Annotated in this window: 45 protein-coding genes and 1 pseudogene (1 of these 46 running past the window's edge); 13 read left to right on the forward strand and 33 right to left on the reverse strand. The window is 67.2% G+C overall.

Annotated features, from left to right (window positions below; translation table 11 throughout):
* Positions 1-852, forward strand: an 852-nt coding sequence (locus tag N5079_RS30310; protein WP_261587586.1) for an aminoglycoside phosphotransferase family protein, incomplete at its 5' end; no start/stop codon positions are given.
* 207 nt (positions 853-1059) lie between these two features.
* On the opposite strand, the gene N5079_RS30315 is transcribed toward N5079_RS30310, so the two are convergent.
* Positions 1060-1686, reverse strand: a complete 627-nt coding sequence (locus N5079_RS30315; protein ID WP_261587587.1) for an SHOCT domain-containing protein — start codon at positions 1684-1686, stop codon at positions 1060-1062.
* A gap of 742 nt (positions 1687-2428) precedes the next feature.
* Here N5079_RS30315 and N5079_RS30320 point away from each other — a divergent pair.
* Positions 2429-3397, forward strand: a complete 969-nt coding sequence (locus tag N5079_RS30320) for a hypothetical protein (protein WP_261587588.1) — start codon at positions 2429-2431, stop codon at positions 3395-3397.
* Between the two features lie 157 nt (positions 3398-3554).
* On the opposite strand, the gene N5079_RS30325 is transcribed toward N5079_RS30320, so the two are convergent.
* From N5079_RS30325 to N5079_RS30370, 10 genes are read right to left on the reverse strand one after another with little or no spacing between them, the layout of a single operon-like run.
* The gene (locus tag N5079_RS30325) at positions 3555-5060 is read right to left on the reverse strand and encodes a hypothetical protein (RefSeq protein ID WP_261587589.1); all 1506 of its coding nucleotides are present in this window, start codon (positions 5058-5060) and stop codon (positions 3555-3557) included.
* Entirely contained in the window at positions 5057-5485 is a 429-nt protein-coding gene (locus N5079_RS30330; RefSeq protein WP_261587590.1) for a hypothetical protein, read from the reverse strand. The genes N5079_RS30325 and N5079_RS30330 overlap by 4 nt, the downstream gene beginning before the upstream one ends.
* Positions 5486-5505: 20 nt before the next feature.
* Positions 5506-5862 carry a DUF4913 domain-containing protein gene (locus tag N5079_RS30335; protein WP_261587591.1) on the reverse strand — a complete coding sequence of 119 codons (357 nt, stop codon included), beginning with the start codon at positions 5860-5862 and terminating at the stop codon, positions 5506-5508.
* Positions 5859-7598 (reverse strand): type IV secretory system conjugative DNA transfer family protein, encoded by a 1740-nt coding sequence (locus N5079_RS30340; protein WP_261587592.1) that lies wholly within the window; start codon positions 7596-7598, stop codon positions 5859-5861. The genes N5079_RS30335 and N5079_RS30340 overlap by 4 nt, the downstream gene beginning before the upstream one ends.
* The gene (locus tag N5079_RS30345) at positions 7595-8980 is read right to left on the reverse strand and encodes a hypothetical protein (RefSeq protein WP_261587593.1); all 1386 of its coding nucleotides are present in this window, start codon (positions 8978-8980) and stop codon (positions 7595-7597) included. The genes N5079_RS30340 and N5079_RS30345 overlap by 4 nt, the downstream gene beginning before the upstream one ends.
* Positions 8977-10104 carry an SCO6880 family protein gene (locus N5079_RS30350; protein WP_261587594.1) on the reverse strand — a complete coding sequence of 376 codons (1128 nt, stop codon included), beginning with the start codon at positions 10102-10104 and terminating at the stop codon, positions 8977-8979. Before N5079_RS30350 ends, N5079_RS30345 begins: the two co-directional genes overlap by 4 nt.
* Positions 10073-10426 carry a hypothetical protein gene (locus N5079_RS30355; protein ID WP_261587595.1) on the reverse strand — a complete coding sequence of 118 codons (354 nt, stop codon included), beginning with the start codon at positions 10424-10426 and terminating at the stop codon, positions 10073-10075. The genes N5079_RS30350 and N5079_RS30355 overlap by 32 nt, the downstream gene beginning before the upstream one ends.
* A complete protein-coding gene (locus tag N5079_RS30360) occupies positions 10423-11550 on the reverse strand; it encodes a hypothetical protein (protein WP_261587596.1) in 1128 nt (375 codons plus the stop codon). The genes N5079_RS30355 and N5079_RS30360 overlap by 4 nt, the downstream gene beginning before the upstream one ends.
* Before the next feature lie 57 nt (positions 11551-11607).
* Positions 11608-12225: a hypothetical protein gene (locus N5079_RS30365; protein WP_261587597.1), complete on the reverse strand. Its 618-nt coding sequence runs from the start codon at positions 12223-12225 to the stop codon at positions 11608-11610.
* Entirely contained in the window at positions 12222-12512 is a 291-nt protein-coding gene (locus N5079_RS30370; protein WP_261587598.1) for a hypothetical protein, read from the reverse strand. The genes N5079_RS30365 and N5079_RS30370 overlap by 4 nt, the downstream gene beginning before the upstream one ends.
* Before the next feature lie 192 nt (positions 12513-12704).
* On the opposite strand from N5079_RS30370, the gene N5079_RS30375 reads away from it, so the two are divergent.
* The 3 genes from N5079_RS30375 to N5079_RS30385 are packed head-to-tail and all read left to right on the forward strand — an operon-like array spanning position 12705 to position 14137.
* Positions 12705-12983, forward strand: coding sequence for a helix-turn-helix domain-containing protein (locus tag N5079_RS30375; protein WP_261587599.1), 279 nt, complete (start codon positions 12705-12707; stop codon positions 12981-12983).
* A gap of 15 nt (positions 12984-12998) precedes the next feature.
* Entirely contained in the window at positions 12999-13919 is a 921-nt protein-coding gene (locus N5079_RS30380) for a C40 family peptidase (protein WP_261587600.1), read from the forward strand.
* An 11-nt stretch (positions 13920-13930) separates the two neighbouring features.
* On the forward strand, positions 13931-14137 hold the full coding sequence (locus N5079_RS30385) for a helix-turn-helix domain-containing protein (protein WP_261587601.1): 207 nt from the start codon (positions 13931-13933) through the stop codon (positions 14135-14137).
* Between the two features lie 439 nt (positions 14138-14576).
* Here N5079_RS30385 and N5079_RS30390 read toward each other — a convergent pair whose 3' ends face one another.
* Positions 14577-14774 (reverse strand): hypothetical protein, encoded by a 198-nt coding sequence (locus tag N5079_RS30390; protein ID WP_261587602.1) that lies wholly within the window; start codon positions 14772-14774, stop codon positions 14577-14579.
* Positions 14771-16336, reverse strand: coding sequence for an IS21 family transposase (istA, locus tag N5079_RS30395; RefSeq protein ID WP_315967899.1), 1566 nt, complete (start codon positions 16334-16336; stop codon positions 14771-14773). The genes N5079_RS30390 and istA overlap by 4 nt, the downstream gene beginning before the upstream one ends.
* 210 nt (positions 16337-16546) lie before the next feature.
* On the opposite strand from istA, the gene N5079_RS30400 reads away from it, so the two are divergent.
* The 6 genes and pseudogenes from N5079_RS30400 to N5079_RS35670 all read left to right on the forward strand — a co-directional run.
* Positions 16547-17989: an IS1380 family transposase gene (locus tag N5079_RS30400; RefSeq protein ID WP_410007845.1), complete on the forward strand. Its 1443-nt coding sequence runs from the start codon at positions 16547-16549 to the stop codon at positions 17987-17989.
* A 593-nt stretch (positions 17990-18582) separates the two neighbouring features.
* Positions 18583-20148: a TIGR02677 family protein gene (locus N5079_RS30405; RefSeq protein WP_261587605.1), complete on the forward strand. Its 1566-nt coding sequence runs from the start codon at positions 18583-18585 to the stop codon at positions 20146-20148.
* A 50-nt stretch (positions 20149-20198) separates the two neighbouring features.
* Complete coding sequence (locus N5079_RS30410) at positions 20199-21401, forward strand: TIGR02678 family protein (RefSeq protein ID WP_261587606.1); 1203 nt, start codon at positions 20199-20201, stop codon at positions 21399-21401.
* Positions 21385-25689, forward strand: coding sequence for a TIGR02680 family protein (locus N5079_RS30415; RefSeq protein ID WP_261587607.1), 4305 nt, complete (start codon positions 21385-21387; stop codon positions 25687-25689). Before N5079_RS30410 ends, N5079_RS30415 begins: the two co-directional genes overlap by 17 nt.
* Entirely contained in the window at positions 25676-26950 is a 1275-nt protein-coding gene (locus N5079_RS30420; RefSeq protein ID WP_261587608.1) for a DUF2220 domain-containing protein, read from the forward strand. The genes N5079_RS30415 and N5079_RS30420 overlap by 14 nt, the downstream gene beginning before the upstream one ends.
* A 312-nt stretch (positions 26951-27262) precedes the next feature.
* Positions 27263-27643: pseudogene (locus tag N5079_RS35670) on the forward strand (NlpC/P60 family protein); the annotation flags it as partial.
* A gap of 68 nt (positions 27644-27711) precedes the next feature.
* Here N5079_RS35670 and N5079_RS30425 read toward each other — a convergent pair.
* From N5079_RS30425 to N5079_RS30450, 6 genes are all read right to left on the reverse strand, one after another.
* Positions 27712-28419: a hypothetical protein gene (locus N5079_RS30425; RefSeq protein WP_261587609.1), complete on the reverse strand. Its 708-nt coding sequence runs from the start codon at positions 28417-28419 to the stop codon at positions 27712-27714.
* Positions 28416-29360, reverse strand: a complete 945-nt coding sequence (locus N5079_RS30430) for a hypothetical protein (RefSeq protein ID WP_261587610.1) — start codon at positions 29358-29360, stop codon at positions 28416-28418. Before N5079_RS30430 ends, N5079_RS30425 begins: the two co-directional genes overlap by 4 nt.
* The gene (locus N5079_RS30435; protein WP_261587611.1) at positions 29350-30282 is read right to left on the reverse strand and encodes a hypothetical protein; all 933 of its coding nucleotides are present in this window, start codon (positions 30280-30282) and stop codon (positions 29350-29352) included. Before N5079_RS30435 ends, N5079_RS30430 begins: the two co-directional genes overlap by 11 nt.
* A gap of 65 nt (positions 30283-30347) precedes the next feature.
* Positions 30348-30686 (reverse strand): hypothetical protein, encoded by a 339-nt coding sequence (locus N5079_RS30440; RefSeq protein WP_261587612.1) that lies wholly within the window; start codon positions 30684-30686, stop codon positions 30348-30350.
* Between the two features lie 115 nt (positions 30687-30801).
* The gene (locus N5079_RS30445) at positions 30802-31032 is read right to left on the reverse strand and encodes a hypothetical protein (protein ID WP_261587613.1); all 231 of its coding nucleotides are present in this window, start codon (positions 31030-31032) and stop codon (positions 30802-30804) included.
* Positions 31029-34109, reverse strand: a complete 3081-nt coding sequence (locus N5079_RS30450) for a DEAD/DEAH box helicase (protein ID WP_261587614.1) — start codon at positions 34107-34109, stop codon at positions 31029-31031. Before N5079_RS30450 ends, N5079_RS30445 begins: the two co-directional genes overlap by 4 nt.
* 476 nt (positions 34110-34585) lie before the next feature.
* On the opposite strand from N5079_RS30450, the gene N5079_RS30455 reads away from it, so the two are divergent.
* Positions 34586-36442 (forward strand): DUF262 domain-containing protein, encoded by a 1857-nt coding sequence (locus tag N5079_RS30455; protein ID WP_261587615.1) that lies wholly within the window; start codon positions 34586-34588, stop codon positions 36440-36442.
* A 75-nt stretch (positions 36443-36517) separates the two neighbouring features.
* On the opposite strand, the gene N5079_RS30460 is transcribed toward N5079_RS30455, so the two are convergent.
* From N5079_RS30460 to N5079_RS30515, 12 genes are all read right to left on the reverse strand, one after another.
* Positions 36518-36730, reverse strand: coding sequence for a hypothetical protein (locus N5079_RS30460; protein WP_261587616.1), 213 nt, complete (start codon positions 36728-36730; stop codon positions 36518-36520).
* 374 nt (positions 36731-37104) lie between these two features.
* Complete coding sequence (locus N5079_RS30465; RefSeq protein WP_261587617.1) at positions 37105-38037, reverse strand: HNH endonuclease; 933 nt, start codon at positions 38035-38037, stop codon at positions 37105-37107.
* 156 nt (positions 38038-38193) lie between these two features.
* Positions 38194-40323 carry a DEAD/DEAH box helicase gene (locus tag N5079_RS30470; RefSeq protein ID WP_261587618.1) on the reverse strand — a complete coding sequence of 710 codons (2130 nt, stop codon included), beginning with the start codon at positions 40321-40323 and terminating at the stop codon, positions 38194-38196.
* Positions 40320-41642, reverse strand: coding sequence for a BREX system ATP-binding protein BrxD (brxD, locus tag N5079_RS30475; protein ID WP_261587619.1), 1323 nt, complete (start codon positions 41640-41642; stop codon positions 40320-40322). Before brxD ends, N5079_RS30470 begins: the two co-directional genes overlap by 4 nt.
* A complete protein-coding gene (locus N5079_RS30480; RefSeq protein ID WP_261587620.1) occupies positions 41639-43285 on the reverse strand; it encodes a hypothetical protein in 1647 nt (548 codons plus the stop codon). Before N5079_RS30480 ends, brxD begins: the two co-directional genes overlap by 4 nt.
* The gene (locus tag N5079_RS30485; protein ID WP_261587621.1) at positions 43286-44164 is read right to left on the reverse strand and encodes a protein phosphatase 2C domain-containing protein; all 879 of its coding nucleotides are present in this window, start codon (positions 44162-44164) and stop codon (positions 43286-43288) included.
* 32 nt (positions 44165-44196) lie between these two features.
* On the reverse strand, positions 44197-44868 hold the full coding sequence (locus tag N5079_RS30490) for a vWA domain-containing protein (protein WP_261587622.1): 672 nt from the start codon (positions 44866-44868) through the stop codon (positions 44197-44199).
* A gap of 10 nt (positions 44869-44878) precedes the next feature.
* Complete coding sequence (locus N5079_RS30495) at positions 44879-45178, reverse strand: hypothetical protein (protein WP_261587623.1); 300 nt, start codon at positions 45176-45178, stop codon at positions 44879-44881.
* Between the two features lie 224 nt (positions 45179-45402).
* On the reverse strand, positions 45403-46863 hold the full coding sequence (locus N5079_RS30500; protein WP_261587624.1) for a hypothetical protein: 1461 nt from the start codon (positions 46861-46863) through the stop codon (positions 45403-45405).
* Positions 46864-47075: 212 nt separating this feature from the next.
* On the reverse strand, positions 47076-47675 hold the full coding sequence (locus N5079_RS30505; protein WP_261587625.1) for a hypothetical protein: 600 nt from the start codon (positions 47673-47675) through the stop codon (positions 47076-47078).
* Positions 47676-47685: 10 nt separating this feature from the next.
* A complete protein-coding gene (locus tag N5079_RS30510) occupies positions 47686-48711 on the reverse strand; it encodes an ADP-ribosylglycohydrolase family protein (RefSeq protein ID WP_261587626.1) in 1026 nt (341 codons plus the stop codon).
* Between the two features lie 3 nt (positions 48712-48714).
* Positions 48715-49458 (reverse strand): DUF4352 domain-containing protein, encoded by a 744-nt coding sequence (locus tag N5079_RS30515; protein ID WP_261587627.1) that lies wholly within the window; start codon positions 49456-49458, stop codon positions 48715-48717.
* A gap of 357 nt (positions 49459-49815) precedes the next feature.
* Between N5079_RS30515 and N5079_RS30520 the strand changes: the two genes are divergently transcribed.
* On the forward strand, positions 49816-50367 hold the full coding sequence (locus tag N5079_RS30520) for a protein kinase domain-containing protein (protein WP_261587628.1): 552 nt from the start codon (positions 49816-49818) through the stop codon (positions 50365-50367).
* A 178-nt stretch (positions 50368-50545) separates the two neighbouring features.
* Here N5079_RS30520 and N5079_RS30525 read toward each other — a convergent pair whose 3' ends face one another.
* Positions 50546-52594, reverse strand: coding sequence for an MBL fold metallo-hydrolase (locus N5079_RS30525; protein ID WP_261587629.1), 2049 nt, complete (start codon positions 52592-52594; stop codon positions 50546-50548).
* Positions 52591-57671 carry the 3' portion of a hypothetical protein gene (locus N5079_RS30530; RefSeq protein ID WP_261587630.1) on the reverse strand. Its footprint extends 946 nt past the window's final position, so 5081 of the gene's 6027 nt are visible here — the last part of the coding sequence; the start codon falls outside the window, past its right edge — the gene reads right to left on this strand; the stop codon is at positions 52591-52593. Before N5079_RS30530 ends, N5079_RS30525 begins: the two co-directional genes overlap by 4 nt.

Below are 57671 nucleotides of genomic sequence, written 5' to 3' on the forward strand. Positions count from 1 at the left end.
CTGCCAGCAGGGCTGTCGATCTTTCCCGGTCCTCAGCAGGGGGCGTTGCTCCATCCGGCTATCCCGGTATCGTCGCTGCACATGGTGGATCTCCAGGTGCTCCAGGATGACCCGCATCGCCAGGTGGTACGCATCGCCGACACGGTGCGGCGCCCCCTGTACCCGTGGTCCCCGACCATCCACGAGCTGTTGCTGCATCTAGAAAGCGTCGGATTCCCGTACGCGCCTCGGCTACTTGGTATTGACGCGGAAGGCCGCGAGGTCCTGACCTACATCGACGGCGAGTCTGGCGGTGCCGCTTGGGCCAAGGTCGTCGAGGACGCCGGCCTGGTCGCGATGGCACGTCTCCTGCGGGACTACCACGAGGCTGTACGCGGCTTCCGTCCGACCGCCGAGGCGGGGTGGGCCGCCTGCGCTGGCACCGTCAACGCTGGCGAGCTGGTATGTCACGGTGACTTCGGGCCGTGGAACCTGGTGTGGAGGGGCACCCAGCCGGTGGGCATCCTTGATTGGGACTATGCCCGGCCAGCCCGGCCCATCCATGACGTCGCCTACGCCTTGGAGTACGTGGCGCCGTTTCGCGACGATGGCGTCTGCATCGAGTCGTTGCGCTATCCCGTACCGCCGAACCGACGGCAGAGACTGGAACGATTCGCTGAGGCGTACGGGCTCACGGCGACCGCTGGTCTCGTCGACGAAGTCATCGCCCAGCAGCAGGACGTGTTGCAGCGTGCCCGGCAACTCGCGGCCGAGGGACGACAGCCACAGGCGGCGTGGCAGGAGGCTGGCGTCCTTGACGAGGTAGTGGAGCGGATCCGTTGGAGCCGCGCGCACCGGCACCTGTTCGAGTGACCTGTCCGGCTCCCGAGTCCCTGCGCTCGGCACGCTCACGCCATCCGCACATCGGCATGACCGCGCGACCAGCGGCAGATCCGGTCGGTTGATCTTGCGGAGTAGAGTCGAACCACCTGCGCGAGAACCGGCGTCAGTACCACGCCAAGACCGATTTGGATCATGCGCGTCGACCCAGGCCCGGGCGACGACTGGCCGCCTCAAGTGTCAGAGACGCTCGAGCAGCTCAGCCTTCTTCTCCGCGAACTCCTCGTCCGTGAGGATGCCAGCGTCGTGGAGCGACGCGAGCTTCGCGATCTGCTCGACAACATCCGGCTGAGCTGCGGCCTCGGCCGGTGCCCCATGCTTACCTCGCTGGATCATCGAAGAAGCGAGGTCCAAAATCTTCTCGGTCACGCCAGGCTGCGCCGGGAGGGGCTCCGAAGACTCGGCCTGCGCGGAGGTATCAGTTACGACCTGCTGGCTCTCGAGCAATACGGAGAAGATCATGAACAGCTTCTCCGGCAACTCAATGATGGACTGATTGCCGTCGGCCCAGTTCACGCGGACGGTGTGCCCGGATTTCATGGCAGTCCCGAGGCCGGCACCGACAGCCTTACCGATCATCCCAGGCAGAGCAGCCTGCGCGGCAGCCTGGCCCGTGACGCCGGCGACACCTTCCCTGGTCGAGAGTTCCTCCCACTCGAGCACGGTCTCGGCGTTGAGCTTGTGCCGCTTGAATGGGTTGCGTGGGTGCTGGATGGTGAGTCCGCCGTGGCCTGAGAGAACGCTGCCCCCCGCCAGGTGGCCGCCCACTACGCGTCCCTGGTTCGTCAGGGCCTGCAGAATCGCCATTCGCGAACCGTAGAGCAAGACTTCGGCCCCACGCAAATGTTGTGCGTATTGACCGCTGAGAAATCCGCGTCGGTCAGGCCGACGTATGGGTCGACACATTGCACCGGGTGGCGCCCTGCGACCCATTGCCGATCAGCATCAGTTATCCCGTCGTCAAGCCATACGAATGGGCGCCCGGCCGCCCACTGGGTAAGGAACACGGTCTTCCAGTGCAGACATGCGCCGGATCGCCATCGCCGTCCGGCCACTGGACTACGGGCAGACCCGGAAGCCCGAGCCGTGGCGAGATGACCTCGTTCGCCTCAGCCATCCATGTCGTTACCCAGACCAACTGACATCCCAGCGCCAACAGTCGGCGCCCGTCATCTGGGTCAAGCCAGGTGAGCAGAGGATTGCCAGTAGCACTCAGTGGCTCAACGCCGGCACCGCCCAAGGAAATCGCGGCTAACGGGCCGGACTTTGAAGGGAATCAGCGTCCCATCTACATCGAGGAAGATCAAGGGACGGTTTTAAATGCCGGGCATCACGCTCGAACCGTATCGGGCCCATTCAGGCTGAGCCAGACGCGACTCTTCGGCAAAGTCATAAGCGTCGGCTGTGTCCCAAGGCCATGTACGGGCGGGCAGCGCACCCGAAGCGGCGCCGGGAGTGACGAATGTCTGGCTCTCGTTCTCGCGACCGAAGCCACCGCCACGCGCTCCTGTCGCCAGACCGCGTCGCAATGTGCGAGAAGATGCCGTCCATGGCCGAGCAGACGTGGGACGGAACGACGCGGGTTGCGTCGCTGGATGCGCGGGCGGCAGAGGCGCGACAGCGGCTGGCCGACTGTGCCAAGCAGTACGACTGGCCGGGTGTGTTCGAGGTACTCGACGCGGAGCCTGGGCTGGTGAACTCGGCGCGGCCCGACGGCAAGTCGTGGTACGCGCCGTTGCACCAGGCGGCGCACGCAGGTGCGGCCGCGGAGGTCGTCGAGCGGCTCGTGGAGCTCGGTGCCTGGCGGGGGCTGCGCAACGCCGCTGGGAAGCGGCCCGTCGACGTTGCTCAGCGCGGCAATCACAAGCACCTCCTCGGCGTGCTCGAGCCGTCCCGGCGCATCGAGGTACCGGCCGAGAGCCTGCGCCGCATCCAGGTGTACTTCCACGCCGTCATCCGGGCGCAGGTACAGCATCTCATCGACCAGCATGCGCTTCGGCTGCCCGAACTCGAAGTCCTGCTGGAGTTCGACGAGCCGCAGATGTGGTTTCCGGTGCCGGACATGCACGGCCGGTACGAGTTCCGGCTCGAACCCGACGGACCGGACACCCGGCTGATCATCGACGCGTTCGCCGAGCGGCACGAGGTCACCGCCAAGGAAGTGCGAGTGCGAGCCCACCCCGTGCCGACGCTGGTCCGCGTGCCCGACGACCGGGCCGGGTTCGCGGCGCTCGTGACGTTCGCGCATACGTACAACGGCTACGACCTGCACGGCGGAACCGAAGGGCTGCCCCAGGTGGTGCTCCCGGTGCACGGGCATTGGGAGCAAACTGGCGAGTTGCCCGACGACATCGACGTGCTGCGGGCGTGCCTGTTTTTCCAGCAGCGTTCCCACTACTGGGACGGCGACTCGTGGGACTTCGAGACGGAGCCGTTCGTTGTCGCCCTGCTGACACGGATCCGCGCGCTGTCCGGCGGTACGGTGCCGCTGCGCTCCCCAAAGCCAGCCCCGCGGTAGCGGATCGCCGCTCCTCATCCTTGATCTTCCGCCTTATTGGCTTCTATCTCTTGCACAGAACGAAACTTGGCATAGGCGGCGCGGTTAGCTCGCCGGGCGCACGCTGAGCCAGGCCCGCGATGGGCATGGCGGCCATGTGAGAACTGAACACGTTGCGTCAGGTGTTGCGGCTTGGAGATGGTTGCTCGCGAGCGGTCGATATGGACCGCGTCGCGGCCGGGGGAGAGGTGGAGTCCCCGCGGACGGGCAGGTCGAGACGGGTGTCGGCTACGGCGGGGCGGGTGGAGAGCCATTCGAGCCATCGTTGTGATTCTTGTCGTTGCCGGGTGGCTTGCTTTGTGAGGGCGGGGGAGTCTCGGCGTAGTTCCAGAGCGTGAATCTCGGGCCACAGCGCTGGTCGCTGGGCGGGGTCGGCGGATAGGAAGATGGCTTCGCTGATCGCCCATGAGGTCCGGAGTTTGGGTCTGGTGAGTTCTTCGTACGCCGCCAGTAGGTCTTGCGTCCCTTCTCGTGGGAGACGGCCGTCTCGTAGGGCTCTGGTTAGGTCGCGCTGGTCCTGCTCGGCGATGGCGACGAGGGCTTCGCACGTGTTCAGCGTCGATCTGAGGGGTGGCACCATCTCGGCCGTGTTCCGGGCAGTCTGGGCAGGGCTCTTGATCGGTGGGGCGTCTCCCTGGGCGGGCGTCCACAGCGGGTTGGTATGCAAGAGTCGGCCGAGGAGGACGGTCACCTGCTCCAGGTGCTGCTGACGCTGTGACCTGTCAAGCGGTCCGCGTGGAAAGAGTCCCTGCCAGGCTCGGCGCACATCTTTCCATTCCGCGTGTGCCTCTTCCAGGCCGTTGGCGACACGTTGCAGCGCTTGCCCGAGATCGTGTCGGCGGTCGGGGTTCAGTTCGTAGGCGCGGCGGGTGAGCTGGGTGAGGAGTCTGGCGGTGATGTGTGTGATGATCGAGCCGGCCAGGGCCGTACGGTGCCATTCCCGCGGACCGGATTCGTGTTTGTGGTGGCACAGGGCGCGCAGGGCGTTGGTGCTGGTGGTGATGCCCGCGCGTAGCTCGTCAGGGGTCTGCGGCGCCGTTGGGATCGCCGCTGGCGGGGCGGGATCGTTGAGAGGGATCGCGCGGACGACCGCTGAACCGCCGAGACGCGAGGCCTCAACTACGTCAGGCGAGGTGAGCAGTTCGCGGGCTGCCCGGATTTCTGGCGCATGGGCGTGAGCCGTGCGGTCGAGGATGGCCGATAGCGCCAGGGCGTGGCTGCCGACCTCGTGCAGGAGTTGGCGGCGTACCTCGTTGTCAGTGATGACTCTGGTCCAGTCGGAGCGGGCGTGCGTCATCTGCGGGGAGAAGTGTGTGGCCAGTACGTCTCCGGCAGCTCCCCAGGCCAGGCCAGCGGTGGACAGATGCAGGGGGACCGGATGCAGGGCGCTCGCTGGGTTCGGCTCCCATCGGGCGAGTAGGTCGGCGGCCTTCTGGAGCGGGACGGCGACCGCTGCGGAGTGCGCGAAGTCGTCGGCGCAGCGGGCCAGCATGGTGGTCAGTGAGCGGCCGGCATGCAAGGTTTCTGCCGATGCCTGCAGGTGGATCTCCGTTTGAGCGTGTCGTTGGGCGATCTCCAAGTGGACGCGTGCGCCGTCGACGAAGTCACCGAAGGTCGCGGTCATGGTGCCACCAGGTCCCGGATGCGGGCGGCGTGGGCTGCCGCGTTAATTAGGGCGAGCTTCGGTTCGGGATCGGGGATTCCGGGGGCGGCACGCAGTAGCACCTCACATACCAAACCTCCGAGCCGGGCGACCTCGGCAAGGTCCGGCACGAACTCGGTAGTGACTGCAACGTGTACATCTCCCACAGGGGTGGCCGGGCCTGTGCTGCCCGTTTCATCGCCCGGGGTACGGAGGTCGGCCAGGCCTTCGATGGCCTCCTGCTGGAGGAGGGCGTAGCAGGGGTAGAGCTCAGGCGGCCCGTGCTCCTCGCCGGCTTCCATGGCGACAGCGATGGCGGCGAAGGCGTCCACCGCTGCTGTGACCTGGGCTTGTGTGTCGGCCTCGCGATGCTTGCTGAGGTTGTCGTAGGCATGGGTGATCACCATGCTTCTCCTCTCTCCTTGGATCAGGTGTGATCGGGTTCGTCGGGTACGGTCCACCAGCCGGGTGGGGCGGGTTCGAGGGTGGCCAGATGGGGTTCGAGGTGCTCGTCCTCGCTGCACTGGTAGAAGGGACCGCGAGGGCCGAGCAGGATCGGCAGTTGGTGGTCGAGGTGGTCGCGGTACCAGACGCCCATGCCGGTGCCGGGTTCCAGGCGTAGTGCCTCCCATGAGTGCCAGAGCGCGGTGAGGCGGGAGATGGCCTCGGCGTGTTTCCACCATTGGGCGCACCAGCGGAACTCGCCGCCGAGGGTTCGCCGGTACATCGGGACGAACCGCTCGGTGACCCATTCCTCGACGGTGGAGTAGACCGGCTCGGTCATCGTGCCGCCCTTTCTGCGATGAGGCGTTCGAGCCGGTCGCGGCATGCCTGAATTCGGTCGGCGTCGCGGCTTTGGTACCAGGGGAGCAGGGAGATCAGAGCCGGTCGCCCACCTGTGGCCAGCAGCAGCGCGGTTCCCGGCGGCAGGGCGCGGATGGCGGCCGGTTCGAGAATGTCTTGCCGGCGCAGCGAGATCTGCTCTGAGGCGCGTCCTTCGGCGTAAGTGACGGACCGGACGGGGACGTCGTGCTGGCCGACAAGGGTCGCCAGGTCGCGTGCCAACCGGGGGGAGTCGACTCCCGCGCCGATGACCTTGCGGGTGGCGGCACCCCACATCGCTGCCATGCCCGTCTCACCCCACACCGTCACGCCTTGCTCGTAGGACTGCAGGATCGTCACCGGGACGATGCCGCGAGAGCCGAGGTGGCTGTAGAGCTCGGGCAGGTCGGCGATCCGGCAGATGTTCGCCGCCTCATCCAAGGAGACGACCATCGGCGGGTCGAGCCGTCCGCCCATGCGCTCGGCACGGCGTTCCGCGGCTCGCATCGCGGTGTCGGTGAGCGCGGCGATCAGCGGCGCGGCAGCCGACCGCGACTTCGACAGCAGGTAGAGGGTGTCATTTCCACTGGCGAAGTCGTGAGGGTCGAAGACCGGCAACGGCGACGGGGTGACCCAGGAGATGATCGCCTCGTCTCGCAGTGCTTTGGCCGCTGTTCGGGCGGTCTGGTAGATGCCGTCGCGTGTCTCGACCGCGCCGTTTTGCGCGCCGCGCAGCGACGAGGCCAGCAGCGTGAATCCCGCGGCTTCCAAAAGTTCGACCGGTGTCGGTACGGCTGGGGTGTCGAGCCATTTGGCGACTTCGCGCAGGGTGCGGCCGGAGGATGCGGCGGCGAGGAACAGCGCGCAGAGCAGGTCTTGGGCGGCGGGCCCCCACAGGTCGCGCTTGTTGCCGTCATCGACGGTGAGGACGAAGTGCCCGGCCAGGCGGTGGGCGTCTTCCACTGTGCTGAGGCCGCGCAATGGGTCCCACCACCAGGCCTGCGGCTGGTAGGTGATGTGCTGCGGGTCGAACAGCCACACCGCGCCGTCGGCCGCTCGCAGTGCGGCAGTCGCCGCCCACAGGTCGGCCTTGTTCGAGGTGGCGATGACCGGCCCCGGGGCCGACAGCACGTACGGAATGCTCAGACAGGTGGTCTTGCCGGACCTCGGGGCCATGAAGGCGACGATGGTGTCCTCCCAGGAGGCGTACAGCGTGGGACCGTTCCGCATCAGGTCGCCGAGCGCCAGCCCGATATCGCACGGTGCCAGGGGCCCGGTCAAGGAACGGCGTAGCTCGCGGGCCTTCCTCTCCGCGGCGTCCGGCTTGAGCACGGTAAGCCCGGGGTTGTCCGCGAGTGCGGCTACCGGGTCCACCGGATCGGGACGCCGCCCAACGATGAACCACCATGCCCCCACGCCGATGGCGAGCGCCGTAGTAATAAGGAGCGCTGCTACCACGACAACGGCGGGTGTGGGAGTGCCGGGCCAAGCGGCAGCCGTACGGCCCTCGAACACCTCCAGCGCGAAGTCGGTGCCGAAATCGCTCACCCGTCCACCGAACAGGACGGCCGTTATCCGAGCGGAGATCCAGATCAGGCCGAAGAACGCGACGACGCCCCACCCAGCCAGGAGCAGTACCCATCCGCCGATCGCGCCCTGCGGGGTCAACCCGGCGCGTGGTCCCACGGCTCTGGTCACTGGGTGCTCCGCCGGATCGCCTGGTCGGTGTCGTAGAGCTCGTGCTCGGCACCGACGAGCGCGAGCTCGACGGGGATGCCGAGGCGGTCGCCGGCCTTGATGAGGTACTTCCCCCGCCCTGGATGGCGGGTGCCCGGCTGCCAGGAGTCCGGTGCGGACCAGGACGCGACCAGCTCCTGTTCGGGGCCGGTCAGGCGGGTAATCTCGCTGACGCGGGCGAGCTCTCGCGGCGGCAGCCCGGCGAGCACGGTGATGGCGCTGCGGTCGATGAAGCCGCGCGCCTTGGCTCGGTCCTCCTCGGTGGGAAGCGCTTCGAGGTCGCCGAGCGAATGGGTGATCATGATGGAGGCCATGCCCTTGGCGCGGTTGAGCCGAGTCAGGCTGTCGGCGTACTCGACCAGACCGGGAGCCCCGCGTAGCGCCCGCCACAGCTCGTCCATCACCGCGAGGTAGGAGCGTCCGGTGGTGCCGTCGACCATGGCGAAGCCGTACGCCCAGGTGCACAGCATCGCGGCCGTTAGCAGCTTGTCGCCGGCCGCGCCCACTTGGGAGATGTCGACCGAGACGGCGGGCGCGGTCAGGTCGATGGGTCGGGTGGTCGGACCGTCGAAGACACCGGCGAGCGAGCCGGTGCACAGCAAGTCAAGGGTGAAGACGAGGTCGCTGACCCGCTCGCGATAGCGTTCCGGGTCGTCGGTCCGTGCGGCTGATCGCAGCGCTTCGGGGCCTTCTTCCAGTACGGCGAGCACATCGGGCACGGTCGGTTCCGCGAGGCGTTCGTCCAGCAGGTCAATCGCCCGGCCGAGGATGACCTCTTCGGCGTTGCCGATCGGCGCCTCACGGATCAGCGTGCACAGCGCCATCAGCAGAGACAGCCTGCGTCCGCGCATCTCCCAGCGCATCCGCTCAGCCTCGGCACCCTGAAGGCTGCTTACGGCGGTGCCGAGTGGGCCGGCGTCGAGGGGGTTGATCCGGTCGAGGCCTCTGCCGACCCGGATGACGTGCCCGCCGACGTGCTCGACGAGCATTGTGTAGTCGGGTTTGGTGTCACCGAGGATGAGCGCGGTCGAGCCGAACGCGATGGCGCCGGTGATGAGCCGTTTGACCAGGGTGGACTTGCCGGTCCCCGGTTGGCCGAGGACGAACACGCCGGGGTTGGTGACCAGACCGGCGCGCAGCCAGGCCAGCGGGTCAAGGCAGACGACCTCGCCGAACAGTTGGTGGCGGCCGATCGGTGTGCCGACGGCGGGGGAACCGGACCCTGCCACGAAGGGGAACAGTCCGCAGACCTGCGCCGTGGTGGCCTGGAACTCCGCGCCGGCCTCGACGTGTACGGCACGCCCGCCGTACGGCTCGGGCCAGCCGCGCGCTGGGGTCTTCACCAAGACCCCCTCGTCAGCTCGGCCGGACACACGCCGCAGGGCAGCGTGGTGGCGAACCCGGCGGACTGGCTGCCCCACAGCCGTCGCAGCCGAATCCGGGAGGCTTCCGCGGCGGCCTCGGTAACCGCGACCGCACGAGCCAGGTCGTCTTCGTGCGTCACCGTGCTGGTGACGTACAACGTCACGAGCGTGACCCCGGCCCCGGTGGCCTCCTCGGCCGCGGCCTGCCGGGCACGAGCCTGGTCGTAGGCATCACGGGCCGTCTCGTCCCGTCCGGTGCGGCGGCGGTAGTGCTCCCGGAACGCGGCGGCGTTGACCTCGTCCTCAAGCACCCGCATTGCCTCGGTGGCAGGCAGCGGCCGGTACTGCAGGCTGACCCGCTTCGAGTACGGGCCGGGGGCGACCAGCCGGCTGAGCACGTCGGCAGGAACGTTCTGGCGCGGCGCCTCGTGCCAGGCCCAGCTCACGCTGATCCCGCTGTCGTGCCGGTAGTGATCGGGGTGTTCCTCCGCGCCGATCGGACCGGCGTCCGCCCAGGTCAGGTCGTCGGCTCGGACGGTGTCCGCGCGGGCTGAGGGGTCGAACGCGGCGCGGACGATTCCGGCCAGCTCGTTCGCGGTTGCTCGGCCGGTGACGGTGACACCGCAGGAGCCGAGCGCGGAGGCCAGTGCCTCCATGGTGCTGCTCAGCTCGCCGATCGCGGTGCTCATGTCACCTTGGCCGGCGGGGGAGCGGGCCGGGTCGAAGGTCACGCTGACGTAGGTGTCCACGCGGGCGGCCGTCCGCGGAGCCGTACTGACGAGTTGCCGCATGAGCAGGGCTGCCGCCTCGGGTGCATCGGGGGACAGGTCACGGCCGATGGTGTCGGCGAGGGTGGAGCCGGGTTCGGGGGCGGTGTCGACGGCGACGGTGACCCAGCGGACGGCCGGCATGTGCCCGAGCGAGGCCAGCCAGGCGCCCCAGTTGGCCACCCATGTGTCGGCGTCCGACCGCTCGGCGAGCCAGGTGGAGGCCGGCGAGACCTTCAGCGTCGCGGTGAACAACCCGGCGCGGCGGTCCCACACGATCCCGTACGGCCGGCCGAACGCGTCCTCAGCTGACAGAAGCCGGGTGGCGGCCAGCACGCCAGGAAGCTGAAAAGGCACGGGGGTGGGCGACGACCACTCCGGCCCGGTAGCGGGTGTGGCTGCGGGCCTTGCCGTACGACCAGCGGATTCGGCGAGTGACGAGGTGGGCGACGGGCACGCCGCTCACCCGGATCAGCACCAGCGCCCCGGCCAGGGCGGCGGGCGGGCCGGTGTAGAGCACCGCACGGGCGTCGATCGAGACCGCCAAGACCAGGGCGGTGAGCGCGCCCAGCGCGACGAACGTCCCGGTCGTGCCCAGGCCGAGCAGACCGAGACCGCGCCGCCTGCGCCAGCCCCCGTAGGTGCGCGCCTCCGTCATCGCTGGTGGTCCTCTCGCATCGAGTTCGCCGCGGTTCTTGCCCCCGAGGCCAGGCCGCCGGCCACGGTCGCCGCCGCTGCCCCTGCCGGTCCCGCCGCTGTGGCTCCCGCCTTGGTGCGTGCCGCTGCTGACCCCGCGCTCGCCGTCGTCGTCGAGGAGGCACCTGGAGGAGGAGCGGAGGAGCCGCCGCCCGCCGCTTGCTCGCCGCCCAGCTGAGACGACATGAAGCCCGCGTGGCTGCGCGCGTCCCCGGCCGAGGAGGACGAACCCGAGCTGCGCAACGCGCTGAAGGCCACTGCCCCGGCCACGCCTGCGCCGAGGATGCCGCCACCTCCGCCGGCGGCTGCGAGGGAGCCGGTCGTCCAGGTGAAGAACTTCATGAGCACCGGGAGGGCGATAAGCGACAGGAGGATCATCGCGAAGCCCATGAGGGCCGTCCGCGGATCTTTACCCTTGCCGATCATCGTGAAGGTCGTCGCGTAGACGGCTGCGGCGGCGGGCTTGTAGAAGATCAGCGCGAGCATCCAGCCGGTCAGCTTGCGAAACCACGGCTTGGTCAGCGTGGTCATCGAGCCGGCGGCGGCCAGGGGAAGCATGCCGGACAGGATGACCAGTGCCGCCTCGCGAAACAGCATGAGTGTGGCTTGGATCGCGCCGACCAGGATCGCGATGATGCCCAACACGATCACGACACCGGGGGCCGCCGCGCCCAGGCCGAGCACTACTGTCAGCCGTTTCCCGAAGTCGCCCTGAGCGGCGGCATTGAGGACCCAACTAGACCAGGCGTCACCAGCTTTGACGAGCATGGACGCGGTCAGGACCCCGATGGTAGAGGTCGCCGCGATCACGACCAGCCCGGATCCGACGTCGACCAGCGGGCTGCCCTTGCGGGTCAGCGCCATACGGCCGCCAGCACTGATCACACCGAGCACGGCGACGGCCACCGCGATCGGCAGCGTCCACTGGCGTAGGTGGTCCACGGCCGACTCATTGGCGAGATCCGTTGAGGGAATCTTCAGCCACCAGGACACCGTGTTGCCGACCACCCAGGCGACACCTTCCTGTATGGCCTTGGCGATCTCACCGAGCACGCCATTGGCGGCACCCGCTGCCACCTTCTCCATGACGTATTCAGTGATTGAGCACGTTGGGGATAGCAAGTTTTCGCACGACATGGCTGTTCACCCCTCGAAGCGGGTGTAGCCGTCGAGGGATTTAAGCGGGGTCGCCATCTTGCCCCAGTCGCCATCCACCGGAGCCACCACGCGCCAGTCACCGTCCTGCCAGACAACCTGGATGCGGGTGGTGGCGCGCACGGTGGTTCCGCGCGGGTCAGGCCCGGCGCTGACGATATCTACAGTGGCGGCGTCAGATGTGTAGGACTCCCACCGGTAGGCCTCCTCGTCTACGAATGCCTTGCCGAGCGGCCTACCTTGGGGGAGTCCGGCCTCCTGCCTGCGCTCCTCGTAGTTGGTTCGCGTCTGCTCCAGCAGTCGATCGGCATCCGGGCCGGTCACCTGCTCGGTGATGGTGGGCTCGAATACGGCCGGGCCCCACTGTGAGTTCGCCCGTACACCGATGTGGAGCGCGGCGAGCAGTGCGCCCTGTTGAGTGTGGGAGAAGCCTTGGGCTCGATCGCGGGCGAGCACGCGCGGGCCGTCGATGTCCGACAGCGGCAGCCGTACACCGTGGTAGTCCTGCCAGGTGATGTGCGGCTGGCGGGGTGACGGTGTGGGCGCGGGTGACGTGCCGCAGGCGGAGGCCGCGAGCAGTATCAGTACGAGGGCCGGCGTCTTCATCGCAGAAACATTCCGACGATGCCGGACGCGGTCGCGGCGAGGCTTAGTCCGCCGAGCACCCAGGGGATGCCGGAGGCGCCGTCAGCGGCGAAGGAGGAGCGGTTCTTGCGGCCGATCGCCATCTGCGCGCCGCAGATGAGCAGGCCCGCGACCCCTGCGACGATCACTGCCCACTTGCCCCAGCCGAGTATCGTCGTGATCGGCTTGTCCAGGCCTGGTGGTGCGATCGGCTTCGGGTTCGGCACCGGCCCCATCTGAAGCATGTCGACAGCCGCGCTGACCAGCATGGATTGCCCTCCCTTTGCTATGTCGTATCGATGGATTGTCGCAGTGCGTAGCGTACTCGTCACGCTAGGTGGGTACATTCCAGAGCGCAAGCAGTCTCAAACGGCTGCATCTGACTTCAGGTATTCACAAGACGTGCTGTCGCAGTCGCGTGGGGGAAACTAAACGGTGACCGCTGACCACAAGGAGTGACGATGACCGAGCCGCTTGGCCGTGACCCGGACGTGCTGACCACGAGGGAGCTGGCCGCCAAGCTCGGGCTGTCGGCCCAGACCGTCCGCCGCATGGCCAACGCCGGTCAGATCCCGGCGCTGCGGACCGGCAAGGACTACCGGTACTCCTGGAACGCGGTCCTCGACGTGCTGCGACAGCCCCATCCGATAACGGGGAGCAGTGACCATGACGAGAGCAGGCCGCCGGGCGCCGGACTGCTGGCGACCCAGCAGGCCAAAGAGCGCGCACGGGAGCTGTGACCTCGGCCGGGTTCGGTGAGCGCGCGGCTGCTCGCGGCGGCCGTATGCCTTGTCATCGCGGTGCCGCTCGGGCTCGTCCTCGCGGTCTCGGTGTTGAGCGGTTCGGCTGGTTGCGCCCAGGGCCAGTCGGGTGACATCCCGCCGGACTACCTGCGGCTGTATCAGCAGGCGGGACAGGCGTACGGCATCCCCTGGCAGGTGCTCGCCGGCATCGGCAAGGCCGAGAGCGACCACGGCCGCGGTGCTGCCGTTGGCATTCATAACGGTGCGAACCACGCGGGTGCGATGGGGCCGATGCAGTTCCTCGGCTCGACCTGGACGACGTACGGCGTAGACGGTAACGGCGATGGGCGGGCGAACGTCTACGACCCGGCCGACGCGATCCCGTCGGCGGCGAAGTATCTGGAGGCGAGCGGCGCACCGGGCGATTTGTACCGGGCGATCTGGCGCTACAACCACGCCGACTGGTACGTGCGCCGCGTCCTCGACTTCGCCCGCGGATACTCGGGCTCTGCGGTCGTGGGGGAGGAATTGTGCGCGTTGCCCGCTGCGCCGAGCGCCGTTGCTGGGCGAGTGGTCGCATACGCCCGGATGCAACTCGGCAAGCCGTATGTCTGGGGAGCGGAGGGGCCGGGCTCCTTCGACTGCTCCGGGCTGACCATGCGCGCCTATCAGTACGCCGGGATCCTGCTGCCCCGCGTCGCCGCCGACCAATGGCGCCAGGGACCGGCTGTTGTTCGCGGCCAGGAGCAACCAGGCGACCTGGTCTTTATGCGTTCAGGAGCCGGTGGCCCCGGACATGTAGGGATCGTCGTCGCTCCCGGCGAGATGATCCACGCACCGCGCACCGGAGACGTCGTGCGCTACGCGTCCTATTCCGCTCGTTCTGACGTGGCCGGGTTCACCCGGCCAGCACTCTCGTGGGAGAAGAGATGAAGGTCCTCACCTTGGCTGAGCTGCAGCAGCTCCCGGCCACCGTCGGCTTGCTCACCGCCGCCCAGGCTCTCGGCCTCGGCCGAACCAAGGCGTACGAGTTGGCGAAGAAGGGCGAGTTCCCCTGCCGCATCATCCGCGTCGGCGTCGCCTACCTCGTCCCAACAGCCGAACTGCTCAAGTTGCTCGGCGTGGATCTGCCAATCGCGACCGACCGCTGACGCCGAGGACTTTGTAGCCGCACCCACAAGGATGTTCGCCAGGAACAGGTGACAGGAATTGAACCCGGACCAGTAAGAGGGTTCTCACCCGCGGGTTTGCTCTTTCGGCAGTTCGTGACCATGGGGCTGTGCCGGGTTCAGCGGCGTTTGCCTCAGTCTTGTCCGAGTGGTGTGCCGCGTGCGCGCACCGTTGGTCTCGCCCATGGGGGGTTCAAGTCGGTAGAGACACGTTTGATACGTACATGCCTTCGCCGCGTCCACCCGGCTCGTTCTCCCTGGTCAGATTCTCTGCTCTCAGCCCTGCCCCTGCCACCGGTGCAGATGCTGAGCATGCGGAGCAGCAAGGCGATTGGGAAGAAGACGCCGAGTTGCCCACAGCGGACAACGGAAACGGCTGGACGTTGCAGCGAGAGGCCTGGCAGTAGGCACAGCAAAACCGTCAGGCAGACGGAGATCTGCCCAGCGGCGTTGACATCGCCCGGGCGTTCGCTCGTAGCCCACTGGGGTCCCAGCGTTGTGCGCGGGCGGTGGCCAGCACGTCGGGCGCGGCTTTGCGGGCGTAGGGGAAGCGCATCCGGCGGAACAACGCCTCCAGTTCGGCGGGGATCGGCGGGGCCGCGGGCAGGGTAACGCTCACGAACGGTCTCCATTGCCAGTAGTCGTCGATGTCGATGTCGACGTGCTCGATGTTGCTGTGGTGGGGCGCAGGGCGGCCCAGGAGGCGGTGCCGGGCTGGGCCGAGTGGGTTTCATCAGCGCGGGCCTGCTCACCGGCGCCGGCGTGGACGGCGAGGTGGTCGCAGATGGAGGCCAGGTCGGATTCGGCGAAGCGGCCGCCTATCGCGGCCAGGCCGAGCGCCTCGTCCACGCGAGCAGCGCCCAGCAGGGCGGCCAGCTCGACCGCGCGGGCCATCTTGGCGCGGATCCGTGGCACTCCGGTGGCGGCGGCTTCGATCAGCCACGCCTCCGCGCCCGGCCCGATCGCCAGGAACGCCTGCTCTGCCTTGGTCTGCGGCCGTGGTCTGGGCGCTTTGGGCCCGTTGCCGCCGCCGTGCTCGGGATAGTGCTCATCGACGATCCGTGGCCGGCCCGGCGTGGACAAAGCATGCCGCCACAGTTCCTTCAGACCACCGTTGCCCGCTGCATCCCCGTCGAGGTCGCGGCCGACGATGACGAGTTCCTCTCCGTGCACCCGGCACCACACCGTGCTGCCTTCGTGGCCGGGCGGGACCGAGTACCGCACATCCCCGAAGCGGACGGTCCGGTCGTCGCGGACCAGCCGTTCGTCGCCGAGTGCGAGCACGAACGGGTCGGCAGGCAGCACGTGCAGGCGCGCGCGTTCCTCGGCCAGCATCTCGACCGGGGCGCGATGCGTCTCACGGTGGCGGCGGCCGTTGATGTGCTCACCCCACGCGGCGCAGGCCTCCTCCAACTCGGTGAACGTGGAGTAAGCGGCGCGCAGGTTGGTGTGGGTCGGCACCAGATCCGCCTTGGCGATCTTCACCGTCGCCTCCACCCCACCCTTGGACTCGGGGTCGAACGGCTCGCACGTGGCCACCACACACCCGTAATGCCGCCCCAACTCCACCATCCGCGGATGCCGCACCGGGATCCGGGCGATGTGCTCGACGGTGACCGTCTTGGCGTTGTCGGTCAGCAGATACGTCGGCGCCCCACCCAGGATGCGCAACCCCTGATCCAGGCACGCGGTCAACGTGCCCAGCGTCTGATCCCATGCCGGGATCACCACCCGAAACCGCGACCAGGCCAGCCAGCAGCAAAACAGCTGCGTGCGCCGCTCGCCGATCCTCGGTCCCTCGCCCCAGTCCCACTGCAGCCACATCCCCGGCTCGGGCACCCACGGCCGGTAGACCCGCCGCCGCCCCGCCTTCCACGCCGCCTTAATCTGCGCGACCGCCCGCCGCGTGGTCCTCTCCGACCCGGCAAACCCCATCACGACCAGGTCCTTGTGCACCACGTCCGCGCGGATCTTCCCCTTCGACCGGTCGACCTTCTCCTCGATCTTCGCCAGGAACGCGTCGATCACCTTCGGCCGCGGCGCGCTCGCGTGTGGGTTGCCGCCTGCCGCGCGGATCGCGACATACCGCTGCACCGTCTTGGGGTCACACCCCGCCAACTGCGCCGCCGACCAGGCGCACCCGGTCAAGTCGTAAGCCTCGTAAATCTCCATGAGCTCCATGCCAGACTTCGTCACGGCCCCCTCCGCGGGTCTTGAGGTTCAGGTCTCGACAACCCGCAACCCAAGCCCCCGCGGAGGGGGACCCGCGCTGTGACACACGGACAAGATCAGGAGAACAACCTGGCCATTGACCAGGATTTTTGATGGCCGCCAGCCGGGAACTGCTGTCCGTCAGCCTCGACTTTTCTGTCCGCTCAGCAAGACTTCCACGTGACCGCTCTCATGAAGCGTACGCGATGGGATCACCGGCTGTCTGTCGCCGGGAACGCCAGAGGACTCGTTGGCCACGCAGGAGCCGTCTTACTGCGCAAGTGCGCTGATCAGACAGGCTTGACCACCGAACTCGGGGCGGTGTTCGCGCGGTTGGAGTCCTCCCCGCTGTGGGATCGCGGGGTGGTGATGGTCCAGCTCGCGGTGGCGATCGTGCTGGGGGCCACGAGCATGCGGCAGATCAGCGTGCTGGCCCATCAGGCGGAGGTGTTCGGTGATCCGCCGTCGGACTCGACGGTGCGCCGGGCCCTGGAGACGGCCGGTGGCGATCCGGTGCTGCTTGGGCGGGTCGCTCGGGCGCGGGCGAAGGTTCGCGGCCGTGTGTGGGAGTTGATTGAGGCGACCGGGGCGGGTTTCCCCTGGCTGGTCGTGGCGGGGAAGGTACTGACCGGCTGGGTCGTGATCGACATCGACGCCACGCTGATCACCGCGCACTCCGACAAGCAGGGCGCATCGGCCACGTTCAAGCGTGGCTTCGGATTCCATCCGCTGGCGGCCTGGTGCGCCAACACCCACGAATCGCTGGCCATGCTGTTGCGGACCGGCTCGGCAGGGTCGAATACCGTGGTCGACCATCTGGACGTCCTGGCTGCGGCGATCGCGCAGATCCCCGCCGCTCGGCGGGCCAAGCTGCTGATCCGGATCGACGGCGCGGGTGCCACCCATGACCTGCTGAACCGGTTGCAGGCGTTGAACACCACCCGCCGGACCGTCCGCTTCACCGTCGGCTGGACCATCACCGAGGTCGACGAGGCGGCGATCGCCGCGCTCCCGGCCGCCGCATGGGACGTGGGCCTGTGTCAGGACGGCACCCTTGCCGGCAGCGCCCACGCCGCCGAACTGACCGGCGTGAACACCCGCGCGGCCGGGTGGAAGGTGCGGCTGATCGTCCGCCGGGTCCGGCCGTCGCGGCGGCACCAGGCCAATCTCACCGCGTTGGAGAAGGCGACCGGCTGGAAATATTCGATCATCGCCACCAATCTCGGCCCTCGGGGGATGCGCGGCGTGTCGGGCAGCCATCAGGCGCAGTTCATCGACGTGCTGCACCGCTCCCACGCATGCGTGGAGGACCGGGTGCGTACCAACAAGGCCATGGGCCTGCGCAACCTGCCCTCTGCGACCTGGACGGTCAACGTCGGCTGGGTCCTGGCCGCCAACCTCGCCGCCGACATCGACGCCTGGACGAGGCTGCTCGGCCTGTACGACGACATTGACCTTGGCAAGGCTGAGCCGCAGACCCTGCGCTACTGCCTGTGGCACCTGCCCGCCCGGCTCGTCTCACACGCCGGCCGCCGCATCCTGAAGATCAGCGTCACCTGGCCATGGAAGAGCGCCTTCGTGACCTGCTGGCAGCGCTTGTGCGCCCTCCCAGCACCGGGCTGACCAGCCCGAATCCGACCCCGCGAACAAGAAAGGACTGACCGCCTCATCCCTGCGGCCCGTGGAAGCCGACGCCCACCCGAGCGCCTCGGGTGACCCGCCGTACCGACCCGAGAACCTGAACAGGACGGTCAGGCGGAAACCTCCGCAGCGCGGAGGCCCTTACCGAACTCGACTGAGGCCTGAGTCATCGAGGTTAGCACCTTGGTATGGAGCGTCGCCCCGAATCCACCTCTTTCTCCACTTCATCTCCGTGATATGCCCCAGCTATATAGTCACATCGGGTGATTCCCCGTAATTCACGTGACAGCTGGGCCCGGCGGGCTGCACCTTACTCATGGTTGCTATGGCCAACTGGTGGTCGTGGCTGTTGCGGAGATCTTCAGGGGCCGACATTGTGCCGGTCGCCTGTAGCCGCATGCGCTGACCGCGAGAGTTGGGTCGATCCCTATGAACGGGACAGCCGCGGGCGGGCAGCTAAGGGCCAGTTCAGTGGCGTTTCCTGCGTCGTGGGTCTGAACCGCCTACGGCATAGCTCAGCTGAAAGGTGCACTCGCGTTGATTCTCCAGGGGTACGGACATCACTCGGTTCGCTTATGAGCCAGCTGCATGGCTTCGGGCACCAGATGCCCATCGTCACCTACCTGACCGGGAGTTATGCGGTCTTTTATCGACTCGTTTTGGACGTGCTGCTAGAGGAAGAGTCCCGGCTCGGGATCCACTTGTCCACGGCGGAAATCGACCAGCGGGTGAGGGCGAAACTGGCGGAGGCGCCGCAGTTGGTCGCGGAGCTGCCCTCTATGGACGGGCTGTTGGAGTCCCTGTACGGGTGGCGCAACGTCGACCGGATCTACAACATGCGGCGGAGCGGCTCTGCGCAGGAGTTCCTTCACAAGGACTTCCTCTACCAGTTGACGTCTGCGGGCGCGCAAGTCCACCGGATGCTGATGGCTATTGACCAGGAGATGGGTACGGCGGGCTCCCTCCAGGCGTCCACGCTGCCCGAGGTGCTCGACGCGCTGAGGGCTCTGGCCAGGGCAGCGGAGGAGAAGCCGGCGGACCTGGCAGGCTGTGCCCGGGCGTTTCAGCGTCTGGTGCGGGGTTTCCTGGATCTCTCGGAGAACGCGAAGCTGTTCGTGCAGGGTCTGAACCGGTCGCTCGTGGTGGAAGGCGAGGCGGAGATCGAGGCGTTCCTCGCGTACAAGGAGGTGATCGTCGGCTACCTGCAGACGTTCATCGTCGCCTTGTCGCGGTACGCGCCGCAGATCACGGGCCTGATCGCGCAGGTGGAGGATCGGGGCATCGCTGGATTGCTACCGCGGATCGCGGACATGGAGGCGCCACCGCAGCGCGGGCGGAGTCATGAGGAGATCGTGGCCCGAGAGGTCGCACGCATGGAAGGGCAGTGGGTGGGGTTGCGGAGCTGGTTCTACGAGACCGCTGAACGACCCGCGGTCACCCAGACGCTGCAGGAGCGGGCTTCTGATGCCGTCAACCAGATCCTGCTGACGATCCGCCAGATCAATGACCAACGGTTCCGGAAGGTTGACCGAGCTGCTGACCTGGTGGCGATGGCGTCGTGGTTCGACCAGATGGATGACGCTCTCCGGGAGGATGTCGCTGGCTTGTGGCGTGCCGCCTTCGGGTTGCACGGGGCCAGGCACTTGGGGGTGCTTCGTCCCCTGGAGGACGACGAGGACGTGCTGGAGCAGGTGAGTTGGTGGGATGGGCGGCCTGCACCCATCTCCGCTGCCTATCGGGCGACTGGACCCCGTACGAGGCCGGGGCCCGTGCCCCGTGTGCGCAGATCGCGCCGAGCCAAGAGCATGCTGGCGGCGCAGCAGGGCCGCCAGCAGCAGGAGGAGACGAATGCGGAGCGGTCGCTGGCCGCCCGCAGCCCCGTGAGGCTCTCCGCGCTCGGCACACTGAGCGAAGCCGAGGCGGAGGTGCTGTTGCGCTGCCTTGATACCGCCCTGTCGGTGCGTCCTGACCGCACTGGGACGCACCGGGCCCAGACGTCGGACGGGCGGCTGCTGGTGGTCCTGTTGCCAGTCGGCGGACAACGCGGCGAAGGCGGGATTGCGGCGGTGGGACTGCGCGGCGGACGAGTGTCCATGGAGGACATGGAGCTAACGCTTCACCTGCGCGGGGAGGCCATGTGACCCGTTGGAGTGGCGCTGCGGGAGCGGAACGCGTCCACGTGGTAAGAGCGTTGCTGGCACGCCCGCTGCTGCACCGGCGCGCGACCCACGCATACACCGTCGAGCTGGCTCGTGCCCATCAAGCGGAGCTGCAGGCGTGGTTCGAGCACCACCTAGGCTGGCAGTTGCGCGTGGAACGGGACCGAGTGCGTCTGTTCAAGGTGCCGGGAAACGTGCGACGTCAGGGTTCCGATGCGCCCACGGCTCGGCAATGCGCACTGTTCTGCTTGATTCTCGCAGTGCTGGAGGACTGCGGAACCCAGACCGTCATCAGCGAACTCGCGCAGAAGATCGAGGTCGTGTCCCGTACGCATCCGAATCTGCGGCGCTTCGACGCTACCGTGGGCCGCGAGCGCCGAGATCTGGTCCTCATGCTTCGGTTGATGTGCAGGCAGCGGGTGCTGGTGCCCACACTGGACACGGTGGTGACTCAGGAGGACGAGCAGGACTACATCCGAGGGGTGGGCGACGCCCTATACGACGTTGACCACCGTACTGCGGCGTTAATGCTCGGCATCTCCATATCGCCGTCCCTGGCTGCCGGCCCGCAAGAGCTGTTGATGGCATCCGGGGTCGACGGGATGATCTCCGAGAACCGCGCCTTGCACCATGCCGTGATGCGAAGGCTCGTGGACGACCCAGTGGTCTATTTCGATGATCTGCCGACCGATCAGCGCGAGTACTTCCTGGCCCATATGCAGGAACTGGTCCAGGCGTTGCGGGCAGGGCTTGGGGTGCGCGTGGAGGTCCGTGCCGAGGGCGCTGCGATCGTCGACGAGGAGCTCACCGACCTGGAGTTTCCCAAGACCAGCGCCGCGTCGTTCGCGGCCCTCGTCATGGCCGAGCGCCTGTTCCGCGAGGTCGCGGACGCCCCGGACCGTACCGACTGGATCGGGGCAACACGACTGCTCGAGCTGAGCTCAGAAGTCGCCGCCCGTCTGAGCAAGGCGATGACGGCCATCAACCAGAAGCCCGTAGACGGCGAGCACACGTGGCAGGCTGTAGCGCCAATCCTCATCGGGCTCGAACTGATCATTACGGTTCCCGGGGGCATTCTGGTTCGTCCTGCGCTCGCGCGATATCGGGATCCCAGCGGACGCGGTCCACGCGCCGAGGAAGCGGGGCTGATGCTGTTCGGCATCGACGACCTCCTGACTCCTTCTTCCACCGACCACCCGACCCCTGAAGAGCCAAGCGATGACACACTCTCCTGACTCCTCTGCTTCGGACTCGTCGCAGGAGCGGCCTGGCGTCCGTGCATTGGAGCGAATCCTCGCCGGCGAACCCCCAATCCCCACGCGGACCCGCTACCAGCCGCTTCGGATGGGCATGATCGGCATCTGGCAGTACGAGGAGCAGGAATTCGTCTTCTATGACGGCAAGCTGATCCTGCGCGGCCATAACGGAAGCGGCAAAACCAAGGCGCTGGAGGTCACCAGCCCGCTACTGCTGGACGCGATCATCAACGCCCGGCGCATCGATCCGTTCGGCAACGCCGCCCGGTCCATGCGGGACAACCTTCTGTACGGGGGGCACAACCAGCAGGTCGGGTACGTGTGGACGGAGTACGGGCGTATCGCGGAAGACGGAAGCCACCAGTACCTGACCATCGGCATCGGCATGCACGCCCTGGCCACCCACGCCAAGGGCCTGTACGCATCCTGGTTCTTCACAACTCCCCAACGCGTCGGCCGCGACTTTTCCCTGTGGGACGACGAGGAGCGCCCCCGTCTACGCAAGGGTCTGGAAGCGGTGCTGGGCGAATCCTGCGTGCACAAGCGCGCCAAGGACTACCGTGCGGCTGTTGCCAGGCAGCTCTTCGGATTCTCGCCCGCACGGTTGCGAGCGTTGGTCGATCTCCTCCTCACGTTGCGCAAGCCAAAGTTGAGTGAGGACTTCAGCGCGGCAAAGCTCATGTCCATGCTCTCTGAGAGCCTTCCTCCGGTGAGCGCAGCGCTGGTTGATGACCTTGCTGGAAAGTTCGACGAACTCGCCAACAACCGTGACGAGTTGGAGACCCTGGTCCGCAACCACAGTCACGTCGGAACGTTCCTGTCTGCCTATGGCCGCCTGGCGCGAAGAGTCGTGCGCCACGGCGGGGAGCAGTTCCTCGACGCCAGCCAGCAACTGCGTGCCGCCCAAACCGTGCACAAGCAGAAGAAGACTCAACTCGAGAAGGCCCTGGGGGGCGTTGCCGCGCTCCAGGCGGAGCACGTGAAGCTGGAACAGCAGCGTGACGCTCTGCACGCCCGTATCGCCGAACTGCGTGCCAGGCCGGAGATGAAACAGCATGGCCTGATCACCCAGCTGCAGAAGCAAGTGGCGGAGACCGAGAAGTTGACGGCCGACGCCCGAATGCGCTTGGAGGAGGCGGCAGCAGCCGAGGTAGATGCTGAGGCCGAGCTGCTCAGTGAGGGCGAAGATTGCCAGCAGGCGCTGGACCGTCTAGTCCAGTTGGAGGGCGAAGCCTCCCTGCGTGCCGCGACCGCCGCGCTCGCGGACGCACACCAGGGTGAGAACGAGCGAATCCGACGGGAACCGTTGGCAGCGCGCCGGGCGCTGACCGGCCACATCGACTCCCGTTCCGCAATACTGGCCAAGGCGCTGGAACTGGTGCAGAAGGTCGAGCAGGCTCGCAACGAGCACGGGACAGCCACGCGGGCGCTGGAACGCGTGGCTGGTACGCGCGACGAAGCCAAGGCCAAGTGCGACGCCAAGCACAACCTCCTCAAGCAGCGTGTGGATAAGCTAGTCCAGTTTCTTGTCGAGTGGGCTGCGGGATGTGAGCAACTGGTGCTCACCGATCACGATCTCGGGGAACTGCTGGACGCTGTGCCCACGCTGGGCGAGCCGGGACGCCCTGGCCTCGCCGATCTCATCGCCCCGCACGCCCAGCGGGCAGGACGCGCCCTCATGCATACCCTGGCCAGCGAACAGGCTGCACTCGACGCGCTCGCAAACCAGCGCGACATGGCAGCCCGCCAACGTGACCAGGTCGTGGCCGCGACCGACCCGGTGCCGGGGGCGCCTGTCGCCCAGCGTCGTGAGCGTACCGAGGAACTCGGCGACGGGGCTGCGCTGTGGAAGCTCCTGGACTTCAGGCCTGGCCTCACGAGTGAGGAGAAGGCCCGGCTGGAAGCAGCCATGCTTGCCGCCGGAGTCCTTGACGCATGGGTCACCGCTGATGGCCAGGTGCTCGCCCCGGACACCCTGGAAACGGTCCTCGTCCCGACCGGTGGCACTCGAGCTGATCGGTCGCTTAGCGACGTGCTGTGCCCGGTCGAACACCCCTTGGTCTCCATCGAGACCACGCGGACCATCCTCGCCTCCATCGCGCTCGGGAACCAGGGTGACGCCAGCACGCACCACACCCGCGTCGGCGTCGACGGTTCCTGGCAGATTGGGCTGCTGCATGGGCGCACCACCAGTACTGCCGCGGCCTACATCGGGGTCGCAGCGCGGGAGTCAGAGCGCTTGCGTCGGCTCGCCGTCCTCGACAGCCTTATCGAGGAGCTCGACGGGCGCATCGCCGGCAAGGAGACTGCTATCTCCGGCCTGCGCGCTCGCTTGGAAGAGCTGGATATCGAGTATGGCGAGGCGCGGAACCAGGACCTTGACCTGCGGCAGGCCCGCCAGGACCTGGCCACTGCCCAGGAGCTACTGCAGCAGCGCAGTCAGGAAGTCGACGAAGCGCAGGGTCGGCAGCAGAGCTGTCATAAAGCCGTAGTGGAGGCCGAGAACGTCCTGGATGACTACGCCCGTCCGCGCTCCGTGCCGACAGACATGGGCTCGATTTCTTTGGAGCGGAACGCGCTGGAGCAGTACCGCTCCGCGGTGACTGATGTATGCCATGAGGCGAAGCAGTGGCGGCAGCTGTGCGAGCGTGCCTCCAAAGCCGAGCAACGCCTTGCCACCTGCGTGAGGCATCGAGGTACCAGAGGTAAAGAACTGACGGAGGCCGAAGGCTTGCTGGCACGCAAGAAGGAGGCACTCGACGTTCACCAGCGCCTTGCTGGCGCAGGCCCGCAGAAGGTACTAGCCAAGCTTGCCACTGCGGAGCAGGAACTCGAGGAGACCGGCAGGGCACTCAAAGACTGCGTTACCGCCTCTCAGGAGGCGTCGTCGGAGGTCGGGGCCCTGAGAGAGGCTGTCGCAAGCGCTGTGAAGGGGTGCGGCACATGCGCGGAAGCCCGCAGCCTCGCTCTGGAAGACTACCGAAGGCTGGCACGGAACGGTTTCCTTGCCCTCGCCCACGTCGATGACGCACCGGCGAGCGACGCCGGCCTCGTCGAGGCCCAGGCCCAAGCTGCTGTCCGACGCCTCGCCGACGAGAAATGGAGCGAAAAAGACCGAAATGACGCTCGCGACGAGGTCGATGAGGAGTTCCGGTCACTCAAGACTAACCTGACCGGCCCCGACTGGCGGCCTCGGGCCGGCAACGACGGTCCGCTGCTCCTGGTCCAGATCTGGCACAACGGTGTTGTTCGTAGCGTGACCGAGGCCCAGGACATCATGGCCAACGAGATCAGCACCCGGCGCAGCATGCTCGACGACCATGAGCACAAGCTGTTCACCGAGGTACTCCTCGGCAACCTGGGTGACCACCTGCGCCGCCGCCGAGCCGAGGCAGTCAATCTTGTTGAGCGAATGAACGCTTTGTTGCAGCAGGTTCCCACGGCCTCCGGGTATTTGATGAAGCTCAAGTGGGAGCCCGCACCGCGGCAAACCCCCGAGGTGAAGGCGGCATTGGAAGCGCTCGACGGGCAGGCGAGCAAGCACCTTCCCGAGGCCGCACGCGAACAGCTCATCCGCTTCCTGGTCGGCCAGGTGGAAGACGCCCGGGCCCGTGAGGCCACCGCCGATTGGCGCGTCCACCTTCGTCAGGCCCTGGACTACCGCTCGTGGAGCCGTATCCGCATCCGCTACAAGCCCGGTCCCCTGGCGAGGTGGACCGATCTCACGGACGACAAGCACCAACTCGGGTCCGGCGGTGAGAAAGCTGTCATGCTCCAACTCCCTCTCCTGGTAGCAGCAGCCGCCCACTACACAGGAGCGTTGCCGACCGCGCCGCGGCCGGTCTACCTCGACGAGGCGTTCGCAGGCATCGACACACCGATGCGCGGCCGCTGTCTGGGCTTGCTCACCAGCCTGGACCTCGATGTCGTCATGGCCAGCCACGACGAGTGGGGCTTCCATCAGGAAGTTCCCGGCGTCGCCACCTACCAGCTTTTCCGGCATCCCAACATCCCAGGCGTCCTGACCACTCCGATCATCTGGGACGGCGCCCGCCGCCACGATCTGCCTGACCCCGCGCTACGGTTCGGCGACGGCCACGAGGCGGGCATCGACTGGGGAGACGACACGGACGACTACCTAGACGACGAATTCGATGACGAGGAGGAGAACGAAGGCATGGACGAGTACCCAGAGGCGGGTGATCGCGAAAGCGGCGAGGAGGAGCTGGAAGACGAGGAGGACGAAGACGACGATGACGAGGACTGAGCTGCCCGAGGGCCTCGCCGATTGGGCGCGGACCGACGGCGGAGCAGCGTTTTGCGCAGTTCTACGCCAGCGGGTCTACAACGGCGGCGGCCTGGACAAGCCAATGAACCTCGCCATGACCGCACGTCAGCGGGCCGACATCCTGGACCTGTTCGGCGCAGGCAGCGTCAGCGAGCGAGCTGTCCATCTAGGCCGCGCCAACCAGGCCCTGCTCGACAGCACATACAGCACTACCTTGCGTCACCTTCTCATCGGCACCGGTGGCCCACTGCGCACCAAGCGCGGCCAGGCGAGGTACCGGCGCATCGCAAAGAAGGCCCGCATCCTCAATGCCCGCGCCGACCTGCACTGCAGGCTTGTGGGTATCCCCGAACTCGCCAACGAACTCGCCCTGCTCACCGCACTCAGCAACGACACCCGATGGGTGCCTCCCGCGGACTCCGCCGCCGCCACCAAGAACTGGAACACCTATGCGGCAGCGCTCAAAGCGGCCGCCGAGTGGTTCCAGGGCCGCAACCGTAACTGGAAGTTCGCCGAACGCGAGCTGGCCGTCCGTGCCCTGGGCGGCAGTAAGAAGTGGACGGATCCCGCCAAGGCGGCCTTCAGCAGACTGATCGGGATCCAGTTCGAGAAAGCCGTCTACACCGCAGACACCGGCATCCGCATGCTTGGGCCGCTTAGCTGGAAACTGTCCTCCTTGGTCGCAGACGCATCAGCAGCCCGGCCGTTCGTGGCGCTACCTGGTACGGCCGCGGCTACACAGGGAACCCTGGAGATTCCCGCCCGGGGGATCCTCCTCATCGAGAACCAGGAGACCTTCCAAGCGCTTAGCCGTACCCCTGTCCATGAGACATGGCTGTGCATCTGGATGGAGGGCTACGCCTCCGACGCCCTCGCGCACTTCCTGGCCCGGATGCCCGACATCCCCATGGCCGCCTGGGGCGATCTCGACCCGCCCGGCATCGAGATCATTCTCAACCTGTCGACGAAATGTGGCCGCACCATCCACCCCGTCGCCATGGACGCCGACCTTTATGCGGCGGGCTACATGCTTGACGAAGACACCGAAGACCGCAGGAACTGGTGCCGCCAGGCACAAGAGCTCGCAACAAGAGCACCGAAGCCCTTCCAGGCTCTCGCCGAAGCCATCGCCCGCAACGACGGATACCGGTGCGAGCAGGAAGGACTGCACGAACTCGTCTTGCCTACCCTCCAAGAGCGCCTTGACCAGCTGCTGCCGACGACCGTTCCGCTGGCATGAGGACCAAACCGGCGCGGGCGGCCACAATGCCGCTGCAGTAACGATCTAAGGCTCGCCTCGGCGTCGGGGGAAAATGACCTCCAACGGCGGACGAGCTCTACGATCCGCCAGCCCTGATACTTCCCGACTGGGCGCAACTACGATGGCGGGAACGCGCGGGGCTGGGAAGATCGCCATGATGGCGAGGGTCCGCCAAGGCCGGGCTCCTTCGACTGTTCCGGCCTGACCATGCGTGCCTACCAGTACGCCGGGACCCTGCTGCCCCGCGTGGCCGGCGACCAGTAGCGCCAGGGGCCGGCTGTTGCTCGCGGCCAGGAGCAGCCCGGCGACTTGGTCTTTCATGCACCCGGGAGCGGGCGGCCCGGGCACGTCGGGATCGTCGTTGCCCCCGGCCAGATGATCCACGCACCCCGCACTGAAGACGTTGTGCGCTACGCAACCTATTCCGCTCGTTCTGACGTGGTCGGGTTCATCCGACCGGCACTTTCATGGGAGAAGAGATGGGGGCTCACCTGGCGGAGCTGCGGCAGCTCCCAGCTACCGTCGGCTTGCTCACCGCCGCCCAGGCTCTTGGCCTCGGCCGAACTAAGGCGTACGAGTTGGCGAATAAGGGCGAGTTCCCCTGCCGCATCATCCACGTCGGCGTGGCTATGGGGTACCCATCGCCGATTTGCCGAAGCTTCTCGGCGTTGATCTTCCAACATCGAACCGGACATGAGATCGGTGGACGACGGCCCGCATCTGGGCTGTCACCAGGGCGGTCACTGCCGATGCGCGTTCACACAGGCGTGCATGTCGTCGAGGAAGGATGGGCCGTAGCGATCGTTTACGTGGTTGCTGTTCCACAGTCCGGAGCCGGCTACTCTAGCGTTGGCGGTGTGCAGGCCAAGCCAGCCGGGGGAGGGTGGGTCTATTCCTCCGGTGCGCTGGGAGAGAAGCGAGATCGCGTTGGCTTCGATGGTGCCGCGTTGGGCGCGGTCTGGTACATCGAGCCAGAGCAGCGGCATGGCAGCGATGTGCGCGGTCACCGCGAGTTCGAGTGGGCGCTCGGCTTGTCGCTGCTGGGAGGTCGCGCGGATCTTCGGCCAGGACTGCGCTATCTCTTCGGGCCAGCCGCCGGTGGCGAGGAGGGCATTGCCGACATGGAGGCGAAACACTGAGCCGCGGTGGTTGCCGCCGCCTGGGTTGGTTCCGCCCACGTGGCCACGGTGTTGAGCGAGCCGCGCCCACAAGGTGGAGCGCGAGGTCGCGATCAGTGCGTGGGTACCTACACGGACGACACGGGGCCGATTTCCGTCGGCGCGAGTCTCGCCGTCTTGGAAGAAGAAATACACGCCGTGCGTTGGCCAGCCGCTGGCAGCGGAACAGTCGCGGAGGCGGCGTGCTCCACCGGTCCGCTCAGCCAGCGCGTCGAGAAGGGCGTAGAACCGGTCGGTGTCTTTTCGGCGTTGTGACTCGACGTTGTTCATGTTAAGTGCTCCACCGTGACGCCCACAGGGTAGGACTCGATGGGGCGTCTCATCCAAAAACAGGCGAATGCGGAGCCGAGTCGGCGTGGCGTCTCGCGCATGGCTCCGCCGCCGGCTACGCCGCTGACAGTCACCAAGAGGGCGGCGAGCCCGGCGCGCCGCCATCGCACGCGTCGTAGCAGCCGCGCGTAGTCGGTGCTGGCTGCCGCGAAGGCCACGACGGCCGGTACGCCCACGCGGCGGGCTTCCGCGATAAGGAGGTCTTCGAGGAGACCGTGTGGCCAATCGGCTAAATGCATGATCTTGTCGTAGTTGCCGATTGGTTCGTTGGCGCGCAGCAGCCCGTATCCGCCGCTGAGGATGACCAGCGGTGCGTCCTCTGACACGGCGTTGGCGAGCGCATCTTGGGCGGCGACGTAGAACTCTCCGGTGTAGCGGCGCCAGGCGGCCAGCGTGTGGTGTTCGTCAACATGGGCTGCCTCTCGGGTGCGTTCACGGGCCGCTAGCAGCGCAGGTGGCCACGGCGCTGCCCGTTCGATCCGGGCATCTCCGCCGCCACGCTTGCGTTTCGAGCAAGGAATCACCAGAAGCGCGCCACGGGGTTCAGTCTCCTGCAACACCCGTATGCCGCTGCCGGGCGATGCGGTCGTCGTATTCGGCCTTGGTGGGGGCCCTGGGGTCGTGAGGCTCGGGTCGCTGCGGCGGAAGGTGACTGATCGTCCTGGCTCCACCTCAGCGAGGGTGTAGCCGGCCGCACGCCACGCGCGGATGTGAGACCGGTCACCGTGCCACCACTGCGGATGATGGCGGGTCGCCGAGGCCGGAATCGCCCCGACGATCCGGATCAGTTCGTCCCAAGACAGGGTCGCCTGGTCTTCGGAGCGGGCGGACAGGAACGCGGTGAGCTTGGCCCAGTCGGCCCGCCTGCCCTCAGCCGGCACGGCGGCCCACCTGCCAGACGTGACGGCATCCTTGGCAGCGGTACACGTCCCAGTCGACGTAGTGCCATGGCGCCATCGTGTCATCAGCGGCGGCATCGACGTCGTCGTAGGCCCATCCGCGGTACGCGCCGGCCTCGACATCCGCGGACCCGCACCGTCGGCACACTGTTCGAGGTGTCCGCGACCAACGGTGATCACAGGGAGTGCACACCAGGCTGATGCGTCCATCAGGCAGCGGACTTCCCAGTACGTCTTCTTCAGATCCGCAGATCGGGCAGTCCAGCTCCGTGCGCGGCCCTTTCAGTAGGCCGTCGCGATGACGAAGGCGCGGCACGCCATCATGATCGACCTCGACGTCGAAGACGCGTCGTATACCGGGTGCTACTGCCCAAAACACCACCGGAGCAAGCCTCGCCATCGCGGCGACCTTCCGCTGCGTCGTATTCGTCGGCGCGGCAATCTGGTCCGACGTGACGGCGCCCATCTCGGCGAGCATGCGGTCCAACGACGCGGCGTCGCGCTTGGCCTCGGCCACCACCACCGCTCGTCCGCTGTCGTCAAGGGCCGCCAAATCCAGCGCGTCGTACTCGAACGCAACCCGCCGCGCTGGCCAGCCGTGCTGAAGCACCAGCTCGGAAAACGCCGCGATCTGAACCAAGTACTCACGATTAAGCGACGGAGCCGGACCTCGAGAGAACAGGTTGTAGGGCCCCTTGCCCTGGGCTGCCCCCGCGAGCCGGAACACCCCATCAGGCTGCACCTCCACCAACCCGGCGCCACGAGCCAGCGCCAGCCCGTTCGCCTCATCCTCATGCAGCGGCGGCGTAAGACGCAGGGCCCCATCCGGCAGCCCCCGCTCGCGGGCGAACGCCAACGCCCAAGTGCTCAGCTGACCGCCGGACAGCGCGAGGAGATCATCCATGGCTACTCCTGATACCTCGCCCTGACCATAAACCGCCCAACCGACAAAAGCGCGCCACATCAAAGTTAGGCCCCGGCGGCGATGGGAGGCGACGCCGACAATGTAGCCACTGGTGATGTGGGGGAAGTCCAGGACCCGAAGGCGGCCCGGTCTCGTCGGTCAGGCGGGACCTCCCACAGGGCCAGGGAGTGGGCGTTGATGCCGCAGACGCGGCCGAGTGCGTCCTCGAAGCCGCAGACCGCGTGCGGATTGCGGGGCCTGGCGCCGCCGGTGTCCGGCTCGCGCCAGGCGACGATGTCGGCTTTCTCGTCGCCGGGCCAGACCGGGCCCAGCAGCACCCGCACGCTCTGCGCCTGATATCGGAAGGCGGCGTGGAACTGCTCGGCGGCCAGCCATGCGAGCACCCAGTGCCCACTGCCATTCAGACCAGGCCGTGAGCCGTTCGGGTAGGTCCTGCCGTACCAGTTTCGCGATCGCGCGTACCGGCTTGCGGTCGCCGCCCGCGCGGCGGGTTTTCGGTCAGCCGGGCGAGCAGCGGGTGCACGATGGTGCGGCGGCTGCGGGCAACGAGTGTGAGGCCGTGCCCGCACCGAGCTTCTTTTGCGGAACGGAGTGAAAGGCGGCGACCTCAGCGCGGCAGGCCAGTAGTGCGACGCACTCGGCGTACAGCTCGACCAGCCCGGCCGCTTCGGGCACGGGCAGGTCGGCGACGAGAGCGAGGAGGTTACTGGCCGGGTCGTGGATCGTCAATTGTCCGGTGAAGCGGATTGAGCCGGGCCGATCCCGTCGGGCAAAGCCCGATCCAGGATGTCGAAGTAGCGGTGCTGGGACCACGCGGCACGGTCGCCGATGACGTACAGCCGCCGTTTCGCCCGGCTGACGGCGACGTTCAGCAGGTTCGGCCGGGAGGCGGCCCAGTGCTTGGCGCCGGGCTTTTGGGGATCACCGCCGAGAACGAGGACGACCACTTCGGCCTCCTTCCCCTGCGCTGTGTGTACGGTGCCATACCGGACGTCGGGGAAGGGAGCGAGGACCTGCCCCACTCCTTTGACGACGTCGCGGAACGGACTGATAACAAGAATGTCCTGCAGATGAATGCCCCCCCGCATGATCAGCCAGCCAACGACGCGATTGAGCATCGTCCCCTCGGCAGGGAGCCAGTGGCCGCGCGAGTTGCCGCTGGGGACGTCGATCCATTTGCTCGGGGGCACGCTGAGGTCCGGCAACTGCGGCTTGCCGTACACCATCAGCCCGTCATAGGCGATGGCGTTGGAGACGTCGAACATGGGCTGGTCGCAGCGGCGATGGACGCGCAAGGGCGCGCCGACCCACACGGGGGACTCGGCGCCGGGCAGGAAGGTGCCATAGGCGGTGCGCTGGTCGGCAAGCCGCTGAACGGAAGTCCTCCCGGGCAGCCACCTGTCGTCGTCGACGGAGAACGTACGGCGCAGCGCCTGCTGTGCTGCGACGGAGAGTGGGACGACCGGTTCGAGCTGAAGCGGGTCGCCGAGGGTGACAACGCGACGAGCGCGCCAGATAGCGCCGATGGCCTGCTGAGGGGCGGCCTGGCCGGCTTCGTCGACGAACAGCCAGCCAAGGGATTCCTGAGTGAGCTCGGAGAACATCCAGCCGAGGGAGGCGAAGGTGGTGGAGATGACGGGGATGACGAAGAACAGACTCTGCCAGGCGGCGCGGGCGGCGGCCTCAGGCACATCCCGCCGGGGAATGGTTCCGATCAGCACGTCCATCGCACTCTGCAGGTTCGTACGCATCCGAGGGGCCTCGATGCGCAGGAAGGCCTGATGCAGGCGGAGCGCCTCGATGAACAGTACGCTGCGAGCGGTGTCCCACGCCTCGTCCGTCCACGGAGTTGTCAGCTCACGTTGAAGCTCATCCCTGGTGAGGAAGGCATCCCGGGCGTGGTTGTGACGGCCTTGGCGTGCTTGCAGTACGTCGGTGCGGGTGCGTGCGTCGTCCACCTCAACTTGGAGTGACTCGAGCTTTGCGGTAAGGAACTCGATCGAATTGGTGATCTCCCTGACTCGGCGTTTGGCCGCATAGAGCCTCGTGTTCGCCTGGTGCTTGCGGTCTTTCAGAACAAGATCCTCGGTGCGCCACGCGTAGGTGGCCTGGTTGAGAGCGGCTCCGGTCATCGTGGCCGGGCTGGGCTGGAGCCGGAGGTGCTCCCCGTGTCTGGACCGGCACGACTCGGCCGTGTCTGTGGCGGTGTCGAGCTGCTGCTCGGCCTCCTTAAGTGCCTCGCGTGCACGGTCGAGCCGCTTCTCTGTGGCAGGAATGAGCCGCAGGGCGGTCTTGATCGCCACATTCACGCCTGGAGCGTCGTGATCGGGTGAGGGGCGCGCGGATTTCTCCGACTGGAAGAGTTGTGCGTGCTCGTAAGCGTCGCGAAAGCGGGCGACGGCGTCCCGCCAGTCGATGTCGTCGTCGCTCTCCCAGGTCGTGAGCCGCTCCAGCAGGCCGGGCCGCTCGGGCGAGCCGTACCAGGCTTTGCCGACGAACTCCGCACGATTGGTCTTGCGCCCGAGCCGAGCGGCGACCAGTCCCCAGGCCGGTTGGCCGAGGACCGCCGAGGCGATGTCCCCGAAGTAGTCAGCCGAATCCCGCCAGGGCGGGTCGAGCGCGTCGCGGCCGGGGATCTCGATGGTGACGTTCTCGACGGCGCCGTTGTTGGCCGAGGCGATGACCATCTCGAACCCGATGAGTTCCTCCTTCCAGGCGCTCACCGTCCGCCTTTGCTCGTCGACTCCCCAGTGATAATCCTTTGTGAACGCGAACGCCGGGTCCGGCAGCCGGGACAGACGGAGCGCGCGTTCGACGACGTTGGCCGCGATCAGGTCGCGGAGCATGGTGGTCTTACCGGTTCCCGGCGGGCCGTTCACGGCGAAGAGCCCACTGCCGGAGCTCAGCTCATCCATGATTGTGCTGACGGCGAACTGCTGGCTCAGTGTCAGCGGCCTGTCCGGGCGGGCCGGCCAGCGGCCGAGCGGGATCAGGTCCGGAGCCACATGGTCGAACATGGTCTGCAGGTCCTGCCGGATGTCGATGCGGCCGGGCTCGTCGGTGGACAGGTAGGCGTCAAGTGCGGCGCCGTAGCGGCCCTGGCGTACGGCCTGGGCGACCAGGTCGAGGTCACGAGCGATGAAGCTGTTGAGAAGGTCCGCGCCCTCTTCTGCCGAGTATTCCCGTTTGCGTGAGACCGGCATGCTCCGCACCCGCAATCCATGCGGCTGCAGGAGGTCACTGACGCCAAGTGATTCCGCGGCCAGATCCACAAGCCGGGCCAGGTCGTCATGTCCCAGAGGGCGACTCCGCCCGTTGCCGTCCAGGGTGAGCGCCCGTAGCCGGTCGCAGATCGTAGCGCACTCGTTGTCGTAGCCTGCCAGCCAGTTCGCCATCGCAGGGCCGGGAGAAACCGTGCGGCCCGCCGCCCACGCTCCGCTCGACACCTGCCAGTGCACGGCGTGACCTTGGGCGCTGACGACGACCGCGAACAGAGCGCCTTCTCCCAGCGGCGGGGGGTCGGGATGGTCCAGGTCAGGACCGAACACCTGCCGTAGGAGATCTCTCGACCTCTGGAGCGGAAACACGCCTCCGTAGACGATGTGCCGCCAGGTGAGCCGGGACTTGATCCGCCGGTTGCGTAGAGGATGGCCCTTTTCCCATGGCAGCGGGCCGCGGCGCGTGATGGAGAAGACAGGTTCCCGCGAATCACGGGGATCGATGTTCGGAATGCTCTGCTGGGTGAACAGCTCGCAGGCGCGCCAGAACTCGATGACGCGTGTACGGCCTTCGTTGAGAGCGGTCACAGCACTCCGTGCAGGGTCGCTAGAACTTAGGGGAACGAGCCCTCGTAATGATCAAAAGCTATAGAACATCAAGGGACGCATGCTGTGAAAGAGGGTGCAGGCATGACATATGGATCGGTTTCTTCCCGGGCCGCAACCGAAGCTCGCGCCGAGCACTTCTCGTCGCGTCGGCATTGCGGATGGAAGTCAGCTACTGCTGACCGGGTTCGGGGCGAGGAACCGACTTGATTGGCGTGTCACGTAACGACGAGTTCCTCCGGGACTCGGGAAGGCGGCGGAACAGGATGCAGCGCTCGCGCAGCAAGTGGCCGGACGGTAGGACTTCTCGGGTGGCGGCGTCCAAGCTTTATGGATGTCGGTCGAGTCCTTTATCGTGACTCATGGTCGGTCGGGCAGGTCCTGGGCAACGGGTCAGCGGAAGGCATTCCCGGTCGAGCGGCGTATCCCCCCATCCCCTCACCATCCCCCGAGGAAGCATGAAAGCGGACACTCGCACCCCTGCCGAGATTTTCAGCGGTCCCGCCCGGTATGTCATTCCGCTGTTCCAGCGGCCGTATGTCTGGACGCAGGCGGACCAGTGGGAGCCGCTGTGGAACGACGTACGCACGGTTGCTGAGCAGGTGGTTGAGACGCTGGGTAGCTACGGTGGGGAAGCGACCATTCCGCCGCACTTCCTGGGCGCCATCGTGCTGGAACAGCAGTGGATCCAGGCGGGGTTCATTCCGGTGCGGAACGTCATCGACGGACAGCAGCGGTTGACCACCATGCAGATTCTGCTGGATGCCGCGCAACTCGTGGCTGAGCAGCATGGACTGCCCATTGATGCCAAGGCGCTCGAAGCGGTTGTTCTCAATGATCGTGCGCTGGCGCAGCATCCCGACGAGGTCTTCAAGGTCTGGCCGACCGACCGGGACCAGGATGCTTACCGTGCCGTGATGGATAACGCGCGGGAGGTCCCGGAGGAGCTCAGTACGAGCAGCATCGCGTCTGCCCACGCGTACTTCGTGAATGAGATCACTGAGTGGGTGGAGCCGGATGGAGACGAGGAGAAGTGCCAGCGCCGTATCTCCGCGCTGACCCGTGCGCTCCGTGGCCACCTGCGGCTGGTCGTTATCGACCTCGAGCCCGGCGACAACGCCCAGGTCATCTTCGAGACCCTGAACCATCGAGGCACGCCGCTCTTGGCCGCTGACTTGATCAAGAATCTGGTTTTCCAGCTGGCCACGCAGCAGGAGGGCGACCTGAAGAGCCTCTACGAGCAGTATTGGAAGCCGTTCGACTCCAACAAGTGGCGGCGCGATGTCCGGCAGGGACGACTGTACCGGCCCTATGTGGACATTTTCATGAACTACTGGTTGATCATGCGACTGCTCCGCGACATCCCCGCTGACCGGGTGTTCACCGAGTTTCGCGATCACGTCCGTGTGGCGCAGCTTCCCGCTTGGGAGGTCATGCGGGATATCTCTACCGATGCTCGGGTCTACGCCGGGCTGGAGGATCTTCCCTGGGACTCCCCGGAGGGGACCTTTTACTACCGGGTCATTAGGGTCATGGAGGCCTCCGTCGTCGGGCCGTTCCTGCTGTGGATCCTCCGTTGGTCTGAGCAGCAGATGCCGGCCGAGCAGCGGCTCAAGGCGCTCGGGGCCATGGAGAGCTGGCTGGTCCGCCGCATGCTGTGCAAGCTCACGACGAAGAACTACAACCGGATTCTCCTTGAGCTCCTCCGGGAGCTGGACCAGGGCGGGCCGGAGATCGCGGGCGACGTCACGGAGAAGTTCCTGGCCAGGAGCACCGCCTCCGCCGTCTACTGGCCCTCGGACGAGGAAGTCATCCAGGCGGCGCACAACGTCAAGATGTACAAGGACCTGACCCGGGGCCGTCTACGCATGGTGCTCGAAGCGCTGGAGGACAAGACCAGGGACAAGTACGCCGAACATGCACACTGCCCGCGTGGTTCTCTGACCATCGAGCACGTCATGCCGCAGAGCTGGAGCCAGTACTGGGGCACAGCGGACGATGATCACGCCGCCCGGCAGCGTCGCGACCATCTGGTGCAGACTCTCGGCAACGTGACCCTGGTCAACGAATATCTCAATCCCAAGCTGTCCAACCGCCCGTGGACCGACTCCGCCGCGATTTCGGACGCAGTGGACCCGGCGTTCGGCAAGCGGACCCTGCTGGCCAAGTACAGCACGCTGAAGCTCAACTCCGAGATCGTCGAGCAGCGCCCGGCCTCGTGGACCGACGAGGCGATTGCGGACCGCTCGACCACGCTGGCCCACCGCCTCATCCAGATCTGGCCACGACCAGCGATTGAGGTCCAGGAGTTCTGACCGGTTGGATCATGTCGCGGCTCGAACTCACCGTTGTGTTCGAGCCGCAACTTTGACCAGGCGACGGCCTCATGCTCATGGAGGATCGGCAGGCGCGCGCTCGTGATCGGCACCATGCCCAATGGTGCTTTCCACCAGTTTCTCAACGGCGGCGAGCAGCTCCGCCGGGGGCAGCGTCAGATCGAGCGCGTGCTGCCTGATCTCGATCCCGCCCCGGCGCACCACATGCAGGTACGGCTCGGCGTCCCCCTCGGCGTACACCAGGTGGCCGCGCCGGAAGGCGAGCACGGTGCAGCAGGCGAGCACCCTGGTAGAGATCGCTGTTGTGCCCGTCCGGGCCGGTGGAAATCTTGTAGTTGGCGTCCACCACCGCGGAGGGCCGTTCGACCCCGTCGGCGTCGATGGCGTAGCCGACTAGGTCGGGCCGCACTGGCACCCGCCGCCCGTGGTCGAGGTAGTGGCGGGTCCTGCAGGTCGGTCTGTCCGCCGTACGGCCGGAAGGCCTCCGACAGCGCCACATTGACGAAGTCGCCCGTGATCGCGCATCGCCGTTCGTACGCGTGCAGGCGAAGAACAAGCTCAAGGTCAGCGTCAACGGCGTCTGGCGGGTGGTCGTATTCGCTGGATCGCTTTCCCGGCTGAACAGTGGCCGTGCGTGCAGTCTACGTTCGCAGGAACATCTCATCGAGGTGCCATTCGAGGGCCTCCCGGTTCGGCCGGTCTCGCGGTCTGTCCGGAACGTTGACCTCATGCCCGGCGCGGCGGTAAAACTCCTCGCCGTTCCCGAACTCCTCGCGCAGCCGCGGGCTGACCAGTAGCCGATGCTTGGGATCGACCGCGAGGTAGCCGCGATCGAAGAGCGTGTGCACATCCGAGCGGAGCAGGAGTCCGTTGTCCAGGCGATGCTCGCCGCCCGCCGCGACCGGGCGGATATGGGCCGCCTGAAGGACCGGCCGAATCCGGTCGCCCGTGATCGCGCATCGCCGTTCGTACGCGTGCAGGACCACGGCCTGAAAGGCCTGTTGCCCGAGCCTGCGAGGGGCTAACCGGGGGTCGCCGTAGATGGGCCCGTCGCGATGCCAGGGCTCGGACAGATCGATATCGACACCGATTCCGATACGGTGCAGCAGGTCATGAAAGTATGCGGCGGACGGGTGGCGGGCGAGGTCGTAGCTCTTGCCCTGCACGATGTTGGGCGCGAAGTCCGGCGGCGGCCCGGCGATTCGGTCGCCGGGGAAGAAGAAGACGTCACGGATGATGACGCAGCCGATGACGGAGTCCTCCCCGGGAGCCATCGGTTGGCTGCGGTACCTCCCGACCTGGTGGCGCAGCTCGATCAGGTTCGCGGCACCGTTGCCCTGACCGAAGATTTCCCATGCCTCAGAAACGGGAAGGGGCGCGAAGCCGCTGAAGAAGCCGCCGCCGACCACGCGGTTGTGCGGGTGGTGAGTCTTGAAGAAGAACGGTTCGCCGTGGTCGAGTGCGCGGAACTCCCGGGCGCTGGAGGGCCGCCAAAAGTTGACCTCGCTGAGAGTCGGGCGTGCGGAGAGGAAGCGGTACCAGCTTTCGTCAGTTATCCCTACGTACGCCTTCACGGGACAATTGTGTACCTGCTTGATCATTTCCGCCAGAGCTTCGAGGCGCCGACCCTCGGCAGGTAGGAGAATGCTTAGGAGGTCCTTCGCCTTACAGGGTGGATGGCGGGCTCGGGGCCCGTGCCCTCCGTCCTTATACGGCAACAAAGACCGTGGTCACCGGACCAGCAGACGTGCCGGCTCCGAAAGCACGGCGGCCGCTGCGGGGAAGTCGGCCAGACGGGCGGCGAGCGTCTCAACGGCGAGTCCGCGCGGCAACAACGCGCTGAATTTGAGACCGTTCAGTGCCCGGTCGTCGATTTCGGGTTGGCTGAGCCTGCCTGCGAGATCCAGCCGCCACCCGCTGCCGGTCAGGTCATTCCGGAGCCTGATGTGCAGGTCGTCCACGCGCTGAGTCGGATCGGCGAGCGGGCCGAGGGTGGCTATAAGGGTGGCGTTGGCCCGATATCCGGCCCAAGTCCACCACTGCAGGTCGCCATCCTCACGCACGATCACCGTGCCCTCGGGTTGGACGAGGTCGCGACTGTCTTCCCGTATCCGCATGAGTCCGCTCACTGCACGGCGAGTGAGCTTCACGGGAGCGTCGGCTCCGAGAACGACATCTCGCATGGCTCGTGACAGGGCGAAGGAGGCGCCACCGGACATCGATGTCGCCCAGCGGGCCTTGCCGCCGCCCCCTTCCATGGGCTGGACGAAGCACCGCCGTCGTTTCCAGTCGATCCAGTCCACCACCCAGGTACGGCCGGCCAGCAGCAGGAGGCGCGGGCCCGAGACGGCGGACGTCAGAAGACTGGGATCCGTCCGGCCGATCTCGGCGTTGCCGCGCAGGACGGTGAACTCCGGCGGGGCCGTGAACACCGCGGTGAGGTCCATGAAGTTCCGGCGCCCGAAACGTTGCTCCGCCTGGGGGCCGACGAGCAGGCCACCCCCGTCTCGCTCAAGAAAGCCCTGCGCAATGAGCTGATCAAGCAGCGGTTGTGCCTGCTTCTCGTCAAAGGGAGTGAGACCGCGCCACCAATCCGGCCACAGGGCATCTCCTATCCGTCCCTCCTGCAGGGTGAGCGCGAGGAGTTGCTGCGCGACGATGTGCCGAGGCGCGGGCGGCGGCTGCAGAGGCTCGACGTATCCCCTGCTCCACAGCAGCAGGAGCCCGGCTGAGGCGAGGAGATCGTCCAAGGTCACGGCCAGGACGAGACAGTTGCGCCTGATCCCCGAGCGCCTCCCCGTGCGGCCCAGTCGCTGGAGGAACGACGCGACGGACCAAGGGGCGTTGATCTGGATGACCCGGTCCAGGTCACCGACGTCGATGCCCAGCTCGAGGGTGGAGGTCGAGACGATGACGCAGTCGCGAGACTGGGCGAATGCCTCTTCCGCGCGTCGGCGCTCATCAGCCGAGAGGGAGGAGTGGGAGAGGAATGTCGTGACCCCGTGGTCGCGCAGCAGCTGGCCCAGCTCCTCCACCATTCTGCGGGAGTCGCAGAAGACGAGCCGCTTCTCGCCGTGATGCAGTGCGGCGATGACACGGGCGGCGTTGGCGAGGGAGCCGACGTGGTCCAGCTCCACCTCGGCGGCGCCGGGATCCGCCCCTTTTTCTGGGGCGATCACCTCTGCGGGTCGGCTCCCGGCGCCCGAACCCTGCAGCCAGGAAAGCAGTTCACGCGGATTGCCCACCGTTGCCGACAGGCCGATTCGCTGGAGCGGGCGGCCGGCCAGCCGGGTGAGGCGCTCCAGGACGGCGAGCAGGTGCCAGCCTCGGTCATCGCGAGCGAAGGCGTGGACCTCGTCGACCATGACCGCCCGCAGGTCCGCGAGCAGGCGGCGGTGGTCCACCCCGGTGCTGATGAGCATGGACTCCAGGGATTCCGGGGTTGTCAGCAGGATGTCGGGCGGGTCACGCAGGATCGCCTGGCGGCGAGAGCCGGACACGTCGCCGTGCCAAAGCTCCACCCGCCTGCCCAGCCAGCTCGCGTACGCCTGCAGGCGCGGCAGCAGATTGTTGAGCAGGGCCTTCAACGGGCAGACATAGAGTACGGATAGCCCGGTCCAGGTCTGCTCCTCCATGACGGACAGCAGCGGGAACACCGCTGCCTCGGTCTTGCCGCCCGCCGTCGGCGCGATCAGCAGCGCGTCCTGTCCCTCGCCGATGGGGCCGAGAGCCTGCGCCTGCATCGGCCGTAGCCGCTGCCAGCCCAGCGTGTTGGTGAGGTGGTAGGCGATCGTCGGATGCAGTGCGAGCGCCGACGGGGCCGGCTGTGCGGTCAGGTGCGAGGTCGTCTGCGAGGTCATGGCAGGTCGAGCTCCACCTCGTCGGCCGAGACGGCGGTACGGCTGCGGAACGCGTTGAGCTCATCGTCGTTCAGCTCGCCCTCCGCGACCGTGACCTGCCGGTAGTCCCTCCGGGGGTCGAAGTCCTCATGGTCCGACACCCGGTACAGCACGTCGGCGACGAGCTTGCGGAGGAAGATGCGGGGCGCCACACCGGCCCCCAGATGCCCGGCGACCGAGGTGGCCAGATCCTTGATGTAAGCGTCGTCGACAAGGGCCCTAATCCGCTGCTCGGCCGGATCCCCCTGGGCGTACAGATCGCGTACGGCGCAGCCCAGCTCGACCAGTTTGTCCCGGTCGAAGCCGGTGAGCCGGATCTGCACCGCCCGCGCGGTGTCGAACCGCGCGTCTGTCTTGAAGTCGACGTGGAGCCGCTGGGCGAGCGGCGTGCTGCGCTGAACCCCCTGCTGGCCGTCGTAGAAGGCGGGGGTTCCGGTGATGACCAGGTAGAGACCGGGGAACCGGCCCTTGTCGATCTCGTCGATGAGCTGCCTTAGGGCGTTCAGGCTCCGCTCGCGGTTGTCGCTGCGCATCCGCTGCAGAGTCTCGACCTCGTCGAGCACGACGAGCAGCCCTGGATAGCCGCAGTCCCGCAGCACCACGAGCAGCCCCTGGAGAAAGTGGAGGGCTCCGGTCGAGTCGAGATCGCCCTTGAGCCCGGCATAGCGGCGGACGCTCGCCGCGACGTTCGGCTCGCCGCCCACCCAGGCGAGCAGGCCGTCCGCGGTCGCGTTGTCGCCCGACAGCCGGGCTCGACGGTAGAAGCGCAGCGCGGTCGCGAACGCGGGGGCGTTCTTGGCGGTCTCCGCCAGTCGCGACTCGATGAGGTCCTCGACCGCCCCCGTCATCGCCCGCCGGTCGTCCTTCGCGACCCCGGCGTCATCCTCAAGAGCGAGGAGCCAGGTGTCCACGATGTCCCGCAGCGCGCTCGGCGGCGAGGACGTTGTGCTGAGCCCGCCGATCAGCGACCGGTACACGGTCTCCAGCCGGTGCAGGGGTGTGGTCCGGTCCGAGATCTGGATCTCGGTGGTGGCCATCCCCTTCCGCTTGGCCCTTTCGGCCAGCCAACGGGCGAAGAACGTCTTGCCCGAGCCGTACTCTCCGCGGATCGCCTTGAACCCCGCGCTGCCCGCGGTGACCGCCGCCAGATCGTCGTCGAGCGCCTTCTCGAATCGCTCCATGCCGACCGCGAACAGGTCCAGGCCGTTGCGCGGCACTGTGCCGCGGCCCAAGGCGTCGATGATCTGCCGTCGCCTGGCCCGGCTGACCTTCGGTGTCACGGCTCATCCTCCTCCAGGAACTGCTCTTCCAGCAGTCGCACGTTCAGCTCGACCGTACGGTCGCCGTCCTTCAGCGTGATCACTTCGGTCTGCTCCACGTTGAGCAGGTTCTTCAGGGCCCGCATGAGCAAGACGGTCCTGTCGGCGGTGTCTCCGAGCAGCTTCGTCATGTTCGCCACCGAGTCCCGCCCGGTTCCCGCCGCGAGGTGGTCGATGAATCGGGCGACCACCTTGTCATCGACCGCGCCGCCCCGCGGTGCCAGCCGCCGCTGCTCGGCGTAGGTCTCCGAGGCGATCACTCGCTGCCCCAGCGTCGGTACGGCTCCCGCCGCTGACGGTGCGAGTTGCGGCGATGAGGGCGGCGACCCGGCTTGCGGTGCCGGGGCGAGTGGTGCCGGGTGTGGTACCGGTGTGGGTGTTGTGGTCGTCCCCGGCTGCGACTTCGGCGGCTGGGGCGGGGGAATGGGCTGCGACCCTGACGGCTGAGGTGCCGGTACGGGCTGCGCTCCTATCGGCCCGGGCCCTGACACAGGCTGCGACTTCGGCGGTGGAGGCGTCGGGTGCGGAGTCGCCACGCTGCCGGTGGGAGTCGTCCCCCCGTTGAGAGTGGGGACGGGCGTCCGTCGCCGCTCGGTAGACGACGGAGGCAGCGGCTGCGACAGCGTAGGCCGTTCTCCCGGCGCCGGTCTGCTGACGGTCACGCTGTGCCGGTCTGTGCCCGGCAGGCGGATCGGAGCGACGGGTCCGGCGTGGACGGAGGGTTGCGGACGGGGAGGACGGGTCACCGCGATGCGCTTACGGCCGACCAGGGCCTGCACCCACTCGGCCGCAACCGGGCGGGTGCCCCGTGGCCCCTGCGTGCGGGTGAACAGCTCTCTGACCGCGGTGACAACATGGTCCGGCAGGCCGGAAAGCAGTGTCGGCTCCTGGCCGGGCCGTACTGATGCGGTCCGCGACAGCACCCGGCCGACCAGCAGCGCGAGTTTGTAGCGGTCGGTGTCCAGGTCCGGCCCGCTGGACGGCTGGTGCGGATCGTCCCAGTCGGGTGTGTGCGCCTGCCGAAGCACGGGTTCCGCCCCGTGCCGACGCAGGCCGTCGCAGTCGAGCATGAAGATCGTGTACGGCGGGCCCGGGCGCCACAGGAGGTTCCGGAAGGACAGGTCTCCGACCACCCACCCGTGGGTGTGCAGCAGGTCGATCAGCTTGGCAGCCAGCGTGGCGATCTCAATGCGGCCCGTGATGTCTGGCTGGTGCAGTTCCCGCCAGGCCCAGTTCGGCTCGTACAGCAGGTACTGCAGCTCGACCAGCTTGAGCTTGCCGCCGATCGGGCCGTAGAACTCCTGGGGCACGTGGGGCATGAGGAAGCCGGTCACCCGGTCTCCGCTCACCACCCTCGCCACGGGCCAGGCACACTGGGCCAGCAGGGCACGCGCTTCTCCGGCCGTCTGCCGACGACCGAACTCGACGAGTTCCGCCAGTGCCATGCCGTTCACGTGGCCGGCCTGCGGCATGTACTCCTTGTAGACGAGGTTCTCCGGCCCGAGCACACGGGTGACCACTCCTTGGCCACCCTTGTCCAGGGGCTCCGATTCAAGGGCCAGGGTCCCGCGCTGCCGGTCGAGCGCGTGGGGGGTGAAGGACATTCAGACTCTCCAGAGGCACACGGCGGTCCGGTCGTCGTCGTGCGTCCTGGCTCGGAAGCTCATCTGCCAGAAGAACTCGGGGAGCGGCGGCGGTCCCTGACGCCACCAGTCCGACAGCTGCGTGCTCACCTGCGGAGCACGCATCGGCTTGGCCAGACCGTCGGTGCACAGGAGCAGCATGTCGCCTGGGTAGAGGTCGGCATGACCGACCTCGACATGCTTGACGTCCCGCGGCAGGGCACGGGTCGCCGAGGTGGCGACCGCAGCCTCCGCTTCGTCCTCCTGGAAGCAGGGCATCCATACGCCTCGGTGCAGTCGCCAGGCCGTGCAGTCGCCGACCCGCATGATGGTGGCGCGATGCCGTGACGCCTCGGGCAGCTCTTCTACGACGGCGGCGCAGAACGTCGTCGACAACTCGTCCGGTGCGACCTGGAGCTTGTCCGCCCGATCGTTGATGTCGTCGGCGATGTTCTCGATGAAGTATCGGGCGGCCGTCACGGGCTCGGCGTGGACCAGAAAGTCAGAAAGGTTCGCGTGCGCGACCTCACAGGCCGTGGCCGCTCCGATATGTGACTCTTCCTTGCTGCCGAGTCCGTCCGCCACGCAGGCCAGCAGCAGGTGGTCGCCGTCGTGCCAGAGCCCCATCGCGTCCTGGCGCGGAGTGCCGTAGTAGCGATGTGCGTCCCCTCGCAGGGAGGCGGCGCGCACCTCCAGGCCGGGCAGCGCCGCGCCGTCGATTTCGCTGTCCGGCCGCCGAACCGCCGACAGCGGGCCTGGCCGGGAGACCAGCCTCGGCTGGCGGCCGATGACGAGCGGTTCGGGAATCCCGGGTACATCCCCCGCCGTCTCCGCCGCCGCGTACTCATGGACCTGTTCCATATGTGGTTTCCTCTTCGGGTCCGTGCCCCCGGTCAGACCGGGTCGGGGGCCAGGACCGTGTAGCCCGGCACCTGATCGGGGATGATGAGCTGGGCGTTGCCCGAGGGGTCGGAGGACGACGCGACGGCCGACTGGACCACGGAGTTGAGCAGTTGCCTCGCGAACTCCCGGAGCGCCTGGGTGGGCGACATGTCGCCGTTGGCGATGAACGCCCGGAACGTGGCCACCTGTTGCAGGGTCGCCGGGTCCACGTCGCCGAAGCCGAACGCCAGGATGGTCGGGTGGGCTCTGAAGTCGTGGCTGACCAGGTTCTTGTGCTCCACGTGCCAGTCGTCCGTCGGCAGCCCGTCCGTGAGGAAGAACACCGTGGGGCGATACGGCGCGTGCCCGGCCTGCTTAAGCCCTGCGATGTCCTGCTCGATGGTGCGCTTGAGCAGGGAGAACGCGGCACCGTAGTTGGTCGCGCCGCGCGGGGACAGCTGCGGGATCGAGTGCACGTCGTTGAGGTCTGCCAGCGGGAGCAGTACCTCGGCGGTGGCGCTGAACCCGATGATGCCGAGCCTGGCCCGATCCGCCACCACCGGGTTGCTCGCGATCTCCTGGTAGATCGCGGGGAGTTCCTGGTTGATGGCGTCCAGGGGCGGTCCCTGCATTGAGTACGACTCGTCGCAGACCAGATAGAAGGGGAGTACCTGCTCACTCATCAGGTGATCCTCAGTTCTTGGAGGTGGGGGCGCAGCCGCTCGTCACGAAGTAGACCTCCATGGAGATCGACCCGGCCGGTGCGGCGAGATCATGGAAGTTGCGGGTGGCGGCCGTCCCGAAGATGCTGGGATAGGCCGTGCTGATGGCGTGGTTGACGCGGCTCGCGAGACGCACGCCGTCTCCGGCGCCCCCGCTGGCACCGAAGGTGAGCACCATGCCGGCGTGTCTGCCTGCGAGGCGGCTCTTGTGCTTGCGCAGCTCTGTCTTCACCTGGCGCACGAGAGCGGCGTCGCTCGCGCCTGGGTTCACGGAGAATGAGATCTTGGTAGCCTTCGCTCCCACACCGCCGATTCGGGTCGCGCAGGGAGAAGGGCTCGGAGAAGGGCTCGGTGACGTACCGGCGGCCAGCGGCTTTGGTGGTGCCGGTGGTGGCGCCTGAGCTCCGAGCATGATGATCGTCAGCCCGAGGAGCAGATCGGCGAAGAGCCAGCCGGTGAGGAGCAAGGGAACGAACGTTTCTCTGGAGGAGCGTGTCATGCTGCCCCGTTCACGGCCCCTGTGTCGCCCGCGCCGGGTGTCAGGGCGGTGGCCAGCCCATTTATCGTGGCGTTGAGCTGGGAGACGGCACTACTGAGCCGCGACAGCTCGTCGCTAACGATCTCGTGAACCGTCACCGGGATCTCCTCGAGGGTCTTCGAGAGGACGAGGGGAAGCCGGTCAAGGACGTCACGCGTCTCCTCGAGCGCCTGGACGGTCCGCCCGGCGGTATCGGAGACCATCTCGACCCGGGCGGCGTGGGCGCCGGCGGTGTCCGCCCAGTCGCCGAGGGCCTCACGCACCTCGCTGCCGGTGTGCCCGAACGCCGAGGTGAGCGTGCTGCTCGCGGCCGTCACCGCCTGTGTGATCTGCTCGCCGGTCCGGCCCACCGCACCGTCCACGCCGCCGACGGCTGCCTTGATCCCAGACGCGGCGCCGACCAGCTCACCCACCCGCGCGTCAAGACTCTGGACGGAGTCGCGTACGGCCTGGCCGGTCAGCGTGGTGACCTGGTCGAGCGCCACCCGCACTCCCTGTGTCGCGTCCAGGATCGCCATGCCCAGCTGGTCGCCCACGCGGTCCACCGCCTGGTCCGTCTTCTCGCCGACGGAGTCGATCGCGTACGCGGTGCGGTCCACCGCCTGCGTGAGGGTCTCGGCCGAGGCGTTCACCGCGCTGAGATGCTTGTCCATGATCTGGAGCGAGCTCTGCACGTCTGTCGCGCTGGAGACGAGCGCTCCGGCGGCCTCGTGCGCGACCTCCAAGGCCTTCTCCAGGGCTTCCACGACCTGCTTCTGAACTCTGCGGACCGTGTTGCCCATCTTGCCGAGCTCGCTCGCGCTTTTGGTGAGCTCCGCCTGGAATCGGGCGGGAGACGCCAGCCGTACCTGGCCGAAGCTCAGGGTCGCCCTGGTGAGAGCGGACAGAAGGCGGGGGCGCAACTCGTCTGCCTGCTCGCTGGCCCGCTCGTCCTCCCACCGATGCATATAGCGCTCCAGCAGGGTGACGACGATTAGCAGGCCGATGGTGCTGAGCGTCATCATCGCCACGTTGTCGAACTTCCACAGGCCGGCCAGCTTGCCGTCGAAGCCCTGCTGCCACATCTCGAGGAAGGGCCGACGCGCCGTCTCGACGCCTCCATCCTTGAGAGCCTCGCCGTAGGCGGTGGTCGCCATCTTCAGTCCAGACCAGGTGGTCGCGATGGGAAGGAAGACCAGCACGGCCTGGATGTAGTGGATAAACTTGGCGATCTTCTGCCAAGTCGGTGAATACGGAACGATCACCAGCACCGTGTCGTCTGGCGGGAAAGCGGCGAACAGGTCTACCTCGCACCACAGGTCCGCTTTGGCGGGGTCGTTCAACGCGTCCGCCAGCTCAATCAGCTGATCGGAACGGGCGGCCAGCGCCGGGTGCCCGGCAAGCTCGCGAAACTCGGCGGCAAGCTTCTGGTCCGTCACGGAAGACCGACGTCCTCTCGTCAGGTTTGGTGCAGCATCAAATGGGATTCCGGATGGACCGGTCCATGCGGATGAGATCTGCGTGATCTTTTCGGTTCCTTGGTGATGATGTCAACGATTGAGCAGGTAAATGGTTAGAAATGCCTATAGATGCCTGTGGTGAGAGTCCTCAGAGGTCTTGCGTTCGTCTCTGGAAGACCCTTCGCCACTCGTCAGCGGCGGACGAGGGTCCAGGTGCCGTCGGCGTGGATGGTGACCAGGCGGGTTCCGGTGGGGAGCAGGGCCTTGCCGCGGTAGCGGCCGATCTCGTTGAACAGCAGGTCGCCGTAGGTGCCGAGGCGCGTGTAGCTGTACACGATGAAGTTGGCTTCGCCGTTGTGCGCGGCGCGGACGGTGCGTAGGCCGCGGGTGGGGGAGAGTTTGAGCACCTGGTCGCCGGTGTCGCGGATGGTGGCGGCGCACCAGCAGCGGGCCTGGGTCACGGGCTTGAACGCCGCGGTCCAGGCGCCGTCGGCCTTGATCTCCAGGCCGATGGTGCCCTTGGTGTTGTAGGCGTTGTAGAGGACGGTGCCGTCGTAGGGGCCGATCTCGTTGACCAGCAGTTCTTGCTTCTTCCCGCGCGGGTCGATCGTGTAGACGATGAAGTTGGCCTCGCCGTCGTGGGTGAAGCGGATGAGGCCGGGCTTCTTGGTGGCCTGGATCCGGATGACCTCGTCGCCCTCGCCGCGGAATGTCGTGTCGGCGTGGGCGGCGGTGGGTGTGGTGAGCGCGGCGGCGGTCAGGGCCAGTACGGCGAGCATGCGGCGGAACATGGTGTTCTCCTCAGGAGGGGTAGCGGTCGGTCCAGTTGTTGGGAAGGGACGGATCGGCCATGAGGTCGAAGGTGATTTCGTAGATGGTCTGGCGGCCCTCCACGACGTCGATCCAGTCGGCGGGCAGCGCCTTGACTCCGTGCTGGGCGCCGAGGAGGTTGCCGCAGATGGCGCCGGTGGAGTCGGAGTCGCCGGAGTGATTGACCGCCAGGAGGAGCGCCTTTCTGGGGTCGGGCTCGGCGAGCGCGCAGTAGACGGCGATGGCGAGGGCCTCGTCCGCGACCCATCCGGCTCCGAGTGATTCCACCGCTTCCGCGGTGGGTGGAGGACCGGCGGACAGGTGGACGGCGGCGCGCAGCGCGCTGAGGGTCTCCTCGTGCGCGGGGTAGCGGGGCAGGTGGTCGACAGCATGCTGTACGGCCTGCTGCAGGGAGTCGCCGTGCACCAGGTCGTGGATGATCGCGGCGAACGCGCCGGCCGACAGTGAGGCGGTGGCGTGCCCGTGGGTGAGATACGAGCATCGGGCCGCCGTCTCGAAGGGATCGAATCGCGCGAGCCCAAAGGGGGCTGAGCGCATGACGGTTCCGCAGCCCTTGGAGAGCGGGTTGATCTCACCGATGGAGCCGGGGGCGGGGACGTCGAGGTGCCGTCTACCGGCGTACAGCCCGGACAGGCAGGCGTTGCCTGGTGCTCGTCGCGCGTACAGCCAGCGCTGTTCGCGGAGCCAGCCGTTGCGCAGGCTGTCGTCGGGGGCCGGCGGTTCGGTGTACTGCTGGGTGTGGAGCCAGCGGACGTATGCGTCGCGGACGGCCACGATCACGTCGGTATGGTGGAGGTGTGCCCGGATCAGCCCTTCGGCGGTGAACAGGGTCATCTGGGTGTCGTCGGTGACCTGGGTCGAGACCATGTCCGGTAGTCCGTCCGGCCCGTGCCAGGCGCGGATCTGGTCGAGGGACATGAACTCGATCGGGTTGCCCAGGGCGTCTCCGATGGCGCCGCCGAGCATGCAGCCCATGACGCGGGAGTAGTGCCTCATGTCTCACCTGGCCAGGGAGACGGTCACGCCGTCGGAGAACATCGAGTCGTGCAGCTCGACGGCCTTGAGCGTGACGTTCTTCGGGAGGTCGAAGAGCAGGATGCCGTTGACCGCGTTGCCGGGGTTGATGTTGTTGAGGAAGGCGTTGGAGTCCTTCAACCCGAGTGCCGCGGCGCCGGAGTCGGCGTCGAACTGACGGCCCTTGCCGTCGATGAGCTTCTGCGCCGAGTCGGTGAACATCTGGGCCTCGTCGCCGATGTTCTTCACGGTCAGGTGCACCATGACGTACTGTCCCTGGGCCTTGGAGACCATAAAGCCCTCGCCGACCTGCGAGAGCCCCTTCTCGACCCGCGTGACTTTGAACGCGAACTTTCCGTCCTTGACGACGTCACCGATGCGGGCCGGCTTCGGCTCGTCGGCGGACTCCGTGTCCGTGGCGTCGTCGTCCGCGGCTTTCTTGTCCGTGCTCTTCTCGTCAGGGGCGGAGGCCACCGTGGTCTCGGTGCCGCCAGAATGCCCGTTGCCGATGATCGTGCCGAGCACGATCAAGCCCATTAGCACTGCGGCGCCGATCAGCACGGCCTTGAGGCAGCCGCCGCCCTTCTTCTGCACGATCACGGTCTGCGGGTACGGCTGCGGGTAGCCCTGCTGCGGCTGCTGGGGGTTTCCATGCATGGGGAAGCTCTCTGTACTGTCGCCGCCGAGGTTCTGGCGGCCGGGGCGAGTAAGGCCCGGCAAGTACAGCACATTGTGAATCGGATCCACAACTAATTCACCGGTTGCGATTGACGTGAAGCGGTGTACTGTTCCTTCTGGCGCACAGATGGGCGAATCCCCCTGGGCCGTTCACGCCATGCGAGATCATCACGGAGGGTGCGTGCAGCCGCTGTTGGCGGGCGATCCACACGAGATCGGCTCATATCGGGTGGTCGGCCGCTTAGGCGCGGGCGGCATGGGCGTGGTCTACGCGGGCATGGATGCTTCCGGTCGGCGGGTCGCCGTCAAGCTCGTTCACGAGGCACTGTCGGTTGACCTGGAGTCCCGGCGCCGCTTCAGCAGGGAGATCTCTGTCCTGAGCGGGGTCGAGGAGCTTGCCTTGCTAGCGTGCTCGACTCCGGCCCCGGCACAGAACGTTCGTGGCTGGCCACGGAGTTCATCCCCGGCCCCACCCTGGAACAGCACGTGCAGGCCGACGGGCCCCTGACCGGCGACGCCCTGTACGGCCTGGCCGAGGCGCTCGTGGCCCTGCACGCCGCCGGGGTGGTACATCGCGACCTCAAGCCGCCGAACGTGATCCTCTCCCCGCAGGGTCCTCGACTGATCGACTTCGGCATCGCGAAGGTCTTGGACTCCACCTCCATGACCCGCACAGGCATGCTGATTGGTTCGCCCGGCTGGATCAGTCCCGAAGAGGACGGCGACGCCCACGCCGGCACACCCCGGCCGATGTCTACGGCTGGGCGCTGCTCGTGCTCTACGCGACTGCCGGTGAGCCGCCGTACGGCACCGGTCGCCCTGACGTGCTGGCCTACCGGGTGCGTGAGCAGACCCTGCACATCGACACCGTGCCGGAGAACCTCCGTGAACTCGTTGGCCGGGCACTGGCGAAGGACCCCGCTCAGCGTCCCGCCGCCGATGACCTGCTCGCCGCGGTGACCGAAACATGGCGAAGCGAGCACGACGAGGAGGAGCGAGCCGACATCACCTCGTTCATCCAGGGCACCTGGGTGCTGCCCCAGCACGAGACCCCCGACTGGCCCGCCCTGGCCGACCCGGCCGCGGGTGCGGGTGCGGGACCATGGGGTGGGGGCACGGTCAGAAGGGGAGGGAGGCGTCAGGCATCCCCCCACCGGTCGGACACGACTTCATGGCCTCGGACTGCCAAGACTTTCGCGAAATCTCGTTGGCGATTACGAATACCGTGCACGAGCATGACATTGCGGGCACCGACCTCATCCGCGATTTCGAGCAGTCCTCGCTTGTCCGCGTGGGCCGACAGGCGCATCATCTGAACTCGAGCGTTCAGCGGCACGCTCTTCTCCACGCCCCGGTCGTGGAGAACCAGGTGGGAAGCCTGCTCCTCGACCAGCCTGAGCAGCTTGGCACCGCCGGACTCCTCATCCTGGTATCCGGAGAGGAACAGGGCGCTGCGGGCTTCCGGCAGGATCCGGGTCGCCCACTCGACGGCCGGCCCGCCGGAGAGCATGCCTGAAGTCGTGATCACGACGCCGGACGTGAACAGGTCCAGATCGTCGGGGCGCTTGGCCCGGGACACATTGCCCCCAAGTATGCGCAAGGGAGACGCGCGGTCGATCGTGATGCGTTCGAAGGACGCCGTGATGTCGGCCGCCATCCCGTCGACGAGGACGGGCACGTGGGGCAGATGACGCGTCATGATCATGGCGAGCTCTTGCGCCCTGCCGAGCGCGAAGGCCGGGATGAGAACCCGGCCCCCGGCCGAATAGACCTCCTCGACGGCCCGGACCAAATCCTTGACGCGAATTTCCCGCGTGGAATGGTCTTCAGCGCAGCATGTGGATTCCATGACGAGTAGATCCGCGTCCAGGGCCGAGTCCGGTATGGAGTAACCGTCCACGGTCTCCTGTCGGAATCCCGAGATGTCACCTGTCACCACGACGCGCTGGCCGCCGGCCTGGACGACGACGCCCGCAGCGCCGAGGATGTGACCGGCGGGGAACAGCTCGACGCTGATGTCACCGATCTTGCGCCGGACACCTAAGGGGACTTCCTCACAGTTCTGCGAGGCGGTTTCGACCGCCTCGCGCCCGTACAAAGCGTCACTGTCGACGCCCCACCGGCGATTCACGCGCTCGCGTTCACTCATGAGTTTCGCCGAGTCCGCCCACATGCGTGGCATCAACTGCGCCGTCTCCGGGGTGGCGAGGATCCGTACTTCCGGCACCAGTTCGACCAGAGCCGGGATGTAGCCGCAGTGGTCGATGTGGGCGTGTGTGACCACCACAGCGTCGATCGGCCCTGACAGTGCCTCGTCCATCCCGCGCGGGGGCAGTGCGGGATCACCGGGACGCAGGCCCGCGTCGACCAACAGGCGCGTATGGCCGGCTTCGACGAGCACGCAGGATCCGCCGATCTCGGTTGCGCCGCCGAGGGGACGAACACGAAGGTGCCGCTCCCGGGTGACAGTCACCCGAGGGGATGCGGACACGAGCGTGGGAGGTGCGACGATCATCTGAAGCGCGGTGATGAGAGCCTGGGGTTCGATCCCGGCCGCTTTCGCCGCCTGGAGGACGAGGGGCGCAGGCTCATTCGCCGTTTGCCGCTTGAGATTGCGCGGATCCCGGGCTTCAGGTCCCTCGTCCGCAGCTTCCGGCGTTTGCTGCAGGACCGCAAGCAGACTGGAGGCGATGGCTCGGGGGTCGTGCAGCCTGCGTTGCAGGGCCGCCACCTGAGTGTCCAGCTCCTCCGCTCGGTTCTCCACGTCGGCGAGCGCGCTGGTGGCATTCTGAAGTGCTACGGCGGCATGGTCATGCCGCCCCTTGGCCATTTCCAGCCTGCTTCTCAGCTGATTGAGTTTGTCCTGATGGCGCCGGCGAAGGTTCTGCCTGGCAAGCCTTTCTCTGCTCAGCTGCAGCGCCACCCTGAGCCCGGCCTGGACGACGTCGTCGTCGGGGGACAGGACGAGCGTGGTGAGGGCTCGCAGTTCCGGTTGATCGCGGCGGATCTGGACCCTTGCCCGGACCTGGTCGCGAAGCCCGCGCACCTGAAGCAGCGCATCAAGAAGCAGTTGACGCCGCTCGGTGACGAAGCGCTCGGCGTCGTGCTCCTGACCGGCCAGCATCGGCCGGGACAGGAGCAGTTCCGCTGCCGTACGGAGGATGGGCAGGAGGGGGTCGGACGTCATCGAGCCAGTCCCATCCGCTGGGTCGCCTCCAGGACGACGGGTTCGAGCCGGAGCTTCCCGTCGCTGTGCGCGACCAGCGCTCCAAGAATCCGAAGCACCTCGACCAAGTCGGCGGTGGAGACGAAGCCCTCCTCCTGGAGGCTTGGTTCCGACAGGGGGTGCCCTTCCTCCTCCGCTCCTGCCAGGGCAAGGAGATCGGCGAGGGTTTCCGAGCCCTCGGCGATCTCGGTCTGCTCAACCAGCGTGTGCCATGCGGCGCTGATGGCCTTACCGGACAGCACTCCGGTCAGGCGCACGAACTCCGCGGGCGTCTGTCGCACGTACGTCCGGCAGGCCTCCAGGGCGTGCTCCCGGTCCGCACCGTTGTCGGTGAGCTCGCGGATCACTCTGCTGATCAGCACCGGCCATCCCCCTGTCGCTCGCAACAGCGCGTCCTGACTTGGCTCGTCCTGGAAGCCGAGACCCACCTCATGCATCCACTGCCGGATGCCGGGACGGTTGAAGCGCTGCAGTTCGACGAGGTCCGCGGCGGTGGTCAGGTCGCGTAGGCCGCCGTCTCTCTGGTCCTGGCCGGTCGTAACCCACTGTGAAGCGTGGTCGGAAGGTGAGATCAACACGACGGCGAGCGTGCCCTTGGCCGGCATGGAGATCGCCCTCGCCGCCGTCCGGGCCATCGCGGTCGCCTTCATGTGGGACAGGCCGGAAAGGTCGACGATGATGATGTCGTGATCCGAGCTCTGCGCGGCCCGCTGCTGTGCACCGTCGAAGGTGAGACCGCCCACCCCGACCCGCCAGGTGTGGGCCTGCTTATGGCGCTCCGCCGCCTCCTCCAGAGCGGTCGCCACCCGATCGATCTGCAGAGCGGGGGATCCGGCGATGAGGTGCAGGACGTTACGCGGGCTGAGTAGCCGCGTCACCTGGCTGCCCGTCAGGGGGGAGCGTTCGCCATGGCCCTTGTAGGCGTCCCGATAGGACTGGGCGTCGAAGGAGTCGGGCAGCTCGAACGTCTCGGCCTGCCCGAGCACGGCCTCGACCTCGTCGGCTCCGCCGAGCAGATTGAGGATGTGCGGAGTGCGGAGGCGGTAACGCTCCCCCTCTGCGGCGAGGACGCCCAGGTTGACGCATTCTTCGAGCAGCCCTCGGAAACCGTCGTTGCTGGCGTCCTTGAAGCCCTGCGGCCACCACTCCTGGCACTCTGTCCGTAGTTGATTGGCCGTCATCGTGACGTCCGTTCCTGCATCGAGGGCGTGGAACGCCACGGTGTACGCGATGACCTTGTATCGCTTGTCCAGGTTCAGGGTCCACTCGAAGCGGTCGCGGAAACCGCGCGCCAGCTTGTTGTCCCGCCAGACCGCTTCCACGTCCTCGCGCGTGATCTCGTACGGGAGCCCCGTATGAGCCGCCGAGATCCGGCGCAGCCGTGTCAGCAGCGCGTCTGCGAACAGCTGGATGAGCGCGGGGGCGTTGTTCGCCTCGGCGATGACGCGCGCCGCAAGGCGTGCGGGGAAACGGAACCCGAGCGCCGCCAGAGGCTTCGTCAGCAGGTTGTAGGCGTCCTGTGGATCGAGCGGCCCGACCGCGATGGGCGTCCCCAGATGGGCCAGGGGCTGATTCGGCAGGCTCTGGAACCGGGCCGTCTGGTGCAGGCCGGCGAAGACCACCTTGACCCGCCGGTTCGTCTCGTCCATCAGGTTGCGCAGCGCGATGACATTGCTGAAGGAGGCGTCTCGTGCGTCCTTGTTGAGGAACTCGTCGGCCTCGTCCAGGAGGATCAGCAGCTGTCGAGCCGGATCGCCGGCGATCCATTCCTTCACCTCGCGGCAGATCTCCTGGGGATCGGTCAGCGAGGCCGCGGAACGTGGCAACACTTCGGCCTCCGAGAGCCTCCCGGCGAGCATCGGCCACAGCGCGGTGACCGGTGCGACCCTGCCGATGTTCTGGATGACCTCGGAGATGACCTTCCGGTTCTCGTCAGTCTTCCGGACGTTGCGCTCGGCCTTCCGGAGCAGAGCCGACTTGCCGAGCTGTCGCCCCCCGTACACGAACGAGGACCCGGTCCGGCCGGTGACTTCCTGCAACTGGTCCGACCGCCCGTAGAACATCTCTTCAGGCACATCCCCAGTAGGTGCGTAGGGGTTTGTCGCGGTGAACGGAGCCAGCAGGCTCACGGTCGAGGTCCAGTTCGCATCGGGAAGGCAGGCGAGATAGCTAACCGCGACATGGTCGAGAACCGCCGCGACGGGCGATGGGCGCCTGCGGCTCGCCATGGCCAGGTGGCGGCGCTGTTCGGCGGAGAGGACGCCGAAGTAGAAGACCAGCACCGTCTGGTCTTGCGGCTGGTCCTTCAGCCATTCGATGACCTGCTGCGGTCCCGGCGGCTTCCATACAAGCAGGAGCCGGAGCCTGTCGCCAGAGGGACTCATCCGGGATCCGAATGCCGGCAGTAGCGGCTCACCGATCGTTCGAGCCTGGTCCAGGGTGATCCAGAGCCGGTTCTGTTCCTCCCGGGAGGCCCCCTGGTCTCCTTCGAGGCCGATCAACTGCAGGATCGCCGTGATGGCGGACCTCAGGTTTCCGGCTGCCTTCGGCCCTTGGGCCAAGGCCTGCCACATCCGCACGCCGTACTCTGCCACTCCCCGCCGACCTCTCGGAATCGCGGAGATCGATAGTCCGGTCCGGAGCAGCAGGTTCTCCAGGTCGGGGTCGGAGACCTCGTTCCCGGTGTGTAGCGCGTCCTTGAGCCGCTGCACCCACTCCGCGCCTTCGCGCCCCCTCTGCTGCCCGGGTAGGCGGGCCGCCATGTCCTCGAAGGACTGTGGAAAATGCGGGAAGAACCGATCGAGGTGGTCGATGGCTTCGGAGATCTCGGGCAGCCGGTTCCCGGCCTTCGCCTGCGCCGTGAACTCGCGGGCCGTGGTCAGATCACCGGCCCGGATGTAGGCGCTGATTCGCGCGCTGACAGCCGCGACATCTGCGTTCTCGGCGCGCAGATCGGTCAGCCGCTCGAGCTCGGCGGCCATCTCGTCATCGCGGATCATGGCGGCTTCCTGCTCCAGTTCGCGCAGGGCGCGGGCGATGGCGCCGAAGTCTTCCCGATCGTCGCTCCCGAGGACTTGGAGCCTCGCGGAGAAGCGGGTGGCGGCCGCCTCGGGCAGCACGCCGTCCCGGCGCCATTCGGCGATCCGGTCCTGGATTTCTTCGATCTGATGGTCGCGCTCATGCCGTGCCGAGTCGATGAGCTTCTCTCTCCGCTGACGAAGCTCGGTGGCGAGCGCAGGGTCCTGGTCCGCCACGACGTTGAGGAGGGCGCGTGTTCCTTCGTGATCACCGAGATGAGCGCGCGCCTTGAAAGCCTCCCGCCATTCCCGGCTGCCGATCGCACAGAGGGGGAGCAGATCGTCCAACGCCGGCGTCGTGAGTGGGGCCAGGGTGTCCGGATCCAGCCGGATCTCGGGAGACAGGAGCAGGTCTCCGTTGAGCACATGGGCCGCAAGCGGCTCCGACTGAGGGAGGTGGCCGCCGTCCAGGAGCCGCAGGGTGTCGTGAATCAGCATCGATGCGCCGACGGCCGCCGCCGCGAGGACCGTGTCGGATGAGCGCTCCAGCTCAGCGAGCTCGTCCTCGACATGTGTACGGTTCCGGTTCACGATGCCGCGCAGTTCGTTGAGCGGCTTGACCACCCAGGACATGCCGGAGTCGTCGGTGCGCAGCGACTCCACCTCGCTTATGGCCGTTATCCAGTTCGCCACCAGGTCCAGGGCCTTGTCGATCTTTTCGATCAACTTTGCCCGAGCACCCGAGTGGATGCGGCTGCTACCACGGCTGGACGCCCGAGCTCTCGCCGTCCTGTCGATCAACCGTTCCATCTGGTCTTCGGATCGCAGGAAATCGAGATCTTGCCTGACCTCGCGAACCCGAGAGACCTCGTTGCGGGCCGTGATGGACAGCAGCTTGCCCAACCCGCTCGAGTCGTCCTGGAGGAGGAATTTCCATACGTCGGTGGCCGGCGCGAACTTGATCGTTTGGGACGGCCCCTCTTCGAGCAGCCGTACGGCGGCTGCGGAGGCGTGCTCCTGGTCGCTTTCCGCCTGTGAAGCGTCGTGCATCCGCCCGGACAGGCCGGGCAACAGGTAGGCCCCGTCCTGCGCCACCTTGCTGAAGGCATGGCCGTAGGCCGTCAGCCCCGGGTACGGGAAAAGCGCTGGGGAGAGATCCTCGAGAAGCTGGGCGGCTTCCAGCGTCGGGTGGATCAGGCCGGTGCGCACCGCCGCCGCCCAGGTGAGTAGCTGGCCGGGGGTGTCGTCGGCCAGAGCCTTCATCGACACTTTCGAGGCCGACTCCGCGAACGCGGCCGACAGCCGACCGGAGAACTCACTCATGTCGGCGGCGATGGCGGCGCACCGGCGCGCGCTGACCTCGGCGGCGGGTCTGTCCTCGGCCGCGCGCAGCCAGGCGGCCAGACCGAATCGCCCGGCGCGTAGTGCGGAGGCCTCGGCTTCGGCCGCCGCCTCGCTGACGCTCGCACTGGCAGCCGACGAGAGGGAGACCTCTACAGCAGGCGTTTCCGGCAGCGTCTGAGTCGGCGCGTTTGTCGCCGCGGTGTCAGCGCTCTCGGGCGGCGTCGGATCCGTACGGCGGCCTGCTGTCCCGCGCGCAGGCTGGCTGGTGGTCGGCTCTTTCAGGTTGTCCCTGAGAAACGTATCCAAATCGGCCAGTTCGTCATGGCCAGCCGACTCGCCGGCGGCCGCTGCGGCAGGGGAGGAAGGAGGTGCCTCCGGCTCGTCCGTAGGGGGCGGCGCACTGCCACCGTCCTCATCCGGAGGTTCGTGCGGTGAGGGCTGTGGGTCTCCGTCGTGTGACGCGGTATTGGCCTCGGCAGGCACCACCAGTTGACCGAGTGTCGCGGCCAGGGCCACCGGCAGCCATCCGGCAGGCGCTTCCTTTCGGAACCTCTCCTGGAGCTCGGAGATCTGGATGATGGCACCGGGATCCCCGGCGAGATGGACGAGGTCGGCGAGGATCTCCACGACAGGGGATCCCTGAGCGGCCGCCTCGCGAATCTGCTGGAGGGGGGCTT

Source organism: Planotetraspora sp. A-T 1434, assembly GCF_025420585.1.
Classification (GTDB): Bacteria; Actinomycetota; Actinomycetes; order Streptosporangiales; family Streptosporangiaceae; genus JAOEGB01.

What these genes read in the sequence shown, in the direction of transcription:
- N5079_RS30415 (WP_261587607.1), top strand. Translation starts at nt 21,385, where the DNA reads ATGACACACTCTCCTGACTCCTCTGCTTCGGACTCGTCGCAGGAGCGG.
- N5079_RS30405 (WP_261587605.1), top strand. Translation starts at nt 18,583, where the DNA reads ATGAGCCAGCTGCATGGCTTCGGGCACCAGATGCCCATCGTCACCTAC.
- N5079_RS30370 (WP_261587598.1), bottom strand. Translation starts at nt 12,512, where the DNA reads ATGCTGGTCAGCGCGGCTGTCGACATGCTTCAGATGGGGCCGGTGCCG.
- N5079_RS30335 (WP_261587591.1), bottom strand. Translation starts at nt 5,862, where the DNA reads ATGACCGAGCCGGTCTACTCCACCGTCGAGGAATGGGTCACCGAGCGG.
- N5079_RS30315 (WP_261587587.1), bottom strand. Translation starts at nt 1,686, where the DNA reads ATGGCGATTCTGCAGGCCCTGACGAACCAGGGACGCGTAGTGGGCGGC.
- N5079_RS30375 (WP_261587599.1), top strand. Translation starts at nt 12,705, where the DNA reads ATGACCGAGCCGCTTGGCCGTGACCCGGACGTGCTGACCACGAGGGAG.
- N5079_RS30320 (WP_261587588.1), top strand. Translation starts at nt 2,429, where the DNA reads ATGGCCGAGCAGACGTGGGACGGAACGACGCGGGTTGCGTCGCTGGAT.
- N5079_RS30435 (WP_261587611.1), bottom strand. Translation starts at nt 30,282, where the DNA reads ATGGATGATCTCCTCGCGCTGTCCGGCGGTCAGCTGAGCACTTGGGCG.
- N5079_RS30360 (WP_261587596.1), bottom strand. Translation starts at nt 11,550, where the DNA reads ATGGAGAAGGTGGCAGCGGGTGCCGCCAATGGCGTGCTCGGTGAGATC.
- N5079_RS30480 (WP_261587620.1), bottom strand. Translation starts at nt 43,285, where the DNA reads ATGTCCTTCACCCCCCACGCGCTCGACCGGCAGCGCGGGACCCTGGCC.
- N5079_RS30425 (WP_261587609.1), bottom strand. Translation starts at nt 28,419, where the DNA reads ATGAACAACGTCGAGTCACAACGCCGAAAAGACACCGACCGGTTCTAC.
- N5079_RS30525 (WP_261587629.1), bottom strand. Translation starts at nt 52,594, where the DNA reads ATGACGTCCGACCCCCTCCTGCCCATCCTCCGTACGGCAGCGGAACTG.
- N5079_RS30505 (WP_261587625.1), bottom strand. Translation starts at nt 47,675, where the DNA reads ATGTTCCGCCGCATGCTCGCCGTACTGGCCCTGACCGCCGCCGCGCTC.
- N5079_RS30485 (WP_261587621.1), bottom strand. Translation starts at nt 44,164, where the DNA reads ATGGAACAGGTCCATGAGTACGCGGCGGCGGAGACGGCGGGGGATGTA.
- N5079_RS30510 (WP_261587626.1), bottom strand. Translation starts at nt 48,711, where the DNA reads ATGAGGCACTACTCCCGCGTCATGGGCTGCATGCTCGGCGGCGCCATC.
- N5079_RS30420 (WP_261587608.1), top strand. Translation starts at nt 25,676, where the DNA reads ATGACGAGGACTGAGCTGCCCGAGGGCCTCGCCGATTGGGCGCGGACC.
- istA (WP_315967899.1), bottom strand. Translation starts at nt 16,336, where the DNA reads ATGGAGCTCATGGAGATTTACGAGGCTTACGACTTGACCGGGTGCGCC.
- N5079_RS30330 (WP_261587590.1), bottom strand. Translation starts at nt 5,485, where the DNA reads ATGGTGATCACCCATGCCTACGACAACCTCAGCAAGCATCGCGAGGCC.
- N5079_RS30325 (WP_261587589.1), bottom strand. Translation starts at nt 5,060, where the DNA reads ATGACCGCGACCTTCGGTGACTTCGTCGACGGCGCACGCGTCCACTTG.
- N5079_RS30365 (WP_261587597.1), bottom strand. Translation starts at nt 12,225, where the DNA reads ATGAAGACGCCGGCCCTCGTACTGATACTGCTCGCGGCCTCCGCCTGC.
- N5079_RS30470 (WP_261587618.1), bottom strand. Translation starts at nt 40,323, where the DNA reads ATGACCTCGCAGACGACCTCGCACCTGACCGCACAGCCGGCCCCGTCG.
- N5079_RS30355 (WP_261587595.1), bottom strand. Translation starts at nt 10,426, where the DNA reads ATGACGGAGGCGCGCACCTACGGGGGCTGGCGCAGGCGGCGCGGTCTC.
- N5079_RS30455 (WP_261587615.1), top strand. Translation starts at nt 34,586, where the DNA reads ATGAAAGCGGACACTCGCACCCCTGCCGAGATTTTCAGCGGTCCCGCC.
- N5079_RS30490 (WP_261587622.1), bottom strand. Translation starts at nt 44,868, where the DNA reads ATGAGTGAGCAGGTACTCCCCTTCTATCTGGTCTGCGACGAGTCGTAC.